The 56096-nt window shown below is 64.7% G+C and carries 56 protein-coding genes, 1 tRNA gene and 2 riboswitches (2 of these 59 cut by a window edge); of the genes, 32 read left to right on the forward strand and 25 right to left on the reverse strand.

What is annotated here, in order from left to right; translation table 11 throughout:
* Positions 1–16, forward strand: partial view of a cupin domain-containing protein gene (locus AB4Z51_RS25255; protein ID WP_028154742.1) — the final stretch only. Its footprint begins 338 nt before the window's first position; the window shows 16 of its 354 coding nt (coding positions 339–354); its start codon lies beyond the left edge, outside the window; the stop codon is at positions 14–16.
* A 17-nt stretch (positions 17–33) separates the two neighbouring features.
* On the opposite strand, the gene AB4Z51_RS25260 is transcribed toward AB4Z51_RS25255, so the two are convergent.
* The 4 genes from AB4Z51_RS25260 to AB4Z51_RS25275 all read right to left on the reverse strand — a co-directional run bounded on the left by AB4Z51_RS25260 (position 34) and on the right by AB4Z51_RS25275 (position 2806).
* Positions 34–546: a hypothetical protein gene (locus AB4Z51_RS25260; protein ID WP_441498222.1), complete on the reverse strand. Its 513-nt coding sequence runs from the start codon at positions 544–546 to the stop codon at positions 34–36.
* A gap of 95 nt (positions 547–641) precedes the next feature.
* The gene (locus AB4Z51_RS25265; RefSeq protein ID WP_014494310.1) at positions 642–1058 is read right to left on the reverse strand and encodes a VOC family protein; all 417 of its coding nucleotides are present in this window, start codon (positions 1056–1058) and stop codon (positions 642–644) included.
* Positions 1059–1168: 110 nt separating this feature from the next.
* Positions 1169–1651 (reverse strand): DUF5680 domain-containing protein, encoded by a 483-nt coding sequence (locus AB4Z51_RS25270; RefSeq protein ID WP_441498223.1) that lies wholly within the window; start codon positions 1649–1651, stop codon positions 1169–1171.
* 3 nt (positions 1652–1654) lie between these two features.
* Positions 1655–2806, reverse strand: a complete 1152-nt coding sequence (locus AB4Z51_RS25275; protein WP_441498224.1) for a zinc-binding dehydrogenase — start codon at positions 2804–2806, stop codon at positions 1655–1657.
* A 177-nt stretch (positions 2807–2983) separates the two neighbouring features.
* Between AB4Z51_RS25275 and AB4Z51_RS25280 the strand changes: the two genes are divergently transcribed.
* The 6 genes from AB4Z51_RS25280 to AB4Z51_RS25305 all read left to right on the forward strand — a co-directional run bounded on the left by AB4Z51_RS25280 (position 2984) and on the right by AB4Z51_RS25305 (position 8541).
* Positions 2984–3463: a GNAT family N-acetyltransferase gene (locus tag AB4Z51_RS25280; protein WP_135216646.1), complete on the forward strand. Its 480-nt coding sequence runs from the start codon at positions 2984–2986 to the stop codon at positions 3461–3463.
* A 37-nt stretch (positions 3464–3500) separates the two neighbouring features.
* Complete coding sequence (locus AB4Z51_RS25285) at positions 3501–4298, forward strand: alpha/beta fold hydrolase (RefSeq protein WP_135216645.1); 798 nt, start codon at positions 3501–3503, stop codon at positions 4296–4298.
* A gap of 142 nt (positions 4299–4440) precedes the next feature.
* The gene (locus tag AB4Z51_RS25290; protein WP_441498225.1) at positions 4441–5688 is read left to right on the forward strand and encodes an MFS transporter; all 1248 of its coding nucleotides are present in this window, start codon (positions 4441–4443) and stop codon (positions 5686–5688) included.
* Between the two features lie 52 nt (positions 5689–5740).
* On the forward strand, positions 5741–6907 hold the full coding sequence (locus tag AB4Z51_RS25295) for an MFS transporter (protein ID WP_441498226.1): 1167 nt from the start codon (positions 5741–5743) through the stop codon (positions 6905–6907).
* A gap of 68 nt (positions 6908–6975) precedes the next feature.
* Positions 6976–7587, forward strand: coding sequence for a PilZ domain-containing protein (locus AB4Z51_RS25300; RefSeq protein WP_063982484.1), 612 nt, complete (start codon positions 6976–6978; stop codon positions 7585–7587).
* Between the two features lie 330 nt (positions 7588–7917).
* The gene (locus tag AB4Z51_RS25305; RefSeq protein WP_441498227.1) at positions 7918–8541 is read left to right on the forward strand and encodes a transglutaminase-like cysteine peptidase; all 624 of its coding nucleotides are present in this window, start codon (positions 7918–7920) and stop codon (positions 8539–8541) included.
* A gap of 118 nt (positions 8542–8659) precedes the next feature.
* Here the strand turns inward: AB4Z51_RS25305 and AB4Z51_RS25310 are convergent, their stop codons facing one another.
* Together AB4Z51_RS25310 and AB4Z51_RS25315 are read right to left on the reverse strand one after the other, a co-directional pair.
* On the reverse strand, positions 8660–10423 hold the full coding sequence (locus AB4Z51_RS25310) for a CYTH and CHAD domain-containing protein (RefSeq protein ID WP_135216643.1): 1764 nt from the start codon (positions 10421–10423) through the stop codon (positions 8660–8662).
* Positions 10424–10874: 451 nt separating this feature from the next.
* On the reverse strand, positions 10875–12227 hold the full coding sequence (locus tag AB4Z51_RS25315) for an amidohydrolase family protein (protein ID WP_441498228.1): 1353 nt from the start codon (positions 12225–12227) through the stop codon (positions 10875–10877).
* Positions 12228–12583: 356 nt separating this feature from the next.
* On the opposite strand from AB4Z51_RS25315, the gene AB4Z51_RS25320 reads away from it, so the two are divergent.
* A complete protein-coding gene (locus AB4Z51_RS25320; RefSeq protein WP_063982481.1) occupies positions 12584–12790 on the forward strand; it encodes a hypothetical protein in 207 nt (68 codons plus the stop codon).
* A 14-nt stretch (positions 12791–12804) separates the two neighbouring features.
* Here the strand turns inward: AB4Z51_RS25320 and AB4Z51_RS25325 are convergent, their stop codons facing one another.
* Complete coding sequence (locus tag AB4Z51_RS25325) at positions 12805–13512, reverse strand: GntR family transcriptional regulator (RefSeq protein ID WP_441498229.1); 708 nt, start codon at positions 13510–13512, stop codon at positions 12805–12807.
* A gap of 268 nt (positions 13513–13780) precedes the next feature.
* On the opposite strand from AB4Z51_RS25325, the gene AB4Z51_RS25330 reads away from it, so the two are divergent.
* The 6 genes from AB4Z51_RS25330 to AB4Z51_RS25355 all read left to right on the forward strand — a co-directional run bounded on the left by AB4Z51_RS25330 (position 13781) and on the right by AB4Z51_RS25355 (position 19366).
* Entirely contained in the window at positions 13781–14767 is a 987-nt protein-coding gene (locus AB4Z51_RS25330; protein ID WP_063982479.1) for an ABC transporter ATP-binding protein, read from the forward strand.
* A 42-nt stretch (positions 14768–14809) separates the two neighbouring features.
* Positions 14810–16099 carry an ABC transporter substrate-binding protein gene (locus AB4Z51_RS25335; RefSeq protein WP_028150047.1) on the forward strand — a complete coding sequence of 430 codons (1290 nt, stop codon included), beginning with the start codon at positions 14810–14812 and terminating at the stop codon, positions 16097–16099.
* A gap of 4 nt (positions 16100–16103) precedes the next feature.
* A complete protein-coding gene (locus AB4Z51_RS25340) occupies positions 16104–17063 on the forward strand; it encodes an ABC transporter permease (protein ID WP_038945489.1) in 960 nt (319 codons plus the stop codon).
* Positions 17064–17066: 3 nt separating this feature from the next.
* On the forward strand, positions 17067–17945 hold the full coding sequence (locus AB4Z51_RS25345) for an ABC transporter permease (protein ID WP_063982477.1): 879 nt from the start codon (positions 17067–17069) through the stop codon (positions 17943–17945).
* A gap of 20 nt (positions 17946–17965) precedes the next feature.
* Positions 17966–18697, forward strand: a complete 732-nt coding sequence (locus AB4Z51_RS25350) for an aspartate/glutamate racemase family protein (RefSeq protein WP_441498249.1) — start codon at positions 17966–17968, stop codon at positions 18695–18697.
* Between the two features lie 177 nt (positions 18698–18874).
* A complete protein-coding gene (locus tag AB4Z51_RS25355) occupies positions 18875–19366 on the forward strand; it encodes a hypothetical protein (protein WP_441498230.1) in 492 nt (163 codons plus the stop codon).
* Between the two features lie 221 nt (positions 19367–19587).
* Here AB4Z51_RS25355 and AB4Z51_RS25360 read toward each other — a convergent pair whose 3' ends face one another.
* The 3 genes from AB4Z51_RS25360 to AB4Z51_RS25370 form a co-directional block, all read right to left on the reverse strand.
* A complete protein-coding gene (locus tag AB4Z51_RS25360) occupies positions 19588–19962 on the reverse strand; it encodes a hypothetical protein (RefSeq protein WP_441498231.1) in 375 nt (124 codons plus the stop codon).
* A gap of 358 nt (positions 19963–20320) precedes the next feature.
* Positions 20321–20851: a gamma carbonic anhydrase family protein gene (locus tag AB4Z51_RS25365; RefSeq protein ID WP_041958647.1), complete on the reverse strand. Its 531-nt coding sequence runs from the start codon at positions 20849–20851 to the stop codon at positions 20321–20323.
* Positions 20852–20977: 126 nt separating this feature from the next.
* Entirely contained in the window at positions 20978–21307 is a 330-nt protein-coding gene (locus AB4Z51_RS25370) for a DUF6949 family protein (protein WP_014494286.1), read from the reverse strand.
* Between the two features lie 223 nt (positions 21308–21530).
* Between AB4Z51_RS25370 and AB4Z51_RS25375 the strand changes: the two genes are divergently transcribed.
* Positions 21531–22238 carry a hypothetical protein gene (locus AB4Z51_RS25375; protein WP_135216636.1) on the forward strand — a complete coding sequence of 236 codons (708 nt, stop codon included), beginning with the start codon at positions 21531–21533 and terminating at the stop codon, positions 22236–22238.
* A gap of 12 nt (positions 22239–22250) precedes the next feature.
* Positions 22251–22706: a PaaI family thioesterase gene (locus tag AB4Z51_RS25380; protein WP_244623397.1), complete on the forward strand. Its 456-nt coding sequence runs from the start codon at positions 22251–22253 to the stop codon at positions 22704–22706.
* 116 nt (positions 22707–22822) lie between these two features.
* On the opposite strand, the gene AB4Z51_RS25385 is transcribed toward AB4Z51_RS25380, so the two are convergent.
* Together AB4Z51_RS25385 and cysE are read right to left on the reverse strand one after the other, a co-directional pair.
* A complete protein-coding gene (locus AB4Z51_RS25385) occupies positions 22823–23041 on the reverse strand; it encodes a DUF3126 family protein (protein ID WP_007602550.1) in 219 nt (72 codons plus the stop codon).
* A 124-nt stretch (positions 23042–23165) separates the two neighbouring features.
* Positions 23166–23990 carry a serine O-acetyltransferase gene (gene cysE, locus AB4Z51_RS25390; RefSeq protein ID WP_014494283.1) on the reverse strand — a complete coding sequence of 275 codons (825 nt, stop codon included), beginning with the start codon at positions 23988–23990 and terminating at the stop codon, positions 23166–23168.
* A gap of 277 nt (positions 23991–24267) precedes the next feature.
* On the opposite strand from cysE, the gene AB4Z51_RS25395 reads away from it, so the two are divergent.
* Positions 24268–25644 carry a hypothetical protein gene (locus tag AB4Z51_RS25395; RefSeq protein WP_441498232.1) on the forward strand — a complete coding sequence of 459 codons (1377 nt, stop codon included), beginning with the start codon at positions 24268–24270 and terminating at the stop codon, positions 25642–25644.
* On the opposite strand, the gene AB4Z51_RS25400 is transcribed toward AB4Z51_RS25395, so the two are convergent.
* Positions 25630–26385 (reverse strand): alpha/beta fold hydrolase, encoded by a 756-nt coding sequence (locus tag AB4Z51_RS25400; protein WP_135216635.1) that lies wholly within the window; start codon positions 26383–26385, stop codon positions 25630–25632. The two genes, AB4Z51_RS25395 and AB4Z51_RS25400, sit on opposite strands and share 15 nt — an antisense overlap.
* A gap of 114 nt (positions 26386–26499) precedes the next feature.
* The gene (locus tag AB4Z51_RS25405; protein ID WP_441498233.1) at positions 26500–27636 is read right to left on the reverse strand and encodes a hypothetical protein; all 1137 of its coding nucleotides are present in this window, start codon (positions 27634–27636) and stop codon (positions 26500–26502) included.
* Positions 27637–27966: 330 nt separating this feature from the next.
* On the opposite strand from AB4Z51_RS25405, the gene AB4Z51_RS25410 reads away from it, so the two are divergent.
* Both AB4Z51_RS25410 and AB4Z51_RS25415 read left to right on the forward strand, forming a co-directional pair.
* Complete coding sequence (locus AB4Z51_RS25410; RefSeq protein ID WP_008562814.1) at positions 27967–28212, forward strand: zinc-finger domain-containing protein; 246 nt, start codon at positions 27967–27969, stop codon at positions 28210–28212.
* A gap of 19 nt (positions 28213–28231) precedes the next feature.
* On the forward strand, positions 28232–29434 hold the full coding sequence (locus tag AB4Z51_RS25415; RefSeq protein WP_441498234.1) for an FAD-dependent monooxygenase: 1203 nt from the start codon (positions 28232–28234) through the stop codon (positions 29432–29434).
* 21 nt (positions 29435–29455) lie between these two features.
* Here the strand turns inward: AB4Z51_RS25415 and AB4Z51_RS25420 are convergent, their stop codons facing one another.
* Positions 29456–29881: a twin-arginine translocation pathway signal gene (locus AB4Z51_RS25420; RefSeq protein WP_166342429.1), complete on the reverse strand. Its 426-nt coding sequence runs from the start codon at positions 29879–29881 to the stop codon at positions 29456–29458.
* 175 nt (positions 29882–30056) lie between these two features.
* On the opposite strand from AB4Z51_RS25420, the gene AB4Z51_RS25425 reads away from it, so the two are divergent.
* Positions 30057–30145: transfer RNA gene (locus tag AB4Z51_RS25425), tRNA-Leu, on the forward strand.
* 103 nt (positions 30146–30248) lie between these two features.
* Here the strand turns inward: AB4Z51_RS25425 and AB4Z51_RS25430 are convergent.
* Together AB4Z51_RS25430 and AB4Z51_RS25435 are read right to left on the reverse strand one after the other, a co-directional pair.
* Positions 30249–31532 (reverse strand): hypothetical protein, encoded by a 1284-nt coding sequence (locus AB4Z51_RS25430; RefSeq protein ID WP_441498235.1) that lies wholly within the window; start codon positions 31530–31532, stop codon positions 30249–30251.
* A gap of 250 nt (positions 31533–31782) precedes the next feature.
* Positions 31783–32562 carry a crotonase/enoyl-CoA hydratase family protein gene (locus AB4Z51_RS25435; protein ID WP_441498236.1) on the reverse strand — a complete coding sequence of 260 codons (780 nt, stop codon included), beginning with the start codon at positions 32560–32562 and terminating at the stop codon, positions 31783–31785.
* A gap of 98 nt (positions 32563–32660) precedes the next feature.
* Between AB4Z51_RS25435 and AB4Z51_RS25440 the strand changes: the two genes are divergently transcribed.
* Complete coding sequence (locus AB4Z51_RS25440; protein ID WP_441498250.1) at positions 32661–33242, forward strand: TetR/AcrR family transcriptional regulator; 582 nt, start codon at positions 32661–32663, stop codon at positions 33240–33242.
* Between the two features lie 179 nt (positions 33243–33421).
* Positions 33422–34624 carry a multidrug effflux MFS transporter gene (locus tag AB4Z51_RS25445; protein WP_404979444.1) on the forward strand — a complete coding sequence of 401 codons (1203 nt, stop codon included), beginning with the start codon at positions 33422–33424 and terminating at the stop codon, positions 34622–34624.
* A gap of 138 nt (positions 34625–34762) precedes the next feature.
* On the opposite strand, the gene AB4Z51_RS25450 is transcribed toward AB4Z51_RS25445, so the two are convergent.
* Both AB4Z51_RS25450 and AB4Z51_RS25455 read right to left on the reverse strand, forming a co-directional pair.
* Positions 34763–36427 (reverse strand): glycosyltransferase family 39 protein, encoded by a 1665-nt coding sequence (locus AB4Z51_RS25450; RefSeq protein WP_441498251.1) that lies wholly within the window; start codon positions 36425–36427, stop codon positions 34763–34765.
* Between the two features lie 213 nt (positions 36428–36640).
* A complete protein-coding gene (locus tag AB4Z51_RS25455) occupies positions 36641–38251 on the reverse strand; it encodes an ABC transporter substrate-binding protein (RefSeq protein WP_441498237.1) in 1611 nt (536 codons plus the stop codon).
* Between the two features lie 267 nt (positions 38252–38518).
* On the opposite strand from AB4Z51_RS25455, the gene AB4Z51_RS25460 reads away from it, so the two are divergent.
* The 8 genes from AB4Z51_RS25460 (at position 38519) to AB4Z51_RS25495 (ending at position 50377) form a co-directional block, all read left to right on the forward strand.
* Positions 38519–39649 (forward strand): M20/M25/M40 family metallo-hydrolase, encoded by a 1131-nt coding sequence (locus AB4Z51_RS25460; RefSeq protein WP_441498238.1) that lies wholly within the window; start codon positions 38519–38521, stop codon positions 39647–39649.
* Positions 39650–39743: 94 nt separating this feature from the next.
* Positions 39744–39847, forward strand: a riboswitch (glycine riboswitch).
* A gap of 3 nt (positions 39848–39850) precedes the next feature.
* A riboswitch (glycine riboswitch) is annotated at positions 39851–39965 on the forward strand.
* A gap of 67 nt (positions 39966–40032) precedes the next feature.
* Positions 40033–41334 (forward strand): D-amino acid dehydrogenase, encoded by a 1302-nt coding sequence (locus tag AB4Z51_RS25465; RefSeq protein WP_441498239.1) that lies wholly within the window; start codon positions 40033–40035, stop codon positions 41332–41334.
* Between the two features lie 181 nt (positions 41335–41515).
* Positions 41516–42457: an ABC transporter permease gene (locus AB4Z51_RS25470; RefSeq protein WP_441498240.1), complete on the forward strand. Its 942-nt coding sequence runs from the start codon at positions 41516–41518 to the stop codon at positions 42455–42457.
* A gap of 20 nt (positions 42458–42477) precedes the next feature.
* The gene (locus AB4Z51_RS25475) at positions 42478–43365 is read left to right on the forward strand and encodes an ABC transporter permease (RefSeq protein ID WP_028150021.1); all 888 of its coding nucleotides are present in this window, start codon (positions 42478–42480) and stop codon (positions 43363–43365) included.
* A 14-nt stretch (positions 43366–43379) separates the two neighbouring features.
* Positions 43380–45029 carry an ABC transporter ATP-binding protein gene (locus AB4Z51_RS25480; RefSeq protein WP_441498252.1) on the forward strand — a complete coding sequence of 550 codons (1650 nt, stop codon included), beginning with the start codon at positions 43380–43382 and terminating at the stop codon, positions 45027–45029.
* Positions 45030–45242: 213 nt separating this feature from the next.
* Positions 45243–47924 (forward strand): amidohydrolase, encoded by a 2682-nt coding sequence (locus tag AB4Z51_RS25485; protein ID WP_441498241.1) that lies wholly within the window; start codon positions 45243–45245, stop codon positions 47922–47924.
* A 2-nt stretch (positions 47925–47926) separates the two neighbouring features.
* Positions 47927–49348, forward strand: a complete 1422-nt coding sequence (locus tag AB4Z51_RS25490) for an amidase (RefSeq protein WP_135216900.1) — start codon at positions 47927–47929, stop codon at positions 49346–49348.
* 138 nt (positions 49349–49486) lie between these two features.
* Positions 49487–50377: a crotonase/enoyl-CoA hydratase family protein gene (locus tag AB4Z51_RS25495; RefSeq protein WP_028150016.1), complete on the forward strand. Its 891-nt coding sequence runs from the start codon at positions 49487–49489 to the stop codon at positions 50375–50377.
* Positions 50378–50482: 105 nt separating this feature from the next.
* Here the strand turns inward: AB4Z51_RS25495 and AB4Z51_RS25500 are convergent, their stop codons facing one another.
* From AB4Z51_RS25500 to AB4Z51_RS25510, 3 genes are all read right to left on the reverse strand, one after another.
* Positions 50483–51460: an NADPH:quinone oxidoreductase family protein gene (locus tag AB4Z51_RS25500; RefSeq protein ID WP_441498242.1), complete on the reverse strand. Its 978-nt coding sequence runs from the start codon at positions 51458–51460 to the stop codon at positions 50483–50485.
* On the reverse strand, positions 51460–52068 hold the full coding sequence (locus AB4Z51_RS25505) for a 2-hydroxychromene-2-carboxylate isomerase (RefSeq protein WP_063982457.1): 609 nt from the start codon (positions 52066–52068) through the stop codon (positions 51460–51462). Before AB4Z51_RS25505 ends, AB4Z51_RS25500 begins: the two co-directional genes overlap by 1 nt.
* 171 nt (positions 52069–52239) lie before the next feature.
* Complete coding sequence (locus AB4Z51_RS25510; protein WP_441498243.1) at positions 52240–52941, reverse strand: glutathione S-transferase N-terminal domain-containing protein; 702 nt, start codon at positions 52939–52941, stop codon at positions 52240–52242.
* A 110-nt stretch (positions 52942–53051) separates the two neighbouring features.
* On the opposite strand from AB4Z51_RS25510, the gene AB4Z51_RS25515 reads away from it, so the two are divergent.
* Both AB4Z51_RS25515 and AB4Z51_RS25520 read left to right on the forward strand, forming a co-directional pair.
* Positions 53052–54074: a methionine synthase gene (locus AB4Z51_RS25515; RefSeq protein WP_354096210.1), complete on the forward strand. Its 1023-nt coding sequence runs from the start codon at positions 53052–53054 to the stop codon at positions 54072–54074.
* Positions 54074–54304, forward strand: a complete 231-nt coding sequence (locus AB4Z51_RS25520; protein WP_063982454.1) for a hypothetical protein — start codon at positions 54074–54076, stop codon at positions 54302–54304. The genes AB4Z51_RS25515 and AB4Z51_RS25520 overlap by 1 nt, the downstream gene beginning before the upstream one ends.
* Positions 54305–54343: 39 nt before the next feature.
* Here AB4Z51_RS25520 and AB4Z51_RS25525 read toward each other — a convergent pair whose 3' ends face one another.
* The 3 genes from AB4Z51_RS25525 to AB4Z51_RS25535 form a co-directional block, all read right to left on the reverse strand.
* On the reverse strand, positions 54344–54964 hold the full coding sequence (locus tag AB4Z51_RS25525) for a hypothetical protein (RefSeq protein WP_354096209.1): 621 nt from the start codon (positions 54962–54964) through the stop codon (positions 54344–54346).
* An 86-nt stretch (positions 54965–55050) separates the two neighbouring features.
* Entirely contained in the window at positions 55051–55578 is a 528-nt protein-coding gene (gpt, locus tag AB4Z51_RS25530; RefSeq protein ID WP_441498244.1) for a xanthine phosphoribosyltransferase, read from the reverse strand.
* 38 nt (positions 55579–55616) lie between these two features.
* Positions 55617–56096: the 3' portion of a competence/damage-inducible protein A gene (locus AB4Z51_RS25535; RefSeq protein ID WP_166091725.1), read on the reverse strand. Its footprint extends 258 nt past the window's final position; only the last 480 of its 738 coding nucleotides appear in the window; the start codon falls outside the window, past its right edge; it ends in the stop codon at positions 55617–55619.

Consider the following 56096-nt stretch of genomic DNA (forward strand, 5'->3'; position numbering starts at 1 on the left):
GCGCAAGCTCGCATAGCGACAACGCGCCTGACCCTAATCCCTGGAGGTCACCAGCCTGCTGAAGCCGCCGACCAGCCTTGCTTTCGCCCTTACAACAGTGTCCCTCGCCGCGCGGCTCAGGGCGCGGATGGCGCGCCAGGCGTCGGTTGCCTGCAGCCACGCCTTCACCTCAGAGAACTTGCCGTACGCCCAGGCGAACGCCGGAATCCGCATCAGCTTGTCGCGCGTGAGATGGAACAGGCGCTCGACCAGCACGAGCTTGAGCAATTCGCCGACGATGAAAGTCACGGCGGCGCTCACGACCTGACCCGTTGCGGCGAGGTAGGCCGCCACGGGCTTGATCGGCTCCAGAATGATCACGGGCACGGAAAACAGGGCGAGCGAGGGATAAGGGGACAGCGACCTGATCCAGGTGCGCAACCATTTGAATTCGAAATGCCGCCCAATCCAGCGCGCCATTGGCCGCGCGACGGCCATGAAGACGGCATCCACCAGGAAGTAGATGGCCGCCAGGATGTAAGTAACGGGTTTCAGGATTCGCTTCACGATACCTCTCCCGTGAAGTGAAAGTCGGAACCTGGGCCTAAGTTTCACCTTAACATGGATAGATCGGGGATTCCCGATGGAACTTTTTGGGCGCCTCAGATCTCGGCATAGACCTCCAGCAAATTGCCGTCGGGATCGCGAAAAAACAGCGTCCGGTGTCCGAACGACTGGTTCGTGGGCGGTGACAGCAGCGCCACGCCCTGCCGCACCAGTTCATCGGCACATTGATCGACCTCGGTCGCGGACACCTTGAAGGCCAGCTGCAGCGAGGCGCTGCCCGCCGGTGTCGGCGCGTCGGCCGCGGTCCGGCTCGGTCTCGCCAGCGCCAGCGTRTTGCCACCCAGGCCGTACTCGATCCAGTTCGGCGAGAGCTCGCGCAGCAGCGGAAAGGCGAGAACGTCCTCGTAGAACCGGCGCATCGCCGCCATGTCGCGCACGAAGATGACGGTGTAGTCGATCGCGCGAATGGCGTTGAAGGGGGAGCGGGTGCGCGGGTTAGGTTCGTCCGTCATCTTAACCCTCATTCCAAACTCAGGCTCGTAGCCCGCATCGAGCGAAACGGAAAGCGGGACCGGCGGCCCCGGATTGCGCTGCGCTCCATCCGGGCTACAAGGTTCAAGAATTATCGCAACAAACCACCGCTATAGCGCAGCTCGTACAGCGGTGCGCCATCATGCCGCGAGATCGTCTCGACGCCGTGGAAGCGATCGAGCGCCCTTTCGACCTCGTTGCGGTAAGTCATGCCTGCCTGCTCGAACAGGCGCGGTCCCCGATAAGGCTCCTCGACGCCTACGCCCAACAGCGCCCGGCGCAGGAATTTATAGATCTCGAGCAGCGTGGACCGATCCGTGATGTCCGCGCGGACGCCGCCGCTGTAGCTCATCGACCAGATGACACGGTCATCCCGTGACACGGTCTCCTGCCCGACGAAAAACCCCATCCCGAAATAGATATCGCGATAAGCATAAGGTGGCGCGCGATGCTCGAGCTGCTTGGAGCCGGCAAGCAGCGGCGCGGCCGCGGTCGCGTCGTCGTCCAGCCCCGCATAGGTGCGCCGCTTGGCTTCGACCAGGAACGCTGCGAGATCCGGTGGAATGGACGGCATTATCTAGTCCACCAGTTCCGGCCACGGCACGATGGTCGATTTCACCGTCTTCATCGCCATCGCATCCCTCACCGCCTGCGCGACGCCCGCTTCCGTGAACGGATAGATCGTCTGCATCTTCAGCCAGGGATATTTGTCACGCGTGCGGTAGAGCATGTCGACGCCGAGCGGGAGATCATTACCGGTAAAGCCCCAGGATCCCAGCACGTTGAGGTCCTTGGTGCAGATGCGGTGCCAGGAGGTCTCGATCGAGCCGGCGTCGGTGAACTGACCCATCTCGACATAGGTGCCACCGTCGCGCAGCATCTCGATGCCTTCGGGGCCGGCGGTCGGATGTCCCGAGCAATCCATCACGAGATCGGCGCCGAAGTGGCCTACAATCTCGCGGACGCGCGCGATGCGCTCCTGCGGCGATTTGATCTCCTCGATGTTCACCGTCGCCTCCGCGCCGAACTCGCGCGCGAGCTTGAGCCGCGGCTCTTCCGGCGCGCCGACGCAGATCACGCGCCCCGCCCCCATCTCCTTGGCGGCCGCGACCGCGAGAATGCCGATCGGACCCGAGCCCTGGATCACCACCGTGTCGCCCCAGGAAAAACCACCGGCGCGGGTGGCGCGGTTGAAGGCGCGGATGCAGGAGGTCAGCGGCTCCGACAGCGCGCCCAGCCGCAGCGACATGTCGTCGGGCAGCTTGTAGATCTTGGTGCCCGGCAGCATCTCGAGATCGGCATAGACATATTCGGCCCAGCCGCCCCACATATGCGGCGCCTTGTCGAAGCCGAGATAGCGGCCGTAATAGACCGGCGTCAGGCATTTGTTCGCGGTCTGCGGATAATGGATGCAGTAATAGCAGTGGCCGCAGGGCATCAGCGGCGGGATCATCACTTTTGATCCGACCTTGAGCGGCTTGCTCATGAAGTCCTCGGTGAATTCCTCGCCGCATTCGACGATGATTCCGCCGAGCTCGTGGCCGAGCGTGAACGGCCAGGGCAGCGGCTTCGGCCAATGTCCTTTCAGAATGTGCAGATCGGTGCCGCAGACGCCGCAGGCGCCGACCTTGATCAGCGCAGCCTTTTTGCCGACCTTCGGCCACGGCACCGTCTTGATGACGGGCTCCGAGCCCGGCCCTGCGTGAGTGCAGACGCGGATCTGGTCCATGGCTGTTTCCTCGCGGCCCGTCTGTTATGATTGATGGTGCGGGCGTGAGGCAAAGCGTATGTGAGATGCGCGGTCGTGCCAAGCGTGAGTCTCGAAGCCCGCACGGAGCGAAGCGAAATGCAAGACCGGCGTCCCCGGAATACGCTTCGCTCCACCCGGGCGACAAGGACAACGCCGATGCTGCGTGACTATCAGCCAGCGGATGCGGAAGCGATCGTGCGCGTCGCTCTCGCGGCATTCGCGCAATTCGAGCAGGATTATTCCGACTGGCCGTTGTTTACGACCCATGTCGCGAAGATGCCGGAGCTGGCCAAGACCGGCGAGATCATCGTCGCCGAGGATGGCGGCCAGATCGTCGGCGCCGTCGCCTATGTCGGTCCGCAAGCCCCGAAGCCTGCCTTCTTCGATCCGGCCTGGCCGGTCATCCGCATGCTGGTGGTTGATCCGGCCGCGCGCAGCAAGGGCATCGGCCGGCAATTGACCGAGGAATGCCTGCGCCGCGCCGAGCGCGACCAGTCGGGCGTCATCGCCCTACACACGACGCCGATCATGACGGTCGCATTGCCGATGTATCAGCGGATGGGATTTACCAGGGTTCGCGAGGCGCCGGATATTCTGGGCGTGCCTTATGCGGTGTACGTCAGGACGCTGGGGTAGGATGGCGTCGGCGTTGATTCTTTGACAGTCGTTGCGAATGACAAACTGGACGAGCCGAACCTGCGCGGCAAATGGCATCGACATCCATTATTTACGGACCGGGGACGAGAAGCCTGCGCTGATCGCGCTGCATGGTCTGACTGGAAGCGGTGCCTGCTGGACACCGTTGGCGCGTGCGCTCGAAGACGGCTACGACGTCATCATGCCCTCCGCGAGGGGACATGGCGCGTCGAGCGCACCGTCCGGCGGGTATCTGTACCGCGATCTCGCAGGCGACGTCATCGGCCTCATTGACGCGCTCGGGCTGACTGCCCCGATCCTGCTCGGCCATTCTATGGGCGGCATGACCGCCGCCGTGGTTGCGAGCGAGATGGGTACGACCATTCGCAGCGTTATCCTCGCCGATCCGACCTTCCTGCGACCGGAGCGTCAGCGCGAGGTTTATGAGAGTGATGTCGCCGAGCAGCATCGCCGGCTTCTGGGGCAGGACAAGGATGAGGTACTCGCCGAGGCCCGGCGGCGGCATCCGCACCGCTCATCCGAGCTGCTTGACCTGATCGTTGATGCGCGGCTGCGGACCGAGATCAGCGCCTTCGAGGTTCTCACGCCGCCGAACCCGGATTATCGCGAGCTTGTCAAAGCCATTGCCGTCCCGAGCCTGCTTGTCATCGGAGACAATGGCGTTGTCTCGGTCGAGACGGCGCGGGAGCTGCAGGGGCTCAATCCACACCTCAGCCATGAGGTGATCGCGAATGCGGGCCATGGGTTGCCATATGACAAGCCGGATGAGTTTGCTGCGGTGGTCAGATCGTTTCTGGCGACGGAGATCGCGTGACGCGCTGCTTCGTAGCCCGCATGGAGCTTTGCGGAATGCGGGGCCGGCGGTCCCGGGTTGCGGGCTACGGACAAACACCCAAGTGTCTTGAGCGGCCGGCGGCGAACGTGTATGGCCCCAAGGGTCCCACCCAGGTGATCGCTTGAACCCCCTGCCCCAAAATCCTGTTGTCGCGTCCGGATCGTTCGCGGCGATGAAGTCGGTGCCGTACCGGCTCCAGTTCATCGCCTACGTGCTGGCGATGATGGCGGACAACATCGAGCATGTGATCAGCTATTGGGTGGTGTTCCAAAAATTCCATTCGCCGACGCTGGGGGGCTTTGCCGTGCTGTCGCACTGGCTGCCGTTCCTGCTGTTCTCGGTCGCGGTCGGCGGGCTCGCCGACCGGTTCGATCCGCGACGAATCATCCAATGCGGCATGCTGCTGTTCATCGTGGCCTCGGCCGGATGGGGCTTCTTCTTCATCACCGACACCATCCAGATGTGGCACGCGATGCTGCTGCTGGTGATCCATGGCTGCGCCGGCGTGCTGTGGCAGACGCCGAACCAGCTTCTGCTCTACGATCTCGTCGGTCCCGCGGATCTTCCGAGCGCGGTGCGCCTGAATGCGATGGCGCGCTATCTCGGCATCCTGGTCGGGCCCGCCGTCGGCGGCGTCATCATGCTGACGCTGGGCACCTCGCACGGCATCATCTTCAACACGCTGTTCTACCTGCCGATGCTGCTCTGGCTGTTCTGGGCGCCGGTGCGCGACAAGAGCGTCGCGGTGCGGCGCTTCGCCATGCGCGGCCTTGCCGACATCGTGCTGACGATGCGCGCCATCGGCACGCAGCCGGTGCTGACCGCAATGACGTGGCTCGCCGGCCTCACCTCCTTCATGATCGGCAACGCCTATCACGCCCAGATGCCGGGGTTTGCCGGCGATCTCGGCCACGGCGATCCCGGCGTCTCCTACAGCGTGCTGCTCGCGGCCGATGCGGCAGGTGCACTGCTCGCCGGCATCGCGCTGGAATCCTGGGGACGGTTGAAGGGCACGCCGCGCACCGCGATCATGCTGGCCATGCTGTGGAGCGTGGCGCTGCTCGGCTTCGCCGCGGTGCGGATCTATCCGGTCGCGATCGTGCTGCTGTTCTTTGCCGGCTTCTTCGAGCTGTCCTTCAACACCATGGCGCAGGCGCTGGTGCRGTTGAACGCGCCGCACGACATCCGCGGCCGCGTCGTCGGGCTCTACAACATGGCCGGCCTCGGGATGCGGGCCTTCAGCGGCATCACCGTCGGCCTGTTCGGCGCGGCGATCGGCATTCACTGGTCGCTCGGGCTCTCGGCCGCGGTGCTGCTGGCGCTGCTGTGCCTTCTCTACGGACGCGCGACGAGGAAGACAGCCGGTTGACTCTCGTCCCTCTCCACCGCACCTTCGAGAGAGGGCTTGGGGAGATGAGACGTTGCGCAATCGCTGGGGCATTCTTGCGATCCTGTTCGTCGTGCGCCTCACCATCGCGTTCCAGTTCCAGAGCGTGGCCGCAGTCGCGCCGTTGCTACAACAGACCTTTGGCGTCGGGCTCGCCGATATCGGCATCCTGATCGGACTCTATTTCACCCCCGGCATCGTGCTGGCGCTGCCGGGCGGCGCGATCGGCCGGACTCTTGGCGACAAGCCGACGACGATCGCAGCGCTGCTGCTGATGACCGCGGGCAGCCTGGTCATGGCCACCACCGACATCTGGGGCTGGCAGATGGCGGGCCGGCTCGTCTCCGGCGCCGGCGGCGTGCTGCTGACGGTGCAGCTCACCAAGATGGGCACCGACTGGTTCGCCGGGAAGGAGATCGCCACCGCGATGGCGATCTTCSTCAACTCCTGGCCGGCCGGCGTCGCGATCTCGCTGCTGGTGCTGCCGGCGATCGGCACGGCCTATGGCGCGAGCGCGGTGTTCCTGGCGGCAGGCGCCCTCACCGCAATCGGTATTGTGCTGGTCACGCTCTATCAGTCGCCGCCGGGTGCCACAGTCAGCGCGGCCGGCCCAGGCCGGCTCGACCCCCTCGCGCTGCTGGCGGTGATCGTCGCGGGCCTGATCTGGGGACTCTTTAATGTCGGCTTCGCCATGATCTTCTCGTTCGGCCCCTCCCTGCTCGCCGAGCGCGGCTGGAGCATTGCTGCGGCAGGCTCCGCGATCAGCCTCGTGATGTGGCTGTCGGTGATCTCGGTGCCGGCAGGCGGCTATCTCGCCGACCGCTTCAAGCGTCCGCTCACGCTCGCGACCGCAGCCAGCCTCATCGTGGCCGGGCTGCTTGCCTGGTTGCCGCGATCGGATGCGGTGATCACGGTCCTCGTCCTGATCGGCCTGATCGGCGGCCATCCGGCCGGCCCGATCATGAGCCTGGCCGCCCGCGTGCTCGCGCCGGAAACAAGGGCGATCGGCATGGGCGTGTTCTACACTCTCTTCTATGCCGCGATGATGCTGGGACCGGCGGTCGCCGGCCGGCTGGCCAAATCGGCCGGGACGGCCGCGGTGGCACTCGACCTCGGCGCGCTGACGGTGCTGGCCTGCCCGCCGCTGATGTGGCTTTTCGAGCGCATTGTGTCTGTCCGTAATCGACGCGCCCAATCCTAACGCGGCGTTAACCCTGTGCACCTTAGGGTCGTCCCGGACTCCGCCAGGCGGGGGGTCGGGTTGTGAAAATGGCGTTGGCGAACAAAAAATTTCTTCCGGCCGCCGAGGAACGACGGCGTTTCCAGCGGGTGAAGGTTCACCTGCTCGGCCGCTACATGCTGCCGGACCGCCGGGAATTCCCCTGCCAGGTCATCAACATGTCGCCGGGCGGACTAGCGCTTCTGGCCCCCGGCATCGGCAATGTCGGCGACCGCGTCGTCGCCTATCTCGACCATATCGGCCGGGTCGAGGGCAAGATCACCCGCATCATCGACAACGGCTTCGCCATGACGGTCGGGGCGACGCCGCGCAAGCGCGACAAGCTGGCGGCCCAGCTGACCTGGCTTGCCAACCGCGACATCCTCAATCTGCCGGAGGATCGCCGCCACGACCGTATCGTGCCGCGCAACCCGATCGCGGTGCTGACGCTCGAGGACGGCACCAAGATGACCTGCCGCATCATCGACCTCTCGCTGTCTGGTGCCGCCATTGCCGCGGAGAACCGCCCGCCGGTGAAATCGATCGTGCTGCTCGGCCGGGTCCAGGGCCGCGTGGTCCGAAACCTCGAGGACGGCTTCGCGCTGGAGTTCATGCACGAGCAGCCGATAGAGACTCTCGAAGAGAGCGTTACCGCGCGGTAAAGCGCAAGGACGCTAAAACGCCTGTATTTCCAGCCCTGAAGGCGGCTTCCGCGATGCGGACGCCGCCTTTTTCGTGTCCGGCGACCGCCTCGCGCGGGTTAACGCGAGGGCCGCGTGCGCGCGCAAACAACMGTTCCGCCAGCGTTTCCGCGTTAATAGATAAAATTTGAATCAATTGAAGTCATTTCAAATCTTAGTCGAATTCGATTCAAGTATAGATCGAATTCATCGCGCCTTTTACTTGTATTCGTCTCGACKTGACTTGGCCGACTTAGCGGCAACTCAAAAGCTCCATGCGAAATGTGGTCCCAACAAGAAACGGGGGCCGCAATGTTGGACTTCAGGGGACAGGGGAAAGGGCTGGCACTGGCTGCCATGCTCTTCGGGATCAGCGCGGCAGCGCAGGCCGGCGAAGGCCGTCTGCTCTACGCGAGCCTCGGCGACACCACGCGTGCGCCGATCGGCTGGGTCGAGTTCTGTGCGGATAATGCCGCCCAGTGCCAGGGCGCGCCGACGCAACCGCGCGACATCGTGATGTCGCAGGCCGCATGGCGCGACCTCGTCAAGGTCAATCGCTGGGTCAACGAGACCGTCAAGCCTTTGACCGACCAGGAGCACTGGGGCGTGATCGAGAAGTGGTCGCTGCCGACCGACGGTTACGGCGATTGTGAAGACTACGTGCTGCTGAAGCGCAAGATGCTGATCGATGCCGGATGRCCGCGCGAGGCCCTGCTCATCACCGTCGTGCGGGACAAGAAGGGCGAAGGACACGCGGTGCTGACGGTGAAGACCGACAAGGGCGAGTTCGTTCTCGACAATCAGAACGAGAACGTCGTTGCCTGGACGGAGACCGGCTACCGCTTCGTCAAGCGCCAGTCACAGAGCGATCCCAACGTCTGGGTCTCGCTCGGCGACACCAAGCCGGCGGTCTCCACCGCCAGCGCCAAGAACTAGCAGTCAGGAAAACGAGTTACGCGGCCCGGTCACATCCCCACCCCTCCCCGTCCCAGACCGGTTCGCGCGCGGCCAGCCATCCCCCAATGGCTGGCCGCAACTTTTTTGGGGAGAGCAATCAGCCCTGCGACGACCAGGGCACGCGTGCCGCAGTGAAATCGCGCCACGTGCGTTGCAAAGCGGGCTGCACGCCGATCGATGCACGGGCCTGCCAGCCGGCGATCGCCGCGGCCGCGATGGCGCTGTCGGGTTCAGTACCGAGCCCATCGAGCAGCGATGCCGTGACCGCCATGTCGTTGAAAGCGCCAAGCTCCTCCTGCAAGGCTGCGAGCCCGCGCGAGAAACGTCGCGCCGACTTGCGATCCTCGTACAGTGGCAGCAGGAACTCGCTGAGATAGCGCAGCCGCTTGGTCGCGAGCCGCACCCGGTGCAGCTCCTCGGCAGGAAGCGACTTGAAGCGGCGGCCGCGCTTGAGCACCTTGGCGTATTGCTCCGACAAGATGCGCCGCGCGAAGTCGACGGCAGGTTCGGCCAGCTGGCCGAGATCTTCGGCGGCAACGTCGTTGCGCCAGCCTCGCGTCTCGATCCAGTTTCCGAGACCGATCAGGAACACGGCGCAGCGGCGATCGTCGAGCGCATCATGCGCCTTGCGATAGGCGTCCGACTGGCGCTCGGCCGCAGCCCGGCCCAGCGCATCGAAGCCGGCGACCAACGGACAGGCCTGTGCGATCGTCGGCAAGGTCTCGAGCTGGAACACGTCCCAATCACGCGCGGCGGAGAGGTCTTGCGCCAGCCATTTGACCTCCGACCGCAGCACGTCGAGATTGCTGAGCGTACCGACCGATCGCATCAGGTCGAGCGCCGATCGCAGCCGGCGCAGCGAGACGCGGAGTTGATGCACGCCTTCCGGGTTGCGCCCGTCCTCGGCCGCCGGCAGCGACTGAAGCAGATGGAGGAAGCAGGAGCGCAGGATCGTCGCGAAGGCCTCGTCGAGCGTGACCGACGCATCGAGGCGAAGTTTTCGCGGGCGACGTGCCGGGGGCGGCTCATCGGCGGCAAGATCAAAGCCGCGCGCCGACTTGGTACGGATAGACGGCTTCACCGCACCCTGCTCCGCGAGCCGCAGCGCGACCTCATAGATCGTGCTGGCGCTGCCGCTCTTCAGCTCAAGCTCGATCTCGCTCACCTGTAGCGTGCGATCGCCAGCCGTCAGCTCGCCTTGATCGAAGGCGATTTCGACCGCGCCGGACGGCAAGTCGATCATCCTCGCATGACGACGGATGTCGGCGGTGAAGACGGCTTCGAGCGGCTGCGTCACGAGGTGGCTACGAAGCTTCTCCGGAATGAAGGGCATCGCCAGAGCGAGATCGGGCGCAAGCGACGACACGCTCGCCTCCCACTCGCCACGACGCAACGGATCGTCCGCGGCGTCCGTCTTCACCGTCTGCACGAAGCGCGCGCCGCTCTGGCGGACACGCAGGCTCAGGCCATTGCGCCGAAGCAGGCGCTCGGCCGTGTCGTAATAGACCGACTTGAGATGCTTGCGCGTGCCCTTGTTGCGCGCGTTGGCCGTGATGACCGGCGCGGCGTTGAAATGCGCCATGCGATCGGCATCGACGAGAAGCTTGAGCTCGATCTCACCGGCGGGACGCGCAGCAGTGCCGGACTGGGCAGGCTCCGGTGCAGGCGTCGTGTCTTGCGATGGCGTCTGATCAATCACAGCGCCTTCGACGATCGCATGTTCCGGGTCGGGCTCGGCTGCGTCACGTTGCCTGAGGAAGCCGGCGACGACGTCCGTTCTCTTGTTGCTGTCCTTGGGGACAGGATTCCCATCCGGCGCGCTCATGGTTTTGCGAGCCGGCGTAGCGTCTGATTTCAACATTTCCGGTGACATGACGGTTTGATGACAGAGCGCAGCATATAGCTCGTCAGGCCCACAAGGAATAGTAACGTTACGTCGCAACGCATCATCGTCCACATGCGACACGCGCGACGCTAAAGATCGGGCGGAACTGTCATAATTCGTCTGGCGTGACGAATTAAATTGCCGCCGCGTACAGTAAGTGATCGAATTGATAGCGAATCTCGGCGTTCTCGAAACCGAGATGAACGCGTCAGCGAGCTTGACTCATGCTAGCAGAAAAATTCTTTCTGGTTTTGGAGACGCTCAGAAGTCACGCCTCCGATGGTGACAGGCCGGAGATTGTGACAAGCCCCGCGCGGCCTCCTGCGCTCCCGGAGATCGCAAAAGGCTCTCGACCAGGAAAGCCGGTTCCCGACGAGCGCGACTAGAAGCGATTGAATTTCGCGGGCTCACACCTGCCCAGCGCGCATCAATGCGCGAGCCTGTTCTTGTAGATCCTGCCGTCCTTCATGATCACCACAAAATTCTTCGCGGGATCTTCGACCAGCTTGATGTCGTCGAGCGGATTGCCGTCGACCAGCAGGAGATCGGCGAGCGCGCCCTCCTCGACCACGCCGAGCTTGCCGGGATAGGGATTGCGCAGGCCCGAAAGGCTCAAGAGTTCAGCGTTGGTCGACGTCGCCATCGTCAGCGCTTCGGCCGGCGTGTACCAGCGCGTCAGTGCGGCCAGCATCGAGCCCTGCTTGTCCGCCAATGCCTTCGAGAACAGGACGTCAGTGCCGAACGCGGTCTTGATCTTGTACTTCTTCGCCAGCGCATAGACGCGGTCGGTGCCGGCAACCACCTGCCGCATCTTGTCCTGTTCCGAAGGCCCGAGCGCGGCAGCCATGGACATATCCAGGAACGGCTGCGTGCTGAGCCAGATTCCCTTCTCCGCCATCAGCTTCGCGCTCGCCTCGTCCATGAGATGACCGTGCTCGATGCATCTCACGCCGGCTGCGATCGAGCGCTGGATCGCGACCGGCGTATAGGCGTGCGTGGCGACATAGGTACCCCAATTGTCCGCGGCCTCGACAGCGGCGCGCAGCTCGGGCTCGGTGAAGGTGGAGACATCGAGCGGACTGAAGGGCGATGCGACGCCGCCGCCCGCCGTGAGCTTGACCTGCGACGCGCCTTGCATCAGTTGCTCGCGCGCGCGCACGCGCACCTCGTCCGGGCTGTCGGCGACCAGGCTGCCGCCGATCAGCTCCATGCGGCTGAGCATGCCGCCGATGGTTCGCGGCAGATCGGTGAGCTGGCGGAAATCGCCATGACCGCCGGTGATGGTGATGATGGCGCCGGACGGATAGATGCGCGGACCGGCGACGAGACCCTCGTCGATGGCCCGCTTGAGGCCGAAACTCGGCCCGCCCATGTCGCGTATAGTGGTGAAGCCGCGCATCAGCGTCGCTGTCGCCTCGCTGGCGGCGAGCAGATTGTTGTAGCCGACATCGCCGAGGGCCGCGGCCGGCGTCGGGCGCACCAGCATCGCGTGCCAATGCGCGTCGATCAGTCCCGGCATCAGCACCCGGCCGCCGCCGTCGATCACCTGACCGGTGGCCGCGATGTCGGTGGTGGAAATCTTCTCGATCTTCCTGTTCCTGATCAGGACGTTGGACGCGGCCGAGAGCGTGGCATTCTTTCCGTCGAAGATCCGAACGTCGCGGAACAGGACGGCGGAGTCCTGCTGGGCTTGTAAGGGCAACGGGCTACCGAGGCTTCCAATCGACACAAGCAATGCGGCGGCTCTGAAGAGTCCGGCCGGCGTGGTCCAACCCCACATGTCCAATCTCCACGCAGATCCGGGCGAACGCCAGCCAGCTGACACCGCGGGATGCAGCTATGGATTGATGCCTGCAAACCGCATCGAGTCAATTTGCAACCACAGGGAGGTTTTGCAAATCAGCCATACGGACGCGAAGAGAAGCGTCCCCATCAAGTTGGATAGGCGAATGGGTAAGTGCACCTGTCGCACTCGCGTCGAACTCAAATTAAAACGCACTATCGATTTCGACCCGCCAGCAACGGTAGATTGCAACTTTCTCGCTCGGGAGTACGATCCTGCGCGGTCTACGCGACTTGAGCCGCTGGGCAGGAGGGCTTGCGGTCGTCTGTAGAATTCAAATGACGAGGCGTAACATGGTGGCGCAAACGAGTGACGGACGCATCCTGCTGGCCAAGAAGCTCGGCGGGCTCATCGCAATCATCTTGGGATGCCTGCTGACGGCCGTAGGCGTGACGTTCGAATACAGCGGCATGACTTTCGTCGGCGTGTTGTTGCTCGTCCTCGGAGCCGTCCTGCTGGTGCTCAAGATCATGAGGCGAAATCAGGAACGTCCGTTCTGACAGACGGCAGGCGGTCACACGCCCAGCACGTCGGCGAGCCGCAACTCGTCGGCGGCGGGATCCTTCAAGAACAGCTCGGCCTCGATCTCGTCCAGATGTGACAGCATCTGCACGCGCGCAGCCTGCTTGTCGCGCTTGCGGATCGCGGCGACGATGCCGGCGTGATGATCGGTGCCACAGGCCGGCGTGTCGTGGCGGCGGTAGAGCAGGATGATGAGCGAGGAGCGCGCGATCAGCTCTTTCAGGAAGCCGAGATAGATGCTGTGGCCGCTCATCTCCGCGACGAGGCGATGAAACTCGCCGGAGAGCCGGACCGAGGCGCGCGCGTCACCGCGCAGCTCCGCCTCGCGCTCCTCGGTGAGATGTTGCTGGAGGCGGTCGATCCAGGCCGGGGACACCGCATCGATCGCGTGATCGACGATGGTTGGCTCGATCAGGCGACGCGCCTCGAACACTTCACGGGCATCGCCCGGCGTCGGCCGCGCGACGAAGGCACCGCGGTTCTTCTCGATGTTGACGATGCCCTCATGCGCAAGCTGCTGGAGCGCTGTGCGGACCAGCGTGCGGCTCGCGCCGTAGATCTCGCCGATCTCGTCCTCGCCGAGCTTCGTGCCCGGCAGCAGGCGATGCTCGAGGATCGCGGCGGTCACCCCCTCCCTGATACGGCTGACGCGATCGCTTGCATCTGGCGCGTCGGATTTCGGGTGAGTCTTGGCGGCCATCAGTTCGAAGGGTTGGGTGTGAGGGCTCGATCGGCGACGTTCGGCCTTGAATGTTAGCCGACGACCTGTATCCAATCACAGGCGAAAGTTTATACAATCCACGCCCGTTTTGTGTGCAGCGAGGCAGGCGGGTGCCGGGACGGCCGAAGGCGGCGGATTCGATCTAACGACCTGACTCTGCTGCACAGTTCTGGAATTCAGCCGGCCAAGGGCGGTTGGCACGGACCTTGCGGAGAGACGGGAGCATCGCCCCTCCCTTGGACACGCCATGGCCACTCCCGCCGCTCTCGAACTGGTCGCCGTCACCAAGCGCTACGACACGACGCTGGCGGTCGACACCGTCAATTTGAAGATCCCGGCCGGGACCTATTGCTGCCTGCTCGGCCCCTCCGGCTGCGGCAAGACCTCGACCTTGCGCATGATCGCAGGCCACGAGGCGGTCAGCAAAGGCGACATCATTCTCGGTGCGCAGAACGTGACCGACCTCGAGCCCGCCAAGCGCGGCACGGCGATGATGTTCCAGTCCTACGCGCTGTTTCCGCATCTGACCGTGCTCGACAACGTGGCGTTTGCGCTCAAAATGCGCGGCGTCGACCGCGCGACCAGGCACAGGCGCGCCGGCGAATTGCTCGAGCTGGTGGCAATGACACCCTATGCGGGCCGGCTCCCGGCCCAACTCTCCGGCGGCCAGCAGCAGCGCGTGGCGCTGGCTCGCGCACTGATCACCGAGCCGCAGATCCTGCTGCTCGACGAGCCGCTCTCCGCGCTCGATCCGTTCCTGCGGGTGAGGATGCGCGGCGAGTTGAAGCGCCTTCAGCGCGAGCTCGGCATCAGCTTCATCCAGGTCACCCACGGCCAGGAAGAAGCGATGGCGCTCGCCGACCACATCGTGGTGATGAACCAGGGCAGGATCGAACAGCAAGGCACCGCGCGCGAGATCTTCCACCGCCCCCGCACCGAATTCGTGGCGCGCTTCATCGGCGGCCACAACGTCCTCAGCGACGCCGGAAACCTCATCGCCGTGCGCGCCGATCAGCTCGGCATCGCGCCGTTCGCCGAGGGCGCGTTYGGCGCACCGGCGCTGCTGACCCAGACCGAGTACCAGGGCTCCTACATCGCCGTCTCGCTCACGCTCGACGACGGCACCGCCCTGTTCTCCCACCTCCCCGAGGCCGCCTTCGACGTCCACCCGTTCCGTCCGGGCGATCGCGTGCTGGCCACCTGGGATCCCGCCAAGGCGCAACGCCTGCAATAGCGCCGATCGATCACTGGAATGCGCAACAGAGGAGTGACTGATATGACCGAGACCACCAGGACGAAGGGCGTCAGCCGCCGCACGCTGCTCAAGGGCACCGCGGGTCTCGCGGGCCTCGCCGCCGGCTCCGGCGCCATCACCGGCTTTCCCTATGTGAAATCGGCCGATGCGAAGGTGCTGCGCTATCTCGGCACCGCCGTGAACGAAGGCGACGACATCTCCAAGCAGTGCCTCAAGGACACCGGCATCAAGATCGAATACATCACCGCGACCACCGACGACGTCACCAAGCGCGTGATGACCCAGCCCAACTCCTTCGACGTGCTCGACACCGAATATTTCTCGCTGAAGAAGATCGTGCCGTCGGGCAACATCCTTGCCCTCGATGCCAAGAAGATCAAGGAATTCGACAACATCACGCCGGTCTTCACCAAGGGCGAGACGCCCGGCGGCAAGAAGATCGGCGGCCAGGGCACGGCGCCCTGGAAGGTGCTCTATCTCGAAGGCAAGGACTCCAAGAAGTTCGCGACGTCGGCGACCGAGTTCGTCACGCTGATCCCGACCGTCTACAACGCCGACACGCTCGGCATTCGTCCCGACCTGATCAAGCGCCCGATCAGCTCGTGGTCGGAGCTGCTCAATCCCGAATTCAAGGGCAAGGCCTCGATCCTCAACATCCCCTCGATCGGCATCATGGATGCCGCGATGGTCGTGGAAGCCACCGGCAAGTACAAATATGCCGACAAGGGCAACATGACCAAGGAAGAGATCGATCTCACCATGAAGGTGATGACCGAGGCCAAGAAGGCGGGGCAATTCCGCGCCTTCTGGAAGGACTTCAACGAGAGCGTCAACCTGATGGCCTCCGGCGAGACCGTGATCCAGTCGATGTGGTCGCCGGCCGTGACGAAGGTGCGCTCGATGGGCATCCCCTGCACCTTCCAGCCGCTCAAGGAAGGCTATCGCTCCTGGGCCTCGGGCTTCTGCGTCTCCAAGGGCGTGTCGGGTGCAAAGCTCGAATGGGCCTATGAGTTCGTGAACTGGTTCCTGTCCGGCTATGCCGGTGCCTATCTCAACCGCCAGGGCTATTACTCCGCCGTGCTCTCGACCGCGAAGGCGCACATGGAGCCGTACGAGTGGGCGTACTGGATGGAAGGCAAGCCGGCCGAGAAGGACATCAAGGCGCCCGACGGCTCGCTGCTCGAGAAGGCCGGCGCAGTGCGTGACGGCGGCTCCTACGAGGACCGCATGGGCGGCGTCGCCTGCTGGAACGCCGTGATGGACGAGAACGACTACATGGTCCGCAAGTGGAACGAGTTCATCGCGGCCTAACGTGATGGACACGTCAGAGGACATCCTGCAACAGGCGTCCCCGGGATTGATCCCGGGGTCGGGCACGGCGCGCGCCGCGAAAGCGACGCGCCTGTCGCCCTCCTTCATCTCCTGGCTCCAGGCCGGGCCGATGATGCTGGTGTTTCTCGCCTTCTTCTTGATCCCTCTGGTCTTCGTCGTCATCGTCTCGTTCTGGGACTACAACGAATACCAGCTGCTGCCGGCCTTCTCCGGCCGCGGCTACACCGACACGTTCGAGGGCTGCATCGCGCAGCTCCCCGATCTCTGCACCATCGCCAAGACCTATCTGAAGACGCTGAAGCTGTGCTTCCTGGTCTGGGTCATCACGCTCTTCATCGGCTTCTGGGTCGCCTACTTCCTCGCCTTCCACGTCAAGTCCAAGACCTGGCAGATGGGATTGTCGCTGCTCTGCACGATCCCGTTCTGGACCTCCAACGTCATCCGCATGATCGCCTGGATCCCGCTGCTCGGACGCAACGGCCTCGTGAACTCCGGACTGGTCAAGAGCGGATTGATCAACCATCCGCTGGAATGGCTGCTGTTCTCCGAATTCTCCGTGGTGCTGGCGCTGGTCCACCTCTTCACCTTCTTCATGGTGGTGCCGATCTTCAATTCGATGGTTCGCATCGACAAGTCGCTGATCGAGGCGGCCTATGATGCCGGTGCCACCGGCTTCCAGACGCTGGTCAACGTCATCATCCCGCTCTCCAAGCCCGGCATCGTGATCGGCTCGATCTTCGTCATCACCATTGTGATGGGCGACTTCATCACCATCGGCGTGATGGGCGGCCAGCAGATCGCCGCCGCCGGCAAGATCATCGAGACGCGGGTGAACGCGCTGCAGTTCCCGGCTGCGGCCGCGAACGCCGTGATCCTGCTCATCATCACCTTCCTGATCATCACCATGATGTCGCGCATCGTCGACATCAAGAAGGAGCTCTAGAGCATGAAGGAGGGACGCCCGCGCTCGTTCTACGTGCTCGCGATCTTCTTCGCGGCCTATGTGCTGTTTCTCTACGGCCCGATGATCGCGATCTACGTCCTCTCGTTCCAGGGGCCGCAGGGCGGCCTCACCTTCCCGATGAACGGCGTGTCGACCTTCTGGATCGCAAAACTGTTCCAGGGCACCGGCATCGTCGATCTCGGCGCGGCCTTCCGACGCTCGCTGCTGCTTGGCCTGATCGTGATGGTTGTGACCGTCGTGCTGTCGGTCGCCGCCGGCATGGCCTTCCGCCGCAAGTTCAAGGCGCAGAGCATTCTATTTTACTCGGCGATCGCGAGCCTGATCGTGCCCTCGATCATCACCTCGCTCGGCATCTCGCTTGAATTCCGCATCATCGACGATTTGATCAAGGCGCATTGGAACGAGAATTTCGAGACCTCGATGGGCCTGCTGACCTCGGGCTTAGGTGCGCACCTGACCTGGACGCTGCCGTTCGGCCTGCTGATCATGTTCGCGATCTTCAACCGCTTCGATCCCAGGCTCGAGGAAGCCGCGCGCGATCTCGGCGCGACGCCGTGGCAGGCCTTCCGTCATGTCGTGCTGCCGATCATCCTGCCCTCCGTGATCGGCATCGGCCTGTTCGGCTTCACGCTGTCCTGGGACGAGCTCGCCCGCTCCAGCCAGGCGATCGGGGCGGTGAACACGCTGCCGCTCGATCTCCAGGGCCTCACCACCACCGTGACGAACCCCGACATCTACGCGCTCGGCACCGTGATCTCGGCGGTGTCGTTCACCGTGATCGCCCTTGCACTCGGCACCATCCACATGCTCAACAAACGGCAGGCGGCCAAGGGCTCGGATGCCGGCCAAGGGCTTGTCTGACAAGGGGCTTGTCTGAACTGATGCGGCTGCACGTCGTCAATCCCAACACCACCGCGTCGATGACGGCGAAGATCGCCGCTGCCGCACGCAGCGTCGCCCTGCCCGACACATTGATCGACGCGCGCCAGCCCGGGATGGGCCCGGTCTCGATCGAGGGCTTTTACGACGAGGCCTTCGCCGTGCCCGGCATGCTCGGCTGCATCCGCGACGCCGACCGCGACGGCGCCGACGCCCACATCATCGCCTGCTTCGACGACACCGGCCTCGACGCCGCGCGTGCCGCCGCGAAAGCGCCGGTGATCGGCATCGGGGAAGCCGGCTTCCACATGGCGAGCCTGATCGCGGCGCGCTTTGCCGTGGTGACGACGCTCGGTGTCTCCATCGTGCCGATCGAGCATAATCTACGGAAATACGGTCTCGCCGAGCGCTRCGCTCGCGTCCGTGCCGCCGAGGTCCCGGTGCTCGCGCTCGAGGAGCGCAATACTGATGCCCTCGGCAAGATCTCCGCGGAGATCACCGCCGCGGTCCGCGACGATCGGGCGGAAGCCGTCGTGCTCGGCTGCGCCGGCATGGCTGATCTCGCCGCCGAGCTCGCCGCCACACATGGCCTGCCCGTGGTCGACGGCGTCGCCGCGGCGGTCACGCTGGCAGAATCACTGGTGCGGCTGGGACTGAAAACCTCCCGACTCGGGCCCTATGCGGCGCCGCGCTCGAAGACCTATTCCGGACCGTTTTCGTCGTTCCAGCCTTGATCCCGGCTCTTTTCGAGGACCTTCAGGGGTCCCAAGACCAGCTGATTGCTGGATTTTTGTCGTTAGCCTCTTTTTGGTCCCATTTGTTGCCGAATGGTAACACTTTCGGGACGTCCCGGCGACCTCTGGTTGCCGCACTTCGCCACTCACCAAGTTTCAATTTGGGTTTTGTCAGCGATGATCGATCTCGCCCAGGACAGGCCGTCCAACCCCCTCTTTCGCCTTGGCGCGCAGCCGATTGCGCTGACCGCCGCAGCCCTCCTGCTCCTCATCGCCGGCGTGACCTCGATTGCGATCTGGCGCACCTATACCGGCGCAACTCCTGAGACCGACCGGGTGGTGGCGTCGCGGCAGCTCCAGGCCCGCACGGCCCAGGCCTCCGAGCAACTCGTCGAGAAGACCAAGGGTCTGGAGGCGACCCAGCAGGAATCGATCGACCAGCTCCAGGTCGTGCAGGACCAGCTCCAGACGGTGAAGAAGCTGCTCGCATTCCAGCAGGCCGACACCAAGCGACTGTCCGAGCAGGTCACGACGCTGAACGAGTCCATCGACAGCCTTCGGCAGTCCTTTGCCAGCGCCCGGGCCACGGAGGCGGAGACACCCTCGGTTACCCGCAGGAAACCGTCGCGCCGTGTTCACGCCAGTGCCCGCAAGCGCTCGCGCGGCTAGCCGGGTCAGGGTCTGCGACTTAAATTTTTCCACATGTGAACTGGATCACATTCCCCCGTATGATTCCGCGCCATGCTGGCGGTTACCGGATGGCGTGAGCCGATTTCAATGTCCGGGGCTGGCAAGGTCGTTGACGGTATACTGCGTCAACGGCCTTGTTCTTTAATGGGTCCAGTCTTTTGGTAGATCTGGCTTCTTAGTCTGGCTGAGCCTCGCGGCCGCTATTCGCAGACATCCACGCGGCGGACACGCCAGCCTGCCGGCGTCATGACGCGCTTCCGCACGACATAGCAGCCACCATAACCGCCATCGTCAGAGCCGGTACCATAGTAATAGGGATCGCCGTAACCATAGCCGTAGCCGTAATAGCCGCCATAGTAGCCGGCGCCGGCGATACCTGCCCCGATCGCCACTCCGGGCCAGAAGCCGCCGCCACGCCAGTGGCCGCCATGGCCCCAGCCGCCACCATGGCCCCAGCCGCCGCCGCCGTGGCCCCAGCCACCATGACCGAAACCGCCCCGCGCCTCAGCCGCCTGCGGCGCCGACAAGCCGACTGCCGCAACGGCCAAGGCCGCCATCATCATCTTCCGTAACATCACTCGATCCTCCGCGTGGAGACGTTCCACGCTCAAAGCGGGACCAAGCTAACGTCAGCCGCGCCTTCCTGACAGCCTCACTGTCTCACTTCCGCGCGAGCATTAGCAGCCGCAGCAGATGAGCAGCTTGTTCTCGGCATTGACGGCGGACCCTGCCAAGCGGGCTGCGCGTTCCAAAGCCAGACAGGCCAAATCACGATGACCGATCGCGACCCTTTTGCAGAGGGCGAACGCGCCGCGCGCGAGAACATCCCGGCCGAAGCCGATCCCTACTCGGACGGCAGCGATGACCACGCGCTGTGGTCGGCGGCCACGAGAAGGTCGCAGGCACCATGGAAGCCCGCGAGTCCGAAGGCAACTAGCCGATCCGCTTCAGGCCTTTCTGGAAGCGCGGGCCGTTGGCCACGTAGAACCTCGCTGCACTCCCCATCTTCTGCACCTGGGCGTCGTCGAGCGTGCGGATCACGCGCGCGGGCGAGCCGATGATCAGGGAGCGTTCGGGAAATTCCTTGCCCTCGGTGATGACCGAGCCCGCGCCGACGATGCTGTTGCGGCCGATCTTCGCGCCGTTCATCACGATCGAGCCCATCCCGACGAGCGCGCCCTCCTCGATCGTGCAGCCGTGCAGGATGACGTTGTGGCCGACGGTGCAGTTCTTGCCGATGACCAGGGGAAAGCCGAGGTCGGTGTGGCAGGTCGAGCCATCCTGCACATTGGCGCCCTCGCCGATCTCGATCCATTCATTGTCGCCGCGCAGCACGGCGCCGAACCAGACGCTCGCACCCGGCTTCAGGCGCACGCGGCCGATCACGGTCGCGGTTTCGGCGATGAAGTAATTCCCGTCGGCCGGAAGATCCGGTGCCTGTCCGTCGAGTTCGTAGATCGCCATGGGGTTCTCCTGTCGCATCAACCCCAGCCATAGCGAAACGGCGACGCTGAGGCAAAGGGCCCCCGCGCCACGCAGGGGACGCAGAGTATCCCTGGGGAACGCAGAGCGTCCCGGGCAACGGAAGCGTCAGACCAGAACGCCGGCGGCGCGTAGCGTCATCAGGAAGAAGGTGCCGCTCATCATGCTCCAGAAGCCGGCGATGACGGTCGCCATCATCACGAATTCGACGCGGCGGCTTTCCACCCGCATGCCACGCAACGTGTTGCGCATGATGATGAAGGGCGCCGCGAAGACTAGGAACGGAACCGCGGCAAACGTCTTCGGCGCCACGCCGTCCTGCAACAGGCCGAAACCGGCGGGCCGCTGGGCAAACGCCTGGTATCCGTTCACGAGCGCTCCTGCGAGCGCGAAACCGATGCAGATCGAGAACAGAGAATTGAAGGCTTCAGGTGTCATCGGAACGGTCCGCCCTTACGCAACGCCGGAGCCTTCCTGTGACAAAGAGTGCCGGTTAACGCTACATTATCCTTAAGGGAAGGTTAACGTCGGTGGCCGATCCGCGCAGGGCCCTCCCCCGTCCCGGCGGCCGGGAACGCTCCGCGAATTCGCCGCCGCATGGCATATTCGCCGCTGATTCGTCGGCCACCGGCCGACTTCCCGGTTCGACTTGCGCAAGCTCATGACGATGTTTTCGGCAGCTCCCCTTCGGTCCTCCAGGACGCACCCTCGGGCGCATGTCGTCCCGATCGTGCTCGGCGGCATTGCGGCGCTGGGCGCGGTGGCGCTCGTCGCCTATTTGCTGTGGCCGACCTGGGGCTCGGGCGGCGCGAATGCTCCGGACCGGCTGCCGGTGAGCGTCGGCGGCACGCTGTTCAACGTTCCCACGACCGCGATCAGGATGAAGATCCAGCGGCACTCCGGGCCGCAGGAGCGCATCGATCTCGACTTCCTCTACCCTTCGCTTGAGCCGCCGGGCGCGCCGAAACATGTCACCGCCGACACCGTGGAAGAGGCGATGCAACCGATCGACCGTGTCTTCCTCTCGATATCGGCGCATCACGATGCGCTGGCGCCGGAGCAGCGAACAGCCACGATCTATCCGCGCTATCTCGACCAGGCCGCGACCAGTGCGGCGGACGGCCTGACGATGCGGATGTTCCGCGCCGACACGCCCTATGGCAGCGAGGACTTCTATTCCGCGACAAGCCCCGCGCTGACCGCACGCTGCACGCGCGATGCCGCCACGCCCGGCATGTGCCTCTCCGAACGCCGTGTCGGCGGCGCCGATCTCACCTTCCGTTTTCCGCGGAGCTGGCTGTCGCAATGGCGCGATGTCGCCGAAGCGCAGGACAGGCTGTCAGCGCAATTGCGCGGACCGAAGGGATGAGCGCGGATCGCTTTGCGCCGCATTGACCGGCTGATAGGCTCGTCGCCAACAACATCAAGCGCGGCGATCGACGTGACCGATGCAGCAGCAAACCTGCCTCCGGGCGCCCAATTGTTGGGGCGCGAATGGCTCGGCTTTGACGAGGGCGGGCGGGCCTTGATCCGCTTCCAGGCTCAGCCCGCGTTCACCAACAGGCACGGCACGATCCAGGGCGGCTTCCTCGCGGCGATGCTGGACTCTGCCACCGGGATTGGCGCGCTGGCAGCGCTGTCTCCCGACCTGACAGTGGTCACCAGAAGTCTGGATACGCGCTTCCTGAAGCCTGCAGCGGTCGGAGCCATCACGGCACACGCGCGCGTTGTCGAACGGACCGATCGCGATATGGTCGTGCAGGCCGAGCTCGTCGATGCGAACGGCATCACTGTCGCTGATGCCACGGCGCGGCTGCGCATTCTCGCGAAGAAATAGAACTACGGAACCGCGGAGTTAACGTTCGTCATTGCGAGCAGAGCGAAGCAATCCAGAATCCCTCCGCGGAAAGATCCTGGATTGCTTCGCTTCGCTCGCAATGACGGAGAGAGAAACTATTCCTGATCGACGAGATCGTCCTCGAGGATCGCCATCTGGAATTGGAACGAGCGATCATCATCCTCGTCATCGACGAAGAGCACGCCGATGAACTCCTCGCCGATATAGACCTCGGCGGAATCATCCTTCTTCGGCCGCGGCACGACGCGGATCTTGGGATTGCCGAATACGCGCTTCAGATACGCGTCGAGCTTCCTTACTTCCTTGACGTCCACGGCAAGTCTCCAATCGAAATCTGGGTTGGCGGGGTTTTAGGACGAGACGCGACGAACCGCCAGCATGAATTGCCAAAGAATTTGGGGACGAACAGGGCCAGAGAATCCGGCCCTTTTCTCTCGCTCAAAGTCCCATCGCGTTGATCATCTGATCCATGGTGCGCGACGGCTCGGCGCAGCCAGCCTCGCCGACGATCTTGGCGGGCACGCCGGCAACCGTGACGTTGTGCGGCACCGGCTTGACGACGACCGAGCCGGCGGCGATGCGCGCGCAATGACCGATCTCGATGTTGCCGAGGATTTTTGCGCCGGCGCCGATCAGGACGCCGTGACGGATCTTCGGATGGCGGTCCTCGTTCTCCTTGCCGGTACCGCCGAGCGTGACACCGTGCAGGATCGAGACGTCATCCTCGATCACCGCGGTCTCACCGCAGACGAAGCCGGTGGCGTGGTCGAGGAAGATGCCGCGGCCGATGCGCGCGGCGGGATTGATGTCGGTCTGGAACACCGCAGACGCGCGGCTCTGGAGATAATACGCAAAGTCCTTGCGGCCCTTCAGATAGAGCCAGTGTGCGAGGCGATGGGTCTGGATGGCGTGAAAGCCCTTGAAGTAGAGCAAGGGGTCGATGAAGCGCGACGTCGCGGGATCGCGGTCGTAGACGGCGACGAGATCGGCGCGGAAGGCGTTGCCGAGATCGGGAGCCTCGCGCAGCGCCTCGTCATAGGTCTGGCGAACGAGATCACCCGACAGCGCGGAATGATCGAGCCGGTCGGCGAGACGATGGATCACCGAATCTTCCAGGCGACTGTGATGCAGCACCGTCGAGTAGATGAAGGTCGCAAGCTCCGGCTCGCGATGGACGATGTCCTCCGCCTCGCCGCGGATCCGATCCCAGATCGGATCGAGCGTTGCGAGCTTTCCTCCCGGACTGACCTGATGCACTGCCATAGGATCTGCTCTTTCGAATTGGCTCATTTTGCTGGCTCTATACCACAGTCTAGCCGACGAAGTCCCGACGGGCTTGCCTGAGAGTGAACAGTGAGTTGCTCCGCGAAAGCACGCCAACGCCTTGAAACACAACAGTTTCTTCTGACGCCCCCRGGCGGCGAGGTCGGCTCAAAATGGTCAGGGTTTTGCCAAATTCAAGCCGGGCAGCGTCAAACTATTGGTGAATTCCGCCTCGACGGCTGTTGCGGGCATGGTCGGGGAACACGACGGAGCGGATTTGAGCATCACCACCGATCAATTGCGCGCGGGCGCCGCGGGCTCGCTTTGGCTGCGGCTGGCGGCGGTGGGACTGCCCCTCCTCTTGATCGCGCCGGCGTTCTGGAACGGCTATCCGCTGTTGCAATGGGATACCGGCGGCTATCTGGCGCGCTGGTACGAAGGCTATCTGGTCCCGAGCCGCTCCACCGTGTTCGGCCTCTATCTGCACTACGGCGAGAATTTCGGCTTCTGGATCAATCTCGCGGTCCAGTCGCTGGCGACGCTGTGGCTGTTGCAACTGACGCTGCGCGTACTCGGGTTGATGCAGACATTTCGCTTCGTCGCGATCAGCCTCTGCCTGATCCTGTCGACCGCGCTGCCCTGGCTCGCGAGCATGCTGCTCACGGACATCTTTGCAGGGCTGTCGATCCTGTCCGTGTTCTTGCTGGTCGTCGGCGCGAGCCGGACGTCGGGCCTCGAAAAGATCTCGCTGTTCGTCTTCACCGCCTTTGCCGCCGCAACCCACAGCGCCACCCTCGGCGTGCTGCTCGGGCTCTGCGCCGCCGGCTGGATGGGGCGGCCGTTCCTCGGCGCGCGCCTGCCGCTCGCCGGATTGGCGCAGGCGAGCCTCACCATCGTCGCGGGCGGCCTGATGCTGGTGTCGGCAAACCATGCGCTGTCGGGCAAATGGGCCTGGACGCCCGGCGGCTATGGCGTCGCTTTCGGACGCATGATGCAGGACGGTATCGTCGCGCGCTTCCTGAGCGATCATTGCCCGCGCGAGCGGTACAAGCTCTGTCCCTATCGCGACCAATTGCCGGCGACCGCCGACGAGTTCCTGTGGGGCAAGAGCATGTTCAACACGCTCGGCCGCTTCGAAGGCATGAACGACGAGATGGGCTATATCGTCGTGCATTCGCTCGCCGACTATCCGGCGTGGCAGGCCGGCGCGGCGTTGCGGGCGATGGGCCAGCAATTGCTGCATGTGGCCACAGGCGAAGGCACCAGTGTCTGGATCGGGCACACCTACGGCATCATCGAGCGCTACATCCCGGCGCAAGTCGCGCCGATGCGCGCGGCGCGGCAACAGAATCACGGCCTCGATTTCGATCACGTCAACTGGCTGCACGTTCCCGTCGCGCTGGCCTCGATGCTGGCGCTGGTCTGGTTGCTCGCGCATGCGCTGGCAAGCCGCCGGCTCGACGATCTGACGCTGCTGGCGGCAACCGTCACGCTGGCGCTGCTCGGCAACGCCTTCATCTGCGGCGTGATCTCGGGTCCGCACGACCGCTACGGCGCACGGATGGTGTGGGTCGCGACCTTCGTGGTGCTGATGGCGCTGGCGCGTCGTTTCGGTGACGATTTGCCTGACGACGAGACCTCAGCCGCGGCGTGACAGGAAGTCGAGCACGCCGGTCTTGTAGACCTTGTCGCCGACCGCGCGCATATGGTCGCGGTTGGGGATATCTAGCACTTCCGATCCCGGGATGATGGCGCCGAGCGCGCTGGCGGATCCTGCGACGTCGTCTGTGCTGCCGACCGCGATCAGCACGGGCACGTCGATGCGCGCGGCCTCTTCCTTCGTCATGAGATCGCGGGTGCCGCGCAGACAGGCGGCGAGCGCACGACGGTCGGAACGGGTCTGATCGGCGAAGGCGCGAAACGTGCGGCCGACCGGATCGGTGACGTCGTCGAGCGAGGGCGCCTCCAGCGCCTTTGCGACATTCTCGCCGGGCCCGGTGCCCTCGATTAGGCCGCCAATTCCGATGCCGCCCAGGATCGCCGAGCGCAGGCGCTGCGACTCGTTGAGGGAGAGCCACGCCGTCATCCGTCCGCCCATCGAATAGCCCATCATGTCGGCCTGCGGAATCGCGAGGTGATCCATCAGCGCGAGCACGTCGCCGGCCATGGTCGGGATCGAGTACTGTGCGGGCTCGTAGAGCTTTGCGCTTTCGCCGTGGCCGCGATTGTCCAGAGCGATGACACGGCGGCCGTTCTTGCGCAGTTCCGAGACCCAGGTCGGATAGACCCAGTTCACGTTCTTGCTCGAGGCAAAGCCGTGCACCAGGATGATCGGATCGCCCTCGCCTTCGTCGAGATAGGCAATTTCAACGGCGCCGTTGTGAAAGCTCGGCATCACATATTCCGCAATCTTGAGGGGAAAGGTTGATCTTAGAGCATGATCCGGAAAAGTGTGCAGCGGTTTTCCGGCAAGATCATGCCCAAACGATAGCCTGAAGCATATCGCGCTTCAGGCCGTGAGGGCCCCGTCCGCCAGAGCGGCCTCGGCCGCGGCCTGCGCGCGGCGGAGCCGGCGCGCCCGTCTGCGATCGCACCAGGCCTGGGTCAGGCGCTCCGTCGCCGCCTTGATCGAAGACAGCAGGCCGAACAGCGTCAGTGCCGCGCCGAACAGCCAGAGCGCCAGATCGAACATGCCGCCGACGAGCAGCAGCGCGCCGCGGCCGAGCAGCTTCATGATCGCGCGGGTCTTGCCGCCCTGCGCCTCCGCAAGCCGGGCCGCGCGCGCGACGTCCTTCGGGCCTTCGGCGATGCGCAGCGTATCCATGGCGCCGCGCGTGCCGGTCTTTTCGGCAACGCGGGTGACGTCCTTGCCGAGCCGGACCAGGGCACCGGCCTTCTCGGCGCGGAACGCGGCCTTGATCGCGCTCGCGGTCTCGCCGGGGCGGAACACCGAACCCTTGACGACGGCGTTCTGGAGCATTGGCGTATCGACCACCTCACGCGCCGACCGGCCGGCCCATGCGGCAAGTCCCTCGCCGAGCCGTCCGACCTTGCGGGCATCCTTCACCAGCGTCAGTCCAGCGCGCACGGGCGCGGCGCCGCCGACCGACACGTAGGTCACCGCCGTCACCGCAAGGCCGGCGGTCGCAAGGCCGAGCACCAGATGGTCGGTGTCCTCGCCCATGGCGAGACGCTTGCCCTCGCGCACGACGTCCCTGATGTCGCCGATCACGAAGAGATCGCCGGCGACGGTTCCGGACAGGCTCGCGACATCGTCGGCGTTGCCGGTGACGAGGCCGGTGGCGAACCGTTTGGCGAAATGCCGCGTGGAATTTTCTTCCTTGACCGCATCGCTCACGCGGTTGAGGAGGTCGTCGGGCAGCGCAATGTTGCGGTCACGCGCCAGCGCGACAAAACTGTCGGCGAGATCAGCGTCGCCGGCGGCGAGCGCGGCCTCGATATTGTCCTGAACCAGGCGGTCGTTCTGCCGCAGCAGCGCATCGAGCTTGAGCTCGGAGAGCGCCGCCGGATCGTCCTGGGCGGAGAGGAGCGCGCCGGCCTCGCGGGCATGCGGCGCTACCTGCGCGAGCATGAAGCTGCATGCTGCAATACCGGTCAACGCCGTGCTGATTCGCAGCCACTTCATGCCAAGAGTCATACCAAGAGTTGTGCCAAGAGCCTGGACGATCCCGAGATCATTGCGCCTGATGGTTCGTCTTTCGTCGCAATTCCGCGCGTCCAAAGACATAGTATGCCAAAATTGCGACACAACGTCCCCGACGAAAGAAGGGCTTCTCTCAGGCCGCAAGATTGTGTCGAATTTGCATGAGCAAATGAGCATGGGGCAATTGCGAACCTTTCGGTTCCGCTGGACTAGCAATCATCTGCACCCAACAGTATGGTCCGCGGCGCCTCAAAGATGCCGCGTCAGTGTTTGATTGTGTCTGCCGCCATTGCCACTCCAGGATGAACTACGATGTCCGACCATGTCGTCCCGCACTTCCATAACGATGCCGGTGTCCCCGTCATCGAGATCGGCTCGCAAGAGTTCATGTGCGTCGGCGCCAATCCTCCGTTCGATCATCCGCACGTCTTCCTGGACCTCGGCAACGACAACGAGATCATCTGCCCCTATTGCTCGACGCTGTACCGTTTCGCCGCCGACCTGAAGCCGGGCGAAGCCCGTCCGCCGGAATGCGTGCTGAAGGACAAGGTGGCCTGACCGCCTCTCGCGGTCAGGGGTGGCGCTCTCCCGAACGATTGTCATCGCCGGTGCCGGCATAGGTGGACTGACGGCCGCGCTTGCGCTCGCAGCCCGTGGCTTCCGCATCGTCGTGCTGGAAAAGGCCGAGCGGCTCGAGGAAGTCGGCGCCGGCCTGCAACTCYCCCCCAACGCCAGCCGCGTGCTGGTCGAGCTCGGCCTCACCGAGCGGCTCAAGCGAAGCGCCGTCACGCCTGAGGCGCTCTGCGTCATGAGCGCGCGGGCCGGCGGCGAACTGCTGCGCATGCCGCTCGGCGAAGCCGCTTCCGCGCGGGCCGGCGCACCCTATTGGGTGGTGCATCGCGCCGACCTGCAATCCGCGCTGGCCGGTGCGGTCTCCGACCATCCCGATATCGATCTGAAGTTAGGTGCGACCTTCGAGGATGTGGCGCCCCACGCCAAGGGGCTGACGGTCGTCCATCGCAGCGGCACGATACGCCGCAGCGATCTGGCCAGCGCACTGATCGGCGCCGACGGTATCTGGTCGACGGTACGCCAGCATCTGTTTCCCGAGGTGCAGCCGCGCTTCTCCGGCCTGATCGCCTGGCGCGGCACGCTCGATGCCACGCAACTGCCGAAGGATTTTGCCGCGCGGCGGGTGCAGCTCTGGATGGGTTCGAACGCCCATCTCGTCGCTTATCCGATCGCCGGCGGACGCCAGATCAACGTGGTCGCGGTGCTGCCGGGGACCTGGAACAGGCCCGGCTGGAGCACGCCGGGCGACCCGTTCGAGGTGATGGACGCCTTCGCGGCACCGCGCTGGCCATCGGCGGCCAGGATGATGCTCACTGCCGTCGACAATTGGCGCAAATGGGCGCTGTTCGGCGTGCCCGACGGCTGCCCCTGGAGCCAAGGACCGGTCGGCCTGCTCGGTGACGCCGTGCATGCGATGCTGCCATTCGCCGCCCAGGGCGCCGGCATGGCGATCGAGGATGCCGCCGTGCTCGCCCGGCATCTGAGCCTCGAGGCTGCCGAGAGCGCGGCCGGCATCACGGCGGCGCTGAAGGAATATGGCCGCGCGCGGCAGGCGCGGGTGCGGCGGGTGCAGCGGACGGCGCGGCAGCAGGGCCGCATCTATCATCTCGGTGGGCCGCTCGCGATCGCGCGCGATGTTGCGATCCGCGCGCTCGGCCCGGAGCGCATGCTGGCGCGGCAGGACTGGATCTACGGCTGGCGCCCCTGAGGCGGGCGCAATCGTGTCAACTCAGCGAACGGCGCTACCGGATTTCGGGGCGGGCTTGATGTCCGGCCGCTGCGGAGCAGAGGCCGCCGGCGTCGCACCGGGCGGCGTTTCCCGGCACTTGTTGCGGCGCCATGCCTCCTCGGCAAGTTGCGACTGCCCGCGCACCGCGATGTAGTCGTTGCGATAGGCGAGCTCGGACACGACCGCGCCTCCCGCCCCGGTCTCAGCCTTCTCCATCAGCTTCTGCAACTGCTCGGTGCGGCTGGCGAGCGCCTTACGCTCAGCCTCGAGTTGCTTGCAGTCGTACAATTCGTACTTGCCGGGATCGGCAAAGGCCGGTGCGACCGTCTCGGTCATGCTGGCGCAACCGGACAGCGCCGCGCCCGCCGCGAGTAGCGCCAGAAATGCGCCCGAGTCGCGCAGGCGAGAGGAAAACGAAGCAGCCATGCCGGATGAATAGTCCCCGTGGATTGAGAATGCCTAAAGCAACAACAGATGTCCGGATTGAGGCTTTGCCTTGCGCAGCCGGCTCGCTTAAGGAAGAACCGTCCATCCGGCCCGCGAAACGCGCCAATTCCAGACGGCCGGAGGTGGACTTAACTAGTTGATCTCGTTGGATCAAGCGGGCATGGCGGAATTGGTAGACGCAAGGGACTTAAAATCCCTCGGCGCGCAAGCGCTGTGCCGGTTCGACCCCGGCTGCCCGCACCATCGGAGCTGACGGGGCGAGCCTTCGCCCAAAGGCGGACGACAGACCGATGCAGTCACGAACCCGCGGGGGCAAGGCGCCGTCCGTTTGCGGCGGACACATGCGTTAGGACTGCGCACCTTCCGTCTCCAGCCGCTTCGGCCCGGCGCGAAAGTCGAGCAGCAAGATCCAGAAACTTGTCAGCGCAATGATGAGGAGGATGAAGCTGCCCTCGAATGCCGTCCCCAGAATCGAGATCAGTGCCGGAAAGGCGAGACCGACGGCGAGGAACGCGGCAAGTGCCAGGGCCGGAAGATCGACGACGAGGATCGCGGCATAAAGCGCGAGCTCGAAGAAGGCATATTCCTTGAGGCGCGGCGAGCTGAGATAGAGCGCAAACATCGCGAACACCGTGATGCGCATGGCAACGCGGGGATGATCCATCAGCCAGCGATCCAGTCGCACAAGAAGTGATCCGCCTTCCTGCGCCGGCTCGCTCGTGACCACGCGCAGGATGGACAATGCAAACGGCACCAGCACGAGCGCGAGTGCCGCGAATGCATAGGTCGCGAACGTCGCCGCCTTGCTGCCACCGAGGCCGGCAAAGTCCATGAGGTCGCGTGCCGCCAGCAGCAGCGACGGATTGATCTCGAAGAGATCGACGAGATGCTGGTCGGGGATCCTTCCGCCCATCGCCAGTTGCCAGCTTGCGAACAGCTCGGGGTACATCAGCCGCGAGATCAGGATCGGCAATGCGAAGCTGAACGCCGCAACCGCGATCAGCGTGAGCTTGCGGCCACGCGGCAGCGGCAGGAAATAGAGCGCGGCCAGCACGGGAAAGAACACCAGCTTGAACGAAGTCACGAGGCCGAGCAGCGCGGCGCCGGCGAGCCGCAACGGAAAGCTGTGGTCCTCAGACGCGCCGGACGCAGCCGGAGAAAGCAGGAACCTCAACGCGACCGCGGTCAGCACGCCGCTCAGGATCGCGAAGTTGCCGGACGCCTGCACCCATTCGAAACCGACGAACGCGCCGAGCGTGCAGAGCACCCTCAGCGCAACATCGCGCGCGCCCGGGCGCGTTCGGCCAAGACCGGGCAAGAGGAGCCCGCAAAGCACGGCGAGAACAGGAAAGATGCCTTTGTAGTGATCGACCAGAAGTCCACCCGCGCACAACGGGCGGAAGACATCCAGCGTCACCGGCAGATAGGGATAAGAGAGCTTGGTGCCCTTCAGGTTCTTGACGAAATAGGGATCGAGCCCGCTGGCATACGCATCGACCGCCGCGCAATTGACGCGGGTGTCCCAGCCATATTTCATATCGAGCACGGCGTCGTTGGCGAGATTGCCGAGCACCAGCAGTGTGGTCAGTGCGATCAGGCAGGCAAGCCAGAAGTTCCGCCGCGAAGCCATGTCGGCCGAGGGTTCCAACCATCGTGCTGCACCGGTGACATCGGACACAATCGGATACCTTGTTTGGCCGGGTTTCTCCCGGCGCCAACGCGGCGCCAGGCCGTGCCACCATGGACAGGATGGGTTGCGGATTCATCTCCCCTGTGCGTTGCGCTCGCGCTTATGGTGAATCCCTGGTTGCCAGCCGTCCGCCTGGACGGCGGGGAACCGGTTCCCTGTCGCCGCGACCGCCAAATCCGCCGCGCCAGCCCTACTGCGACGAGCGGACGGCAAGCCAGGCGTTGAGCGCTTCGCGCGTGTCCCGTGTCGCCGCCATGCGTGCGAACTGCTCGCTCTCGATGGCGAGGCCTTCCGAAATCGAGACGTTGAGGCCCCGCGTAGCGGCAGTGATGACCCGGGCGACCGCCAGGTGCGAATGCCGCGTGATGCGGCCTGCCAGCGCGAAGGCTGCGTCCAGGAGCTGCCCGTGCGGCACGACCTGGTTGACCAAACCGATCTCATGAGCCCGTTGTGGTGAAAAGGAATCTCCTGTCAGGAGATACTCGAGCGCCCGCTTCCGGCCTGCGAGCCGTGGCAGGCGCTGCGTGCCGCCGAAGGTCGGCGTGATTCCGATCGCGATCTCGGGCTTGGCGAAGCTCGCCCGCTCGCTCGCCACGGCGAGATGCACGGCCTCCGTGATCTCGCAGCCGCCGCCGAAGGCGATGCCGTTCACGGCGGCGATGATCGGCTTCGGAAACGCCTCCATGCGCGCCGTCATCGCCTGCCCGCGCCGTACGAAGGCCTTTACCGCCGCGTCCGGCCCGCATTTCACGCTCTCCGAGAACTCGGCAATGTCGGCGCCGGCCGAGAAGGCGCGGTCGCCCGCCCCGGTCAGGATCACGGCGCGGATATCGGCATCGTCCTCGATACGATCGAGGATCGCCATCAGGCGGTCGATGAGGGCGTAGCTCAGCGCATTGAGCTTGTTCGGGCGATTGAACGTCAGCAGCGCGACAGCGCCTCGCGTTTCGGAGCGTACGAGATCGGACAAGTGCAGGCTCCTTCCAGGTCGAATTCCAGGTCGAACAGGCGCGGAAGTCAGCCACAGCGATCTTGTCGTGTATACTCACTAGGCAGTATACATTGGCGATGTCAGGCAAAGGCGACACCACGCGCGAGCAGATCGTCATCGCGGCGACGCGCCTGTTCTATGGCGAAGGCATCAGGGCGGTGAGCATGGACGCGGTCGCCGAGAAGGCCGGCGTCACCAAGAAGACGCTCTATTATCACTTCACCAGCAAGGACGAGCTCGTCGCCGAGACCATCGCGGCCAGGGACCAGCCGACGCTGGAGCTCTATATGCGCTGGTTCGCCGAGACCGAGGGCACGGTGGCCGACAAGGTCCGCGGTCTCTTCGCAAGGCTCGGACGCTCCGTGGATACGCCGCGATGGCGCGGCTGCGGATTCCTGCGCACCATCGCCGAGCTCGCAAACACGCCGGCACATCCCGCGGTCAAGGCCGGCGCGGCGCACAAGAAGCGTTTTGAAGCGTGGCTCGAAACCGAATTGCGCGGGCATGGCGTTGYCGGTGCAGCGGCGCTCGCGCGCCAGCTCGTGATCCTGCTCGACGGCGCCACGACCGTGATGCTGATCCATCGCGATCTCGACTATGTCGACACCGCGGGACGCTTGGCGCTCGGTCTCGTCGAGCAGGCCCGTAGCGCGCGATGATGGACGAGGCAGCCCTTCCCGAGCCGGCGACATCACCAATTCTTGTGCACCCGCCTGTCAGCCATCCCGAAACATGGGTTGTGCGGCGCAGCATAACCGATAGAAAAGCCTCTGATTTTCAGAGGTGAGCTTTGTCCGACGTCAATGCCGACGATTGGGTGTCCTCGGGACACCGGCCTATGGGTTTTCCAGAATTCGTCATCGTGATCGCGTCCATCATGGCGCTGAATCCGCTTGCGATGGACATGATGCTGCCGGCGCTGCCCAACATCGGGGCAGCCTTCGCCATTCCCAACGCCAACCATCTTCAGCTGGTGCTCTCGACCTTCCTGATCGGCTTCGGCGCCGGCCAGTTCGTCATGGGCCCGTTGTCGGACCGCTTCGGGCGCCGCCCGGTGCTGCTCGGCGGCATGGCGGTCTATGCGGTGGCGAGCGTGCTGGCGGTCGCCGCGCCCTCGTTCGAGACGCTGCTGCTGGCGCGCGCGCTGCAAGGGCTCGGCACGTCGGCAACGCGCGTGATCGCGACCTCGATCGTGCGCGACTGTTATGTCGGCCGCCGGATGGCGAGCGTGATGTCGCTCGCCATGATGGTGTTCATCGCGGTGCCCGTGATCGCGCCCTCGTTCGGGCAGGCGGTGCTGCTGGTCACGCAATGGCGCGGCATCTTCGTCGTACTGATGCTCTACGGGCTGCTCGCGCTCGCATGGAGCGTGCTGCGGCTGCCTGAAACTCTTCCCGAGTCCGAACGCAGGTCGCTGGCGCCCGCAGACGTGCTCTCGGCGTTCCGGCAGACCGTGACCAACCGCCAGACCATCGGCTATGCGACGGCCGCCGGCAGCGTGATAGGCGCGCTCTTTGCCTATGTCTTCTCAGCGCAGCAGGTCTTTACCGGCGTCTATCATCTCGGCCATTATTTCCCGATTGCCTTCGCCGCGATCGCGGCCGGCACCGCCATCGCCGGCTTCCTCAATGCGAAGCTGGTCGGACGGCTCGGCATGCGCGTGATCTCGCACGGCGCGCTGACGCTCTACACCGCGGTTGCGGGCGTGATGCTGCTGACGGAAAGCCTCGGCATGCTGCCGCTCTCCTTGTTCATGGTGCTGTCCGCCCTGATGATGTTCTCGTTCGGCATGATGGTCGCGAACTTCACCGCACTGGCCATGGAGCCGCAGGGCCACATCGCCGGCACCGCCTCCTCGCTCTACGGTTCGATCACGACGCTGATCGGCATCGTCGTCGGCATGGCGATCGGGCAGAGTTTCGACGGCACGCTGCTGCCGTTCTCGGTCGGCTTCTTCCTGTCGACGCTGGCGGCGCTTGCGATCGTGCTGGTGGTGGAAAAGGGACGGCTGTTCAAGCCGCATCATCGCCCCATCGCATGAGGAACTTCCCGGCCGCGTCGATGTTGTACTGCAGCAATTCGAAAGGCCGCCTCATGGAACCGGAACATCGCGAAGACAACACCACCCCGGATCGGGCGGAAACGGAGCGCCCGACGCCGGGCGCCAACCGAACTGCGTTCACTCCCCCCTTCGCGAGCGAAGGCCTCGAGCGAATCCGCGACAGCCACTGCTGAGCGCAAAGCCTAAATAGTCCGTCGGGCGCCTGCTGGCGCTGAAGTCCTGCGCGGCGCTCTCGGGCGTCGCGCTGCTCGTTCGCGGCGGCACGATCAGCACGACCACGTCCCGCGTCAGGCCGGGCTTGCCCCCTAGCGTCGCCTGCACGGTGAACTGGCGCCTGACGAAATGCTCGGCGCGCGCGGACACGGACTCCATCCACCTGCCGCAATAGTCCTGGCCGCTGAAACAGAGCGCGGCCCAACCGCGATCCAATGTCGTCTTTCGCGGCATGCCCCACGTGTACTGAAACTCGAACGGCCGCGCGTAATACGGATGGTCCGGACTGTAGAACGCGGTCGCAAAGGCCAGCGAATCGTCGCCACTGACGGCGCTGAGCGGCTCCCCGGTCAGCTCGTGCCATTCCCGGGTGAGCTCGTTGGCTACCTGCGCGTAGAAATTCCGGCCCTCTTCGTAGCCGTGATTGTTGCGATAGACGGCGTGAATCGGGGCGGCGACGAAGACAGCGGCGAGCCCAACGATTGCGGTGATGACCGTGACATTGACGGTGTAGAATCTTTCGATCGGGTAGCGCGTGCCGCAAACGATCAGCACGACAAACAGGAACAGCCCTTGCAGCGCCCATAGCGACGGCAGATCGGTGCCCATCGCCAGCGACGTCAGGACCGGCAGCACGATCGTGCCGATCGCAACGTAAAAAAGAAGCCGCAGGCCGGAACTCATCGCGGCGAAGTCGGCCGCAAATTGTTTCAGCCGTGTGCCGGCGATGATCACCCAGAAGACGGCCGATACGCTGATGGCCGCCACGAGTCCGAGCAGGAAGTTCTGCACCTCGCCGAGCGAGCTCACGAAGTTGCCGTTGGCGTGCGCCATCGCGTAGGTGAAGGCCGACGCGCCCGTGGTCGTTAGCCAATAGATGTGCGGCGACAGCGCCGCGAGCCCGGTGACGACCGAGATCCACGGCGAAGCGGACGCGAAATAGGCGCGGCGCGCGGGATGCGCCAGCGCGGCAAATGCAAAGCTCGCCACGAGGAAGACCGAATAATATTTGCCGACCATCGCCAGCGCCGTCGTGCATCCTACGGCGACCGCCCAGGCCGCGCTGCGGGTCTCGAACGCGCGCAGAAAACACCAGGTCGCGAGCGGCCAAAGCGCAAGCAGCACCGTATTGGCATTGAAGCGCTGGGCGTGGAATTGATAGGCCGGCGTCAGCATCAGGAGCAGCAGCACCAGGATGCGTTTGTGCCCGGTCACGAACTGCCGTGCGATCCAGTCGACGAAAAACAGGGCGAGCCCGGCATTGGCCATCGCCATCAATTGCAGCGACCAGTCGCTGAGCGGGAAGACGGCGGTCCACACCGCCGTAACCCAGCCCATCAGCGGCGGATGCTTGTGGTAGCCCCACGCGAAACGGCGCCCGAGCGTCCAGGCCTCGAGGGTATCAGGGTGCAGGCCGCTGCCGGCATAGGCGACGGCCAGATAGATCGTCCAGAGCGCGACAAAGCACACAATGAGAAGCGGAACGGCCCAACCCGTCTCGACGCCGTCGAGCCAGCGCAGGAAAGGCCGCCGCCATCGCGCCGGCGCGCGATCGGACCGCTCGGCCATCGCCCGGAATGAAAAATCAATCGACACGGGACTCAAATGCAGGAAGGAAGTGATGTGCGAACTGCGCACATCTATTTCAAGTCAGAAACAAATAGCAATGATTGGACACTGGAACAGTTAAAAGCTGACGCGAGGCTGACAAACGAAAACGGCGCCGCTGATGACAGCGACGCCGCGTAACGATCGGGGAAGGCGCGCTGGCGCGCCCTCGCTTTACTCGGTCTTGTCGATGTTCCAGAACACCGGCGTCGCCGGGCCGTCGAGCACGCCGGTGAGCGACTTCCGCCACGCGCTCGGCGCCAGATACTGGCCGAGCGGCACGTAGATCACTTGGTCATAGGCTTCCTTCTGGATCTCGGTCGCGATCTTCTTCTGATCGTCGAGCGAGGCGGCGCGGACGAAGTCGTCCTTGAGCTTCTCGATCTTGGCGTTCTCCGCCCAGCCGAACCAGCCCTTCTTGCCCTGGCCGCCGATCGACAGATTGGCGATCGGGTTGGACACGTCGGCGCTGACCCAGTTGGTGAAGAACATGTTCCAGCCGCCCTCCTTCGGAGGCTTCTGGCTGGCGCGCCGGCTGACCACTGTCTGCCAGTCGGTCGCCTGCGCGTCGACCTTGAAGCCGGCCTCGCGGAGCAACTGCACCGCGACCGTCGGCTGCGCCTTCAGCGTCACGACGTCGCCGGGCACCATGACCACGACGGGCGTGCCGTCATAGCCGGACTCGGCGAGCGCCTTCTTGGCTTCCGCCATGCCGTTGCCCTTGACCAGCGATTCCGAGCCGACGTCGGTCGCGAACGGCGTATCGCAGATGAAGAACGCACCGCAGATCTTGTAGTATTTGGGATTGCCGACGAGCGCGTCGAGCACGTCCTTCTGGTTCATCGCCAGAAGTGCGGCACGGCGGATCTTCGGATTGTCGAAGGGCGGATAGAGGAAGTTCATGCGCCCAAGGGTCTGGTAGCCGAACTTGTTCAGCGTCTCGGTCTTGAGGTCGGCATTGCCTTCAAGGACGGGCAGCAGATCCCACGGCGGCACTTCCATGAAGTCGATGTCGCCCGATTGCAGCGCGTTCACTGCGGTCTGCGCATCCGGCATGGTGATCCATTCGACGCGATCAACCTTGACCACCTTGCCTCCGGCAGTCCAGCTCGACGCCTCCTTGCGCGGCACGTAGTCGGTGTTCTTGACGTACACCGCCTTCACGCCGGGCTGGAATTCACCCTGCACGAACTTGAACGGACCGGAGCCGATCTGCTCGGGGATCTGCTGGTCCGGCGGCGTTTCGGCGAGACGCTTCGGCATCATGAAGGCGACGCGCGAGGACGGCTTGCCGATGGATTCGAGCACGAGGCCGTAGGGCTCCTTCAGCTTCAGCGTGATCGTCTTGGGGTCGGTCGCCTCGATGCTCGCAGTAAACTGCATCATCTGCTGGCCCATGCCGTCGACCGCGGCCCAGCGCTTCAGCGAAGCGGCGCAGTCTTCCGCCGTCACCGGCGTACCGTCGTTCCACTTCAGGCCGTCGCGCAGCGTGAAGGTGTAGGTGAGCTTGTCGTCGGAGATCTTCCAGTCCGCCATCTGCGGCTGGATCTTGAAATTCGAGTCCGTCGCGATCAGCGTGTCGTAGACCATGTAGCCATGGTCACGCGTGATGTAGGCGGTGGTGAAAATCGGATCGATGATGCGCAGATCCGAATGCATCACCGCGGTGATGGTCTTGCTGGCGGCGGCAAGTACCGGCGAGGCCATCGCCGTCGAAAGCGCAACGACCGATAGCGCAAGTGTGGAGGCGAACGCGCGACGCCCCCGGCGCATCAAGCTCAACATAAAAGTTTCTCCTGACGTGAAACTGTTCAAAGGCAGGTTATTGGTTGAGCATTCGGTTCGTTCTTTAGGCGAACTAACCTCATGCGATGCCTTTGTCTTTCGAGACTTGCAGACAGTGTTGAGCGCGTCAATCCGGTTTCGCTGCAGCCCCAAGCGGCGCGCCCACGGGCTCCACAAAGATCGGTTTGGCTCTACAACGCTTTCCGCCAGTCCCGTCCGCGCCAATGCAATGCGCGTTCCATCTTTCGAAGCTTGAGAGACATTAAGATGAATCCAGCCAATCTTCCCTTCGATTCCGAGGCGATGCTTGAGGGCCTGCGCACCTGGGTGGAATGCGAGAGCCCGACCTGGGACGCGGGCGCCGTCAACCGCATGCTCGATATCGCAGCGCGGGATATGGCGATCATGGGTGCGACGATCGAACGCATCAGCGGCCGACAGGGCTTTGGCGGCGTGATGCGCGCGCGCTTCCCGCATCCGAAACAGGGCGAGCCGGGCATCCTGATCGCCGGCCACATGGATACCGTCCACCCGGTCGGCACCATCGAGAAGCTGAAATGGCGGCGCGAGGGCAACAAGTGCTACGGCCCCGGCATCTACGACATGAAGGGCGGCAACTATCTCTCGCTGGAAGCGATCCGCCAGCTGGCACGTGCTTCCTTCACCACGCCGCTGCCGATCACCGTGCTGTTTACGCCCGACGAGGAAGTCGGCACGCCCTCGACGCGGGACATCATCGAAGCGGAAGCCGCGCGCAACAAATATGTGCTGGTGCCCGAACCGGGCCGCGCCGACAACGGTGTCACCACCGGACGTTACGCCATCGCGCGTTTCAATCTGGAAGCGACGGGCCGACCGAGCCATGCCGGCGCAACATTGTCGGCCGGACGCTCGGCGATCCGCGAGATGGCGCGGCAGATCCTCGCCATCGACGCGATGACGACGGAGGACTGCACCTTCTCTGTCGGCGTCGTGCACGGCGGACAATGGGTCAATTGCGTTGCCACGACCGCCACCGGCGAGGCGCTGTCCATGGCCAAGCGCCAGGCCGATCTCGACCGCGGCGTCGAGCGGATGCTGGCGCTGTCGGGCACGTCCAATGATGTCACGTTCAAGGTGACGCGCGGCGTCACGCGCCCCGTATGGGAGCCCGATGCCGGCACCATGGCGCTGTATGAAAAGGCGCGCGGCATCGCCAAATCGCTCGGCACTGAGCTACCGCATGCGAGCTCCGGCGGCGGCTCCGACGGCAACTTTACCGGCGCGATGGGCATCCCGACGCTCGACGGCCTCGGCGTGCGCGGCGGCAACGGCCACACGCTGGAAGAATTCATCGAGGTCGAGAGCTTGGTTGAACGCGGGCGCCTGATGGCGGGCTTGCTGGCGACGCTCGACTGACGGCGCAGCCTTCGCACTGCACAATGCGTTGGCAGTCGCGGTTTAAATTTAGCCTTGTCTAAAAATGAGGCGCATCGTACTGCTCGATTGTCCACGCGACGATGCGGGAGAGATCGCAACGAGAGTTCAGGCTTTCGTTGCGGCGCCGACGGAGCAACCGCCCCGGAAACTCTCAGGCAAAAGGACCGTATCGTCAGGACGATCTGGAGAGAGGYGGCACGGCCAATGTGGTCGTGACGTCCACCGAAGGGGATAGTCCGGAGCTGACCTCGCCGAGGTCCGCAACGGATCAAGCTCTCAGGTAACCGTGACAGATGGGGCGCCGCCAACGGCCTTTGGCCGGCGGTTAGCCGACTCTAACTCACGGGAGCCCCGAACCTGCTATGACCCATATCGCCATCATCGGCGCCGGCATCACCGGCGTAACGACCGCCTATGCCCTGCTCGAACGCGGATACAAGGTGACGGTGCTCGACAAGCACCGCTACGCCGCGATGGAGACGTCCTTCGCCAATGGCGGACAGCTCTCCGCCAGCAATGCCGAAGTCTGGAACAGCACCGCCACGATCCTGAAAGGCCTGCGCTGGATGTTCCGGCGCGATGCGCCGCTGCTGATGAACCCGCGGCCGAACTGGCACAAATATTCGTGGATGAGCGAGTTCGTCGCCAATATCGGCAACTACCGCGCCAACACGGTCCAGACCACCCGGCTCGCGATCGAAGCCCGCAAGCATCTGTTCGAGATCGCGGAGCGCGAAGGCATCGACTTCGATCTCGAACGCCGCGGCATCCTGCACATCTATCACGACAAGAAGGGTTTTGAATCCGGCCTGCAGGTCAATGCGCTATTGAAGGAAGGCGGGCTCGATCGCCGCCCGGTGACGCCGGAGGAGATCCGCGCCATCGAGCCGACGCTGCGCAAGGACTATTTTGGCGGCTTCTACACGCCGTCGGATGCGACCGGCGATATCCACAAGTTCACGCGCGGACTTGCGGAAGCCTGCAAGCGGCGCGGCGCGACCTTTATCCACGAAGCCAACATCGATTCCATTGCCCAGGCAGGTGGCGGCTTCGTCATCGGCTGGGCTGATCTTTCGGCCAGTGACACGGTCGCATCCGCGCGCGGCATGCTGAAGGCGGATGGCGTCGTGATCTGCGCCGGTGTGGCCAGCCGTCACTTCGCCGCCCTCCTCGACGAGCGGGTCAACGTCTATCCGGTAAAGGGCTACTCGATCACCGTGCAGCTCGACACTGCCGCAAGCCGCAATGCGACGCCGACCGTGAGCCTGCTCGACGAAGCCGCCAAGATCGTCACCAGCCGGCTCGGCGCCGATCGCTTCCGCGTCGCAGGCACCGCCGAATTCAACGACTTCAACCGCGACATCCGCGCCGACCGCGTGCAGCCGCTGGTCGACTGGGTGCGCAGCAACTTCCCCGGCGTCGAAACATCCAAGGTCGTGCCCTGGGCCGGGCTGCGGCCGATGATGCCGAACATGATGCCGGTGGTGCGCGCAGGACGGATGCCGGGCGTGTTCTTCAACACCGGCCACGGCCATCTCGGCTGGACCTTGTCGGCCGCGACCGCGCAGATGATTGCCGGGACCATCGACGGCTGGCGCGGGCTCAACGCGCCGCCGACCGCACCCTCACTCAGGGTTGAGCGCGAGTTCCGCCATGCATCCTGAGTGGCCGATATCGGAGGCTCGGCGGCCTCTTGCGACCGCCCTGCCCTTGGCACACAATTTGCCCCGAAAGGTCGGCTTCTCCGGCCGGCTTTCCAGCCCGAGTGACAGGCGTGCATGATAGACAGAACCGATTCCACGGGGGCCTCCCGGCCCCACAAGTTCCGCAGCCGGAGATAGGTGCATGCTAGGTTATCTCATTCGCCGCGTTCTGGCCGCGGTGCCCGTGATGGGCGTCGTCGCGCTGTTCGTCTTCCTGCTGCTGCGGCTGACGCCGGGCGATCCCGCCGCAATTCTCGCCGGCGACAACGCGACGCCGGAACGGCTGGAACGCATCCGCGACTCGCTCGGCCTCAACGAGCCGCTGATCGTGCAATTCATCACCTGGGTGAACAAGCTGCTGCACGGCGATCTCGGGACGTCGCTGATCTCCAACCTGSCAGTCATGAAGATGATCAGCCAGCGCGTCGAGCCGTCGATCTCGATCGCGCTGTCGACAATCATTCTCGCCGTCATCGTCGCCGTGCCCCTGGGCGTCATCGCGGCATGGAAGCACGGCACCTGGATCGACCGTTTCGTGATGGGCCTCTCCGTGCTCGGCTTCTCCGTGCCGGTGTTCGTGGTCGGCTATCTCCTGATCGAGGTCTTCGCGATCGACCTTCGCTGGGTGCCGGTGCAGGGCTTCCGCAGCATCTTCAACGGCTTTGGACCGTTCTTCGAACGCATCATCCTGCCGACCTGCGCGCTCTCCTTCATCTACATCGCGCTGATCGCGCGCATGACGCGTGCGGCGATGCTCGACGTGCTCGGTGAGGACTACGTCCGCACCGCCCGCGCCAAGGGCATCAACGAGGTCGCCGTGATGATGCGCCATGCGCTGCGCAATGCCGCGGTGCCCGTCATCACCGTGATCGGCACCGGCTTTGCGCTGCTGATCTCCGGCGTCGTCGTCACCGAGAGCGTGTTCAACATCCCCGGCATCGGCCGCCTCACGGTGGACGCGGTGTTGGCACGCGACTACCCAGTCATCCAGGCGATGATCCTGCTGACGTCGCTGATCTATGTCGTCGTCAATCTCCTGATCGACGTCGCCTACACGCTGCTCGATCCCCGGATCCGGTACTAGGGCTAAGGATAACAACAAAAATGTCCGTCGATAGCCTTCCCCAGTCGTCCATTCCGATCACGTCGCCGCTGCGGCCGCGTTTCGGATTCCTCACCTCGACGCCGATCATCGCGGCGGCCACAATCTTGCTCGCGCTGATCGTGTTGGTCTCGATCCTGGCGCCGCTGATCGCGCCGCACGATCCGGTCCAGCTTGCGCCCTCGCAGCGGCTGAAGCCGGCCTCGGCGCAGTTCCTGCTCGGCACCGACGCCTATGGCCGTGACCTCTTGTCGCGCGTCATCTATGGCGGCCGCATCTCGCTCCTGATCGGCATCGGCTCGGCGATCCTGTCGATCGTCATCGGCCTTGCGATCGGCCTGGTCTCCGGCTTCTTCAAGCTGGTCGATGCCGTCCTGATGCGCGTCATGGACGGCCTCATGGCGATGCCGAGCATCCTGCTCGCGATCGCCGTGGTGTCGCTGTCCGGCGCCAGCATCTGGACCGTGCTGGTCGCGATCACCATCCCCGAAATACCTCGCGTGGCACGCCTGGTGCGCTCGGTCGTGCTGTCCGCGCGCGAGGAACCTTACGTCGAGGCTGCGATCTCGGTCGGCTCCAGCCTGCCGAAGATCATGTGGCGCCATCTGATGCCGAACACGATCGCGCCGCTGATCGTCCAGGGCACCTATGTCTGCGCCTCCGCGATCCTGACCGAGGCCATTCTCTCCTTCCTCGGCGCCGGTATCTCGCCGGAGACGCCGACCTGGGGCAACATCATGGCCGAGGGCCGTCAGTATTTTCAGCTCAAGCCGACGCTGATCTTCTGGCCGGGCCTGCTGCTCTCGATCGCCATCCTCAGCATCAATCTGATCGGCGACGCCGCCCGCGACGCCCTCGATCCCCGCATGAAGCAGCGGGAGGGCAAGTGATGACGGATCAAGTGATGACCAACCCAGTTCTCGACATCAACAACCTCGTCGTCTCCATCGGCAAGAAGCCGAAGGGTGCAAACATCATCGACGGGATCTCGATCCAGGTGCATAAGGGCGAGACACTGTGTCTCGTCGGCGAAAGCGGCTCGGGCAAGTCGGTGACCTCGCTCACCACGATGGGCCTGCTGCCGAAGGGCACGCTGGTTCCAACCGGCGGCAGCGTCAAGCTCGTCGGCGAAGAGATTCTCACCGCGACCGATCGCCGCCTGCGCCAGCTCCGCGCGACGCAGATGGCGATGATCTTCCAGGAGCCGATGACCGCGCTCAATCCGGTGGTGCCGGTCGGCCGCCAGATCGACGAAGTCCTGCGCGCCCACACCAATCTCGACGCAAAGGCGCGGAAGAAGCGCATCCTCGACATGATGGAGCAGGTCCGCCTGCCCCAGGTCGAGCGCATCTTTGCCTCCTATCCGCATCGCCTGTCCGGCGGCCAGCGCCAGCGCATCATGATCGCGATGGCGCTGGTGCTAGAGCCGAAGCTGCTCATCGCCGACGAGCCGACCACCGCGCTCGACGTCACCACGCAGAAGCAGATCCTGACGCTGATCCGCGACCTCCAGCGCGATCACGGCACGGCCGTCCTGTTCATCACCCACGACATGGGCGTGGTCGCCGAGATCGCCGACCGCGTCGCTGTGATGCGGCAGGGCCGGCTGGTCGAGACCGGTCCGCTCGAGACCGTGCTGCGCAACCCGACCATGGAGTACACCCGCAATTTGCTTTCTGCGGTGCCGAGCCTGGTGCCGCGCGCGGCGCGGCCCGAGACCAAGGAGCCGGTGGTGCTGGAGGCCAACGAGCTCGGCAAGGTCTATAAGGAACGCGCCTTCTTCGGCAAAGGCCGCGAGGTCGTCGCCGCCGACAAGGTCACGCTGACGCTGCGCAAGGGCCGCACGCTCGGCATCGTCGGCGAGAGCGGCTCGGGCAAGTCCACCGTCGCACGGTGCATCGTGCGCCTGATCGATCCGACCTCCGGCGGCGTGCGCCTTGCCGGCCGCGAGATCGCCGACATCTCGCGCCGCCTGCTCCAGCCGCACCGGCAGAAGATCCAGATCGTGTTCCAGGATCCCTATCGCTCGCTCAACCCGCGCATTACCGTCGGCGAGAGCATCGCGGAAGGCCCGATCAATTACGGCACCTCGCATGCCGATGCGATGAAGCGGGCGCGCGAACTGCTCGAGCTCGTTGGCCTGCCCGCGGACGCAGTGACGCGCTATCCGCACCAGTTCTCCGGCGGCCAGCGCCAGCGCATCGCCATTGCGCGTGCGCTCGCGCTCGACCCCGACGTGCTGGTCGCGGACGAAGCGGTCTCGGCACTCGACGTCTCGGTTCAGGCGCAGGTGCTGGAACTGCTCGACGAGATCCAGAACCGGCTCGGCATCGCCATCCTGTTCATCACCCACGATCTGCGCGTCGCAGCCCAGATCTGCGACGAGGTCGTGGTGATGCAGCACGGCCGTGTCGTCGAACAGGGCCTTGCCGCCGAGGTGCTGACGCATCCGAAGGAAGCCTACACCAGGGCGCTGCTGGAGGCCGCACCGGGCCGCGGCTGGGATTTTGCGAACTTCAGGCCGGTGTCGGAAGGCGTCCCGGCGACGGCTTAGGTTTGTCCACTCGTCATCGCGAGCGGAGCGAAGCAATCCAGAGTCCCTCTGCGGAGACGGTCTGGATTGCTTCGCTTCGCTCGCAATGACGGGTAGCGACCATCATCATTCGAAAATGACTTAAAGCCATGCGCGGCGGCATGGGCTCCTCGCTTGCCCCCGCCTCGAAGCCAAGGCTAACGTCGCGCACTTTCAAACGCTGGACCAGAATTAATGACACGTATCGCCGTCGGCGGCTTCCTGCACGAGACCAACACGTTCGCCCCGACGAAGGCGACTTTCGCGGACTTCCAGCATGGCGGCGGCTGGCCGGCCATGACGGAAGGCGCCGACGTATTGAAGGTGATGCGCCGCATCAATGTCGGTCTCGCCGGCTTCGTCGACAGCGCCGAAGCGAATGGCTGGAACCTCATTCCGACGATCGCCTGCGGCGCAAGTCCGTCGGCGCATGTCACCAGGGACGCCTTCGAGCGTATCGTGAAGGTGATGGTCGACGGTATCGCCGCCGCCGGCCCGCTCGATGCGGTCTATCTCGATCTGCATGGCGCGATGGTGACCGAGCATCTCGACGACGGCGAAGGCGAGATTTTGGCGCGCGTGCGCGGCGTCATCGGCAAGGACGTTCCGCTCGTTGCCAGCCTCGACCTGCACGCCAACGTCACGCCCGAGATGATGGAAYACGCGGACGCGCTGATCGCCTACCGCACCTATCCGCATGTCGACATGGCCGAGACCGGCCGCGCCTCCGCAAGGCACCTCGCCCTGCTGCTGCAGACCAGGCAGCGCTTTGCAAAGTCGTTTCGCCAATTGCCGTTCCTGATCGCGATCAGCTGGCAATGCACCAATGACTTTCCCACCAAGGGCATCTACGAAAAACTGGCCGCGCTGGAGAGCGACGCCGTTCCGACACTGTCCTTCGCGCCCGGCTTCCCCGCCGCCGACTTCCGCGACTGCGGCCCGAGCGTGTTCGCCTATGGCAAGACGCAGGCCGATGCGGACCGCGCGGCCGATGCGATCGTCAAACTGATCGAAAGCCACGAGGACGATTTCGACGGCAAGATCTGGGCGCCCGACGACGGCGTGCGCCATGCGATGGAACTCGCCAAGCGCGCGAGCAAGCCGATCATCATCGCCGACACCCAGGACAATCCCGGCGCCGGCGGTGATTCCGACACCACTGGCATGCTGCGCGCGCTGGTACGCAACAAGGCGAGCGCTGCGACCGGCGTGATCTACGACCCGGTCTCGGCCAAGGCCGCGCATGCGGCCGGCGTCGGCGCCACCGTGACGCTGTCGCTCGGCGGCAAGTCCGGCATTCCCGGGGATGAGCCCTATCGCGAGACCTTCATCGTCGAAAAGCTCTCCGACGGCCGCTTCATCGCGCCCGGCCCCTATTACGGTGGCCGCGAGATGGAGATGGGTCCCTCCGCGTGCCTGCGCATCGGTGACGTCCGCGTCGTCGTGTCCTCACACAAGGCGCAACTCGCCGATCAGGCGATGTACCGCTATGTCGGCATCGAGCCGACCGCGCAGAAGATTCTGGTCAACAAGAGCTCGGTGCACTTCCGCGCCGATTTCGAGCCGATCGCGGAAAAGCTGATGATCTGCGCCGCGCCCGGCGCGATGCCGGCCGACACAGCCACCCTGCCCTGGACGCGCCTGCGGCCGGGCATCCGCATCAAGCCGAACGGCCCCGTTTTCACGCCCCATCACGCTAACCGGACAGGACACATGCCCACGATCGACCGCATCGACGGCTATGCCGACGAACTCACTGCTATCAGGCGCGACCTCCACGCCCATCCCGAGATCGGCTTCGAGGAAGTGCGCACCTCCGGCATCGTCGCCGACAAGCTGAAGAACTGGGGCATCGAGGTGCACCGCGGTCTCGGCGGCACCGGCGTGATCGGCGTCATCAAGGGCAAAGGTTCGGGCAGCAAGCGCATCGGGCTTCGTGCCGACATGGACGCACTGCCGATGGAAGAGAACACCAATCTGAAATGGAGTTCGAAAATCCCTGGCCGCTTCCACGGCTGCGGCCATGACGGCCACACCACCATGCTGCTCGGCACCGCGCGCTACCTCGCCGAGACCAAAAATTTCGACGGCACCGTGCATTTGATCTTCCAGCCGGCCGAGGAAGGCCTCGGTGGCGCCCGCGCGATGATCAAGGACGGGCTGTTCGAGAAGTTTCCCTGCGACGAGCTCTATGGCCTGCACAACGCGCCGGACCTCAACCTCGGCGAGATCGCGATCCTGCCCGGCCCCGCGATGGCCAGCGCCGACTTCTTCGACCTGCGCATCACCGGCTACGGCGCGCATGGCGCGATGCCAGAGCGCTCCAAGGACGCGGTGATCATCGCGACCACGCTGGCGCAGGCGATCCAGACCATCGTCAGCCGCAACGTCGAGCCGCTGCAGGCCGCCGTCATCTCGATCACGCAGATTCACGCCGGTTCCGCCTACAACGTCATCCCCGGCGAGGCGCATCTCTGCGGCACCATCCGCACCTTCTCGGATGAAGTCCGCGCCCTGATCGCCGAACGCATCCGCACGATCTGCGCCGGCATCGCGAGCGCCTATCAGTGCGTGATCGAAGCCGACATCCGCGACACCTTCGGCGTGCTGGTCAACCAGGTCGAGCAGTCCAAGGTGGTCGAGGAGGTCGCGCGCACCGTCGTCAACCCCGCCAACGTGATCACCCGCGCCCAGCCGAAGATGGGCAGCGAGGATTTCGCCGACATGCTGCAAACCATCCCCGGCGCCTATTTCTGGATCGGCCATGACGGCTCGGTGCCCGTGCACAATCCCGGCTTCGTGCTCGACGACAAGATCCTGCCGATCGGCGCCAGCATGTTCGCCCGGATCATCGAAACGCGCATGCCGGTAGGTTAGCAATGCACAAAAAGAGCGTCGAAGAGGCGGTCACCTCGCTGCACGATCTCTCCGCGGTCGATCTGATCGCGGGCTATCGGGCCAAGCAGTTCTCGCCGAGCGAGGTGCTGGAGGACGTGCTTGCGCACGTCGCTGCGTGGGAACCGCATCTCAAGGCGCTCTACGCGTTCGATCCCGACAGCGCGCGCGAGGCCGCGAAGGCCTCGACCGCGCGCTGGAGCGGGGGCGAACCTTCCGGCGCGCTCGACGGCGTGCCTGTGACGGTGAAGGACAACATCGCGACCAAGGGCGTGCCCGTCCCGCTCGGCGCTGCGAGCGTGAAGCTCGTGCCGGCCGAGAAGGACGCCCCGCCCGCTGCGCGCCTGCGCGAGGCCGGTGCGATCATCTTCGCGAAGACCACCATGCCCGATTACGGCATGCTGTCCTCGGGACTCTCCAGCTTCCACGCGCTGGCGCGCAATCCCTGGGATCTCTCCAAGAATCCCGGCGGCTCCAGCGCGGGCGCCGGCGCGGCGGCTGCGGCCGGCTACGGCCCCTTGCATCTCGGCACCGATATCGGCGGCTCGGTCCGCCTGCCTGCGGGCTGGTGCGGCCTCGTCGGCCTGAAACCCAGCTTTGGCCGCGTGCCGATCGACCCGACCTATGTCGGCCGTGTCGCCGGTCCCATGACCCGCACGGTCGACGATTGCGCGCTGATGATGAGCGTGATTGCAAAGCCCGACCGGCGCGACGGCATGAGCCTGCCCGCCGAGCCTCTTAACTGGAAGGGCCTGGAGAAATCCCCGCGCAAACTGCGCATCGGCCTGATGCTCGATGCCGGCGTCGGCCTGCCGGCAGAACGGCCGGTCCGTGATGTTGCAGTGAAAGCCGCAAAGGCGTTCGAATCCGCAGGTAGCGTCGTCACCGAGGTCGACGGCATTTTGACCCGCGAGATGCTCGACGGCCTCGACAATTTCTGGCGCGCGCGGATGTGGGACGATCTGGCCAAGCTGACGCCGGCCGAACAGGCAAAGGTGCTGCCCTACATCTTCAAATGGGGCGCATCCGGTGCGAAGCTGTCGGGCGTCGACGTCATCCGCGGCTTCAACCAGACCATGGCAATCCGGGCGGCCGCGTCAAAGCTGTTCTGCGAGCTCGACTATGTGATCTCGCCGACCGCGCCGAACGTGAACTATGCGGCGGAATGGGCCTCGCCCACCAACGATCCGATGCGGCCGTTCGAGCACATCTGCTATACCGTGCCGTGGAATATGTCGGAGAACCCCGCGGTTTCCATCAACGGCGGCTTCGACGCCAACGGATTTCCCATCGGCGTGCAGATCGTCGGCCGCCGCTTCGACGATATCGGCGTGCTCGGCATGGCCAAGGCTTTCGAGGGCTTGCGCGGCGCACAGCAGCCCTGGCCGAGCCCGCCGGCAAAGTAGGCATTCCATCATGGCCGGGCTTGTCCCGGCCATCCACGTTCTTGTACTGCTCGCATGCCCAGTCCGCGCAAGACGGACAACGGCGACCATGCGTCTCGTCTCATTGAGATCGCACTTAAGATGAGGAAGGAAACCACCATGGCGTATGAGACGATCAAATACGAGGTCGCCGAGCAGATCCTCACCATCACGCTGAACCGGCCCGACAAGCTCAACGCCTTCAACGCGCAGATGCAGGCCGAGCTGATCGACGCGTTCGACGCCGCCGACAAGGACGACGACGTCCGCGCCATCATCGTCACCGGCGCAGGCCGCGGTTTTTGCGCGGGCGCCGATCTTTCCTCGGGTGCGGATACCTTCGATCGCGATGCGCGGCGCGGGCCGGTGAAGCGTTTCGCGGACGGCAAGGTCGATTACAGCGATCCGCAGGTGCGCGATGGCGGCGGCCAGGTGACCTTGCGCATCTTCAAGTGCCTGAAGCCCGTCATCGCCGCGGTGAACGGCCCTGCCGTCGGCATCGGCGTCACCATGCAACTCGCGATGGACATCCGCATCGCCTCGGATGCCGCGCGCTTCGGCTTCGTGTTCTCCCAGCGCGGCATCGTGCCGGAGGCCGCCTCGAGCTGGTTCCTGCCGCGCATCGTCGGTATCTCGCAGGCGCTGGAATGGTGCTATTCCGGCCGCGTCTTCCCGGCCCAGGAAGCTCTCGCCGGCCGCCTCGTCAGCAAGGTCGTAGCTCCCGATGATCTCTTGCCGACCGCCCGCGCGCTGGCCAAGGAATTCGCCGCCAAGACCGCGCCGGTGTCGGTCGCGCTGATCCGCCAGATGATGTGGCGCATGATGGGTGCCGACGATCCCATGGAAGCCCACAAGGTCGACAGCCGTGGCATCTATACGCGCGGCCGCTCGGACGACGTTAGGGAAGGCGTGGTGTCGTTCCTGGAGAAGCGTCCGGCGCAGTTCAAGAACAAGGTGTCGAGCGATATGCCGGATTATTTTCCGTGGTGGAGCGAGCGGGAGTATAAGTAGGAGATCGTAGGGTGGGCAAAGCGAAGCGTGCCCACCACTCTGATTTCGGTGAGTGATAAATGGTGGGCGCGGCGCAAGAGCGCCTTTGCCCACCCTACGGCACCGTCACTCCATCACCAGCGCCACCCGCCCGATCGCCTTGCGGTCGATCAACAGCCGCATCGCTTTAGCATAATCCTGCAGCGGCAGGCGGTGCGAGACGTTGGGGCGCAGCCTGCCCTCCTCCGCCCATTGCAGCAGCGCCTTCAGGCGCACCTCGCCGAGCGCGGGATTTTTCCGTACCGCTTCACCTGCACGCACGCCGAGCACGCTGGCGCCCTTGATCAGCAGCAGGTTGGTTTTCGCCGAGCCGATGCCACCGGTAAAGCCGATCACCAGCAGCCGCGCGCCCCAGGCGATGCAGCGCATCGAGCTCTCGAACACCTCGCCGCCGACGGGATCGAACACGACGTCGGCGCCACGGCCGTCGGTGATGCGCTTGACGGCATCGCGAAACGGCTCCCGATCGTAGCGCACGAGATGATCGGCGCCCCGCGATTTCGCTATCGCAAGCTTCTCGTCGCTGGAGGCGGTCGCGATCACGGTCGCGCCCAGCATCTTGCCGATCTCGACCGCGGCAAGGCCCACGCCGCCGCCGGCGCCGTGCACCAGCAATACCTCGCCCGGCATGACCCGGCCGCGATCGATCAGCGCGTGATAGGCGGTGCCGTGACCGGCCAGATAGGTCGCACCTTCCGCATAGTCGAACGTCGACGGCATCGGCGTTAGCTGCGTCGGCATCACCACCGCTTCGTCGGTGAAGGCGCCATGGCGCATCTTCACGATGACCTTGTCGCCGACGGACACGCCGCTTGCCTCTGCGCCCACCTCGGTGACGTCGCCGGCGGCCTCCATGCCGGGCGTGAACGGCAGCTCCGGCTTGAGCTGATATTCGCCGGCCGCCATCAGCACGTCCGGAAAGTTCAATCCGGCGGCGCGGATCGCAACGCGCACCTCACCCGGTTTGACGGCGCGCGACGGAAACTCCTCCAGCCGCAACGTCTCGGGCGCGCCGAGCGCGCGGCAGACGACAGCCCGCACCATCAGGCCGCACTCGCCTTGCTGCGTTCGAGCGCCTCGCGGATCAGCGGCAGGCGGTCGTTGCCGAAGTACATGTCGGTCTTGCCCACGAAGATCGTCGGTGAGCCGAAGCCGCCGCGTGCCACGACCTCTTCCGTGTTGGCCTTGAGCTGGTCCTTGATTGCCTGCTCGGAGATGCCGGCAAAGAACTTCTGCTCGTCGACACCGACCTTCCTGCAGATCTCGGCGAGCACGGCGTCCTGCGAGATGTCCTTGTCGCCGCCCCAATAGGTCTCGAACACGGCAGTGGCGAACGGCACCATGTCTTTCCCCAGCCAGATGCAGCCGCGCATGACCTTCACACTGTTCACCGGGAACACCGTCGGCGGCATCTTGATCGCGAGGCCGGCCGAGCGCGACCAGTCGGCGAGGTCTTTTTTCATGTAGCGCGCCTTCAGCGGCACCGGCGTCTCGCGCTGCGCGTAGACGCTCGGATTGACCGTGTTGAAGATGCCGCCGACCAGGATCGGCCGCCAGATGATCTCGGCCCCCAGCTCCTTTGCCAGCGGCTGGATGTTGTGGAAGGCGAGGTAGGTCCAGGGGCTGGAACAGTCGAAGAAGAATTCAATCATGGCGTTTCCTTTGCGTCTTGTTTGTCGTGCTCTATCCCCGTCATTGCGAGCGACTTGTCCGCCATAGCTCGAAGAGCGACGGCGGAAGCGAAGCAATCCAGAATCTTTCCGCGGAACCAGCCTGGATTGCTTCGTCGCTTCGCTCCTCGCAATGACGATGGGGCGAGCAGCCTACTTCTTTCCCAGCACTTCCTTGGCACGCTGGCCGAACATGATCTTGCGCGATTCCTCGTCGAACGGCTCCTTCACGAACTTGCCGATCGCAAGCCCCGCCTGCACCTGCGGCCGTGCGCGCACCTCGGCGTACCAGCGTTTCACGCTCGGATAGTCGTCGAGCGTAAAGCCCTGCGCCTTGTGGGTCATGGCCCAGGGGAAGCAGGCGATGTCCGCGATGGAATAGTCGCCGGCGACGTAGGCGCCGGTCCTGGCCAACTGCCGGTCGAGCACGCCATAGAGCCGCGCGGCCTCGTCGCGGTAGCGCTCAATCGCATAAGGAAGCTTTTCAGCAGCATAGAGCGCGAAATGGCCGTGCTGGCCGAGCATCGGCCCGAGGCCCGCCATCTGCCACATCACCCACTGGATGGTCGTCGAGCGGCCGCGCAGATCGCTGGCCAGGAAGCGGCCGGTCTTTTCCGCGAGGTAAATCAGGATCGCACCGGTCTCGAACGCCGAGAACGGCGCACCGCCGTCGGCGGGTGCGTGGTCGACGATCGCGGGAATGCGATTGTTGGGGGAGACTGCCAGAAATTCGGGGCTGAACTGCTCGCCGGCGCGGATATTGACGGGCTTCACGTTATAGGGGAGCCCGAGTTCCTCCAGCATGATCGAGATTTTCCAGCCGTTCGGCGTCGGCGCATAATAGAGGTCGATCATCGCCCTTCCCTGTCGTCGCCAATGGAATAGAGAGCGACTTTTGTTGTTCTGTACCTTGACGTTAAGACATGGCAGGAAGGGGCGCAACACAACCTGCCGGGAGAGCCGCCATGCTGTTTCCAACCACGATCGCCGGCTCCTTGCCGAAGCCGGAATGGCTCGCCGAGCCGAACATGCTCTGGGCACCCTGGAAGTCGCAAGGCGACGAGCTTCTCCGCGCCAAGCGCGATGCGACCATGCTCGCCGTCAAGGTCCAGGAGGATGCGGGCATCGACATCGTCACCGAGGGCGAGCAGGCCCGCCAGCATTTCGTGCACGGCTTCCTGGAGAAGATCGACGGCATCGACTTCGCCCACAAGGTCGAGATGGGCATCCGCAAGGACCGCTACAAGGCGATGGTGCCACAGGTGGTCGCGCCGCTTCAGCTCAAGGGGCGTGTTCATGCCGACGAGGCGCGCGTGGCGCGCTCGCACACGAAGAAGAAGCTGAAGTTCACCCTGCCCGGCCCGATGACCATCATCGACACGATTGCGGACCGCTACTACGGTGATCGCGTCAAGATGGCCTTTGCCTTCGCCGATCTCCTCAACGAGGAAGCCAAGGCATTGCAGGCCGACGGCGTCGATCTCGTGCAGTTCGACGAGCCCGCCTTCAACGTCTACATGGACGAGGTCAACGACTGGGGTATCAAGGCGCTGGAGCGTGCCGCGCAGGGGCTGACCTGCGCCACCGCCGTGCACATCTGCTACGGCTACGGCATCAAGGCCAACACCGACTGGAAGGAGACGCTCGGCGCGCAGTGGCGGCAATACGAGCAGATCTTTCCGGCGATCGACGCGAGCCCGATCCAGCAGGTCGCAATCGAGTGCCGCAATTCGAAGGTGCCGCTCGACCTGCTCGCGCTGCTCAAGACCAAGATCGTGCAGGCCGGCGTGATCGACGTCGCCAGCGACACGGTGGAGACGGCCGAGGACGTCGTGCAGGTGATCGACGCGGTGTCGAAGTTCGTTCCCAAGAGCAACATCATCGCCACCACCAATTGCGGCATGGCGCCGATGCGGCGGGAGATCGCCGAGGCCAAGCTGATGGCGCTCGGCGCCGGTGCCGCGCTGGCGCGCGAGAAGCTGGGGTGATGGTGCTCCGAACGGCACTCGTCGTCACGGCTCTTGCGGGGATCACATTCGCTGCGCGCGCGGAGGATCGCTCCGTGCTGCTGAATTGCAAGGCCATGGTCGAGCGTGCGTCAAAGGATACGGGTACGGCAACCGAGGCCGAGCTCACCCGCTGCCGCCAGATCATGCGCGAATGGGCGCTGCGCGATGCGCGGACGACGGTGGATGAGCAAGGGCGGCCGCTGAAATAACCCCACGCTCGCTACGCTCCCTCCCGCTTGCGGGGACGGTCAGGCGCGGTGCGCGCTGGGGTGCAGCGTGACCTCATAGCCGGCGCTCATCGCGCGCAGCGTCGATGGCGGGGTCAGCAACCGCGCATCGTCAAGCTCTCGCGTGCCTTCAACATAACCCGCCGTCGACCACAGCAACGCCCCGCCCTGCATCAGCAGAAAGCTTTCCTCGCCCTGCTGAAGCATCGCGCCGTCTGGAAGCTGGTCGAGCGGCACCAGCAGCGCATGAAGCCGCTTCTTGCCGTGATCGAGCCGCTCGTGGTGCAGCACCGTGTCGATATCGTGCATGCGGACATCACGGACGCGGTTGCCCTTCTCCCACGCAGCCCGGAAGCGATTGGCATCGTCACGGCGGCAGTAGAAGCAGGGGCGATGGCCGGCGGCGAGCGCGGTGGCCTCGTCGAGGAAGAACAGCTCGGTCCAGCTGTGCGTCGTCATCACCTCGCGACGGCGGCCGCGGAATTCGCAAACACAGGTGAGCCAGGCCGGCGACGACCACCGCTTCTTGAGCAGCGTCCTGGTCGCGGGATCATGGATGATGCCGCGATTGCCGGTGAACAGGCCACGGTGCGGCGTGGCGATGATGTCGCCGGTCGGCGTGACACGGTTTTGCAGGGGCATGGCCACCTCCACCTGTCATTGCGAGCGAAGCGAGACAATCCAGAAATGCGTCTGCGGAAATAGTCTGGCTTGCTTCGTCGCTTCCCTCACGCCGCGCCGTCGCGCAGCGGCGGGTGGTAGGACAGCGCGGTGTCCCAGGGGAAGAAGATCCAGGTGTCCTGCGAGACTTCCGTGATGAAGGTGTCGACCAGCGGGCGTCCCTTCGGCTTGGCGTAGACGGTGGCGAAATGCGCATCGGGCAGCATGTCGCGCACCAGCCTGCCGGTCTTGCCGGTGTCGACGAGGTCGTCGACGATCAGAAGCCCCTTGCCGGTGCCGCCGCYGAGCTTCATCGCCGCCTCGGACATGCCCTTGAGGACCTGGAGCTCGCCCTGCTTGTCGTGGTCGTAGCTGGCGATGCAGACCGTATCGATGATGCGGACACCGAGCTCGCGCGCCACGATCGCGGCCGGCACCAGCCCGCCGCGGGTGATCGCGATGACGGCGTGGAACGGGCCGACCTCGTTGAGCCGCCAGGTCAGCGCCCGGCAGTCGCGGTGGAACTGGTCCCACGAAACAGGAAAGGCCTTGCCGGCCCGCTCCTGCGCGCTCAGTTCCGGTGCTTCGCCAGCCATTGTTGTCTCCTGCCAATCTTCATCCGGCAGCCTTTCTGCTACCGGGTGATGTTCAATCCCGCCAGCATTTCCTTCACCGCCGCCATCGCCGCTGCCAGCTTGTCCGCGTCGCGCGAGCGCACCACCAGATTGGTGTTCGGCTTCTGATCTTCGTCCATGAACGGATAGCTGCCGATGATGGTGTCGGGATGGGCGGCGGCGATCGCGCGCAGCGGACTGCCGATGTCACCCTCCCGCGCATTGGCGCGAACCGATTCGGACAGCATGCGCACGCCCGACTTCAGCTTGGGCGAGACGATGTCCATCATCGCCTGCATGATCGAGGGCACGCCGGCCATGACGATGACGTTGCCGATCTTGAAGCCGGGGGCGAGGATGGTGGCGCTCTGGATCAGCTCGGCGCCGTCGGGGATGCGGGCCATACGCAGGCGGGCCTCGTTGAGGTCCTGCTCGCTCCAGCGCTCGCGGAAGCGGGCGACGACCTCCGGATGGTGGTCGATGCCGACGCCGAACGCCTT

Source organism: Bradyrhizobium sp. 2TAF36, assembly GCF_052114925.1.
Taxonomy (GTDB): Bacteria; Pseudomonadota; Alphaproteobacteria; order Rhizobiales; family Xanthobacteraceae; genus Bradyrhizobium; species Bradyrhizobium barranii.

What these genes read in the sequence shown, in the direction of transcription:
- AB4Z51_RS25420 (WP_166342429.1), bottom strand. Translation starts at nt 29,881, where the DNA reads ATGGCTGCTTCGTTTTCCTCTCGCCTGCGCGACTCGGGCGCATTTCTG.
- AB4Z51_RS25400 (WP_135216635.1), bottom strand. Translation starts at nt 26,385, where the DNA reads ATGCCGAGCTTTCACAACGGCGCCGTTGAAATTGCCTATCTCGACGAA.
- AB4Z51_RS25325 (WP_441498229.1), bottom strand. Translation starts at nt 13,512, where the DNA reads ATGGCCGCCAAGACTCACCCGAAATCCGACGCGCCAGATGCAAGCGAT.
- AB4Z51_RS25450 (WP_441498251.1), bottom strand. Translation starts at nt 36,427, where the DNA reads ATGGCCGAGCGGTCCGATCGCGCGCCGGCGCGATGGCGGCGGCCTTTC.
- AB4Z51_RS25375 (WP_135216636.1), top strand. Translation starts at nt 21,531, where the DNA reads ATGACGATGTTTTCGGCAGCTCCCCTTCGGTCCTCCAGGACGCACCCT.
- AB4Z51_RS25405 (WP_441498233.1), bottom strand. Translation starts at nt 27,636, where the DNA reads ATGAAGTGGCTGCGAATCAGCACGGCGTTGACCGGTATTGCAGCATGC.
- AB4Z51_RS25500 (WP_441498242.1), bottom strand. Translation starts at nt 51,460, where the DNA reads ATGGTGCGGGCTGTCGTCTGCCGCGCGCTCGGCGCGCCCGAGACGTTG.
- AB4Z51_RS25410 (WP_008562814.1), top strand. Translation starts at nt 27,967, where the DNA reads ATGTCCGACCATGTCGTCCCGCACTTCCATAACGATGCCGGTGTCCCC.
- AB4Z51_RS25320 (WP_063982481.1), top strand. Translation starts at nt 12,584, where the DNA reads ATGGTGGCGCAAACGAGTGACGGACGCATCCTGCTGGCCAAGAAGCTC.
- AB4Z51_RS25430 (WP_441498235.1), bottom strand. Translation starts at nt 31,532, where the DNA reads ATGGCTTCGCGGCGGAACTTCTGGCTTGCCTGCCTGATCGCACTGACC.
- AB4Z51_RS25310 (WP_135216643.1), bottom strand. Translation starts at nt 10,423, where the DNA reads ATGTTGAAATCAGACGCTACGCCGGCTCGCAAAACCATGAGCGCGCCG.
- AB4Z51_RS25490 (WP_135216900.1), top strand. Translation starts at nt 47,927, where the DNA reads ATGCACAAAAAGAGCGTCGAAGAGGCGGTCACCTCGCTGCACGATCTC.
- AB4Z51_RS25340 (WP_038945489.1), top strand. Translation starts at nt 16,104, where the DNA reads ATGGACACGTCAGAGGACATCCTGCAACAGGCGTCCCCGGGATTGATC.
- AB4Z51_RS25300 (WP_063982484.1), top strand. Translation starts at nt 6,976, where the DNA reads ATGGCGTTGGCGAACAAAAAATTTCTTCCGGCCGCCGAGGAACGACGG.
- cysE (WP_014494283.1), bottom strand. Translation starts at nt 23,990, where the DNA reads ATGGCAGTGCATCAGGTCAGTCCGGGAGGAAAGCTCGCAACGCTCGAT.
- AB4Z51_RS25335 (WP_028150047.1), top strand. Translation starts at nt 14,810, where the DNA reads ATGACCGAGACCACCAGGACGAAGGGCGTCAGCCGCCGCACGCTGCTC.
- AB4Z51_RS25495 (WP_028150016.1), top strand. Translation starts at nt 49,487, where the DNA reads ATGGCGTATGAGACGATCAAATACGAGGTCGCCGAGCAGATCCTCACC.
- AB4Z51_RS25520 (WP_063982454.1), top strand. Translation starts at nt 54,074, where the DNA reads ATGGTGCTCCGAACGGCACTCGTCGTCACGGCTCTTGCGGGGATCACA.
- AB4Z51_RS25315 (WP_441498228.1), bottom strand. Translation starts at nt 12,227, where the DNA reads ATGTGGGGTTGGACCACGCCGGCCGGACTCTTCAGAGCCGCCGCATTG.
- AB4Z51_RS25365 (WP_041958647.1), bottom strand. Translation starts at nt 20,851, where the DNA reads ATGGCGATCTACGAACTCGACGGACAGGCACCGGATCTTCCGGCCGAC.
- AB4Z51_RS25345 (WP_063982477.1), top strand. Translation starts at nt 17,067, where the DNA reads ATGAAGGAGGGACGCCCGCGCTCGTTCTACGTGCTCGCGATCTTCTTC.
- AB4Z51_RS25480 (WP_441498252.1), top strand. Translation starts at nt 43,380, where the DNA reads ATGACCAACCCAGTTCTCGACATCAACAACCTCGTCGTCTCCATCGGC.
- AB4Z51_RS25280 (WP_135216646.1), top strand. Translation starts at nt 2,984, where the DNA reads ATGCTGCGTGACTATCAGCCAGCGGATGCGGAAGCGATCGTGCGCGTC.
- AB4Z51_RS25445 (WP_404979444.1), top strand. Translation starts at nt 33,422, where the DNA reads ATGGGTTTTCCAGAATTCGTCATCGTGATCGCGTCCATCATGGCGCTG.
- AB4Z51_RS25510 (WP_441498243.1), bottom strand. Translation starts at nt 52,941, where the DNA reads ATGATCGACCTCTATTATGCGCCGACGCCGAACGGCTGGAAAATCTCG.
- AB4Z51_RS25455 (WP_441498237.1), bottom strand. Translation starts at nt 38,251, where the DNA reads ATGTTGAGCTTGATGCGCCGGGGGCGTCGCGCGTTCGCCTCCACACTT.
- AB4Z51_RS25505 (WP_063982457.1), bottom strand. Translation starts at nt 52,068, where the DNA reads ATGATTGAATTCTTCTTCGACTGTTCCAGCCCCTGGACCTACCTCGCC.
- AB4Z51_RS25275 (WP_441498224.1), bottom strand. Translation starts at nt 2,806, where the DNA reads ATGGACCAGATCCGCGTCTGCACTCACGCAGGGCCGGGCTCGGAGCCC.
- AB4Z51_RS25285 (WP_135216645.1), top strand. Translation starts at nt 3,501, where the DNA reads ATGACAAACTGGACGAGCCGAACCTGCGCGGCAAATGGCATCGACATC.
- AB4Z51_RS25460 (WP_441498238.1), top strand. Translation starts at nt 38,519, where the DNA reads ATGAATCCAGCCAATCTTCCCTTCGATTCCGAGGCGATGCTTGAGGGC.
- AB4Z51_RS25475 (WP_028150021.1), top strand. Translation starts at nt 42,478, where the DNA reads ATGTCCGTCGATAGCCTTCCCCAGTCGTCCATTCCGATCACGTCGCCG.
- AB4Z51_RS25360 (WP_441498231.1), bottom strand. Translation starts at nt 19,962, where the DNA reads ATGTTACGGAAGATGATGATGGCGGCCTTGGCCGTTGCGGCAGTCGGC.
- AB4Z51_RS25465 (WP_441498239.1), top strand. Translation starts at nt 40,033, where the DNA reads ATGACCCATATCGCCATCATCGGCGCCGGCATCACCGGCGTAACGACC.
- AB4Z51_RS25515 (WP_354096210.1), top strand. Translation starts at nt 53,052, where the DNA reads ATGCTGTTTCCAACCACGATCGCCGGCTCCTTGCCGAAGCCGGAATGG.
- AB4Z51_RS25525 (WP_354096209.1), bottom strand. Translation starts at nt 54,964, where the DNA reads ATGCCCCTGCAAAACCGTGTCACGCCGACCGGCGACATCATCGCCACG.
- AB4Z51_RS25370 (WP_014494286.1), bottom strand. Translation starts at nt 21,307, where the DNA reads ATGACACCTGAAGCCTTCAATTCTCTGTTCTCGATCTGCATCGGTTTC.
- AB4Z51_RS25355 (WP_441498230.1), top strand. Translation starts at nt 18,875, where the DNA reads ATGATCGATCTCGCCCAGGACAGGCCGTCCAACCCCCTCTTTCGCCTT.
- AB4Z51_RS25270 (WP_441498223.1), bottom strand. Translation starts at nt 1,651, where the DNA reads ATGCCGTCCATTCCACCGGATCTCGCAGCGTTCCTGGTCGAAGCCAAG.